Below are 50,004 nucleotides of genomic sequence, written 5' to 3' on the forward strand. Positions count from 1 at the left end.
TGGTGGAGGCGCCGGGAATCGAACCCGGGTCCGAAAATGGTCCGCAACGACATCTACATGCTTAGCCTTCGATTAAGGATTCGCCCGGAGGCATGCCCGAAGGCGGGCTTGACCTCGTCGCTATCTCCTTGAGAGTTTCGCCGTCGGGATAGGAGAAACATCCTTCAGGCTATCCTGTGATTCTGACGCCCGGTCTCCCCCCCACAGGCAGGGAAGAGAGGACGGGTTGCTTATTTAAGCAGCCAGTGCCAGTTCGTTATTGGCAGTTGTGTTTTCCCGATTGTTTAACGAGCCACCGGAACCTCGGCATGCAGCCGGAGCTTTTGCATCCCCGTCGAGACCAATCGCCCCCCTGTTTAGAGAATAGAAAATCTGAAGCATACTGATATAACCATTCAGAAGTTTAGCACATTTCTCAGTCATTGCAAGTAAAACCTGATAAATGCTTTTTTTCCTGACCTCTCTACCCGCCTTCCACGCTACGATGTCCGAGAAATGATTGATTGGCTGATAGTTCACCGCATTTCCCCTCGTTCTCATTTTCTCTTTCCTATTTCCAAATTTCCAGTTCCTATTTCCTGATCTCTTTCTTCATCGCCCGTTCCATTTCCCGTTTGTCTTCCCGTTTCTTAATGTCCTGCCGTTTGTCGTACTGCCGTTTTCCCTTTGCCAGGGCGAGTTCAACCTTGGCCCGGCCCCGGACGAAATAGACGGAGACGGGGATGAGGGCAAGTCCCTTTTCATGGATCTTGCCGATAAGCCGCCGGATCTCTTTTTTATGCATGAGAAGTTTCCGGGTCCGCAGGGGCTCGTGGTTAGCGATATTGCCATGCGTGTAGGGGCTGATATGCATGCTATGGAGAAAGAGTTCCTCCCCCTCGACCTGGGCATAGCTATCTTTCAGGTTCGCTTTTCCCTCCCGGAGGGATTTGACTTCCGTCCCGGTCAGGACCATCCCCGCCTCAAATTTATCAAGGAAGAAATAGTCCCGGTGGGCCTTCCGGTTTGTGCAGATGATCTTCTTGCCGGACATGCGAGACTCCCTGGATCACAACAGATCGAGAGGGCAGATTACCACAGCCGAACCCCGCAGGCAACAGGACTTCCCCGGTTGTTGATTTCCGTAAGAAGGAATGCTATGTTGACCGGCAAAAGGAGAATGACTATGAATCCTCTCGACAGCATTCAGGAGAAGGTAAAACGGGACGAGCGGATCTCCACGGAGGAGGCCCGAATCCTGCTGGAATCGAAGGACCTGCTCGGTCTCGGCCGGATCGCATCGATCCGGCGGAAGGCAAAGAACGGAAAACGGGCCTACTTCATCGTCAACCGCCACATCAATCATACCAATATCTGCGTCAACCGATGCCGGTTCTGCGCCTTCAGCCGGAATGCCGATGCCCCCGACGCCTATACCATGGATCTGTCCGAAGTCCTGGCCCGGGCCGAGGCGGGTGCCGCCGAAGGGGCCTCCGAGTTTCATATCGTGGGGGGACTCCATCCCGACCTCCCTTTTGATTACTACCTGAAACTTCTTTCAGGCCTTCGGGACCGTTTTCCGAAGATTCACATCCAGGCCTTTACCGCGGTGGAGATCGACTATTTCACAAAACTGACCGGCCGGCCTCTCCCGGAAATCCTCCGCAATCTGAAGGAGGCCGGTCTCGGTTCCCTCCCCGGCGGCGGTGCGGAGATCTTTGATCCAGCGGTCCGAAACGCCATCTGCCCGGAGAAAATCTCCGGTGACCGGTGGCTTGAGGTGATGGAGGCCGCCCACAATACAGGCCTCAAATCGAATGCCACCATGCTCTACGGTCACCTGGAGGATACCGCCTCGCGGATCGACCATATGGCACGGCTCCGCAATCTCCAGGATCGAACGGGCGGGTTCCAGGCCTTCATCCCCCTCGCCTTTCATCCGGGAAACACGGCGATCCCCGACCGGGAAATAACAACCGGCATGGAAGACCTCAAGCTTCTCGCCGTCTCCAGAATTTTCCTCGACAATTTCGACCATATCAAGGCCTTCTGGATCATGCTGGGCGAAAAGATCGCCCAGGTCTCCCTCCACTTCGGTGTCGATGATCTCGACGGAACGGTCGAGGAAGAAAAGATCACCCATGCCGCAGGGGCACAGACCTCGGAGGCACTCTCAAAAGAGATGCTGGTCCGGATGATCCGTGAGGCGGGCTTTGAACCGGTCGAGCGGGATACGCTCTATAGAGTGAGCGAAACGAACGGGCGGTGAAGAAATGTTACGGTTATGACCATTAGGGATTCGTACATCAAAGAAAAAATTGAGCAGAGAGACCGTCTGGGCTTCGCAGAAGGACTTTACCTCCTGAATGAAGTCGACCTGCTGACCCTCGGGGAATGGGCGACGGAAATTCGGGATAGGAAACATCCCGACAGCATCGTTACCTTCGTCATCGACCGGAACATCAACTACACCAACATCTGCATCAATCGCTGCCGCTTCTGCGCCTTCTACCGTGCCCCCGACGATCCGGAGGCCTATCTTTTAACCCGGGAACAAATCTTTGCGAAGATTGAAGAGACTCTGCAGCAGGGCGGGACACAAATCCTGATGCAGGGGGGGCTTCATCCGGATCTTTCTCTCGACTGGTTTGAGAAACTTTTTTCCGCCATCAAGGAGGTCTACCCGATCACCCTCCATGCCCTCTCCCCCCCCGAGGTGGTTCACTTGTCCGAGGTGACGGGCTTCTCCATCGCCGAAGTCATCCGACGGCTTCATGCCGCCGGTCTTGATTCCATCCCCGGCGGGGGCGCCGAAATCCTGGAAGACCGGGTCCGGACGGCCCTCAGCCCAAAGAAGATCGGTACGGAGAAATGGCTGGCGGTCATGCGGGAGGCCCATCGCCAGGGACTCCGGACAACCGCGACCATGATGTTCGGGAGCGTGGAAAAACGGGAAGAGCTGATCCGGCACCTGCTTCGGCTTCGCACGCTGCAGGATGAAACGGGCGGATTTACCGCCTTCATTCCCTGGAGCTACCAGCCGGGAAACACGGAACTGGCCGGAGAGACGGCGACGGGGGTCGAATACCTGCGGATCCTGGCGGTCTCCCGTATTCTCCTCGACAACTTCGACAATCTTCAGGCCTCCTGGGTGACCCAGGGGGCGAAGATGGGGCAGGTGGCCCTCTTCTTCGGGGCCAACGACATGGGGAGCACCATGCTCGAGGAGAATGTCGTCGCCGCAGCGGGGGTCTCTCACACCATGACGCCCGACGAGATTGTCCGACTGATCGGGGAGGCCGGTTTTCAGCCGGCCCAGAGGAACAACGTCTACGAGATACTGAAGAGATTTGAATAAAGGAAACAAACGGATGACATCCTTGCCTCCCATCCGGACCCTGATCCTCGGCGGAAGCGGGGCCTACACCTTCCCGGTGGATCGTTTCGGTTCAGGGAAGGAAACGGTCCGGGTTCAGACCCCCTTCGGCCCTGCCGCCCCCATCCGGATCGTCGAGATCGGCGGAGAACCCGTCGGATTTCTCTCCCGTCACGGGGAGACCGGATACAACGTTACCGCCCCTTTCGTGAACTACCGGGCCAACATCTACGCAGCGAAAGAGTTGGGCGTGGAGCGGATCCTTTCCTGGTCGGGACCGGGCGCCATCGCAGACGCCCTCCGGCCGGGGGACCTGGTCCTTCCCGACGACATGATCGACCTGACCCGGAACCGACCGTCCACTTTCTACACCGGAAAGGGAATCGGCTTTATCCGGATGAATCCGGTCTTCTGCCCCGGGATCCATGAGGCCTTCCGGAAAGGACTGGCGGCGCTGCACCTTGCCGTCCACGAAGGGGGGACCTACGTCTGCACGGAAGGCCCCAGGCTCGAAACACCGGCCGAGATCCGTTGGATGAAAGGGGCCGGCGGAGACCTTGTCGGAATGACCCTGGCGCCCGAGGCCTTCCTCGCCCGGGAACTGGAAATCTGTTACGCTCCCTTATGCTATGTCACAAACTACGCAGAAGGGGTCCGGCCCTTACGCTACGAAAAGGGGGTCCTTTTCGAAGGGACCCTCCCTGAGGAAGAACGACAAAAGATGGAGAGCACCTTCAACCGCTTTCCCGAGATCATGATTCAGACCCTTTCCCACCTTGCGCAACTCGACCGCGACTGCCCCTGCAAGGATGCCATGCTCCGTTACCGTCTCCGGGGAGACATTGGGAAGAACTGGCACGACTGGATCGGCTGAATGATGATCCTCCATAGCCGGGTCTTATGATGAATTTCATAAATTCGCTCTTCCGGATATATTAAATCCGATCCGAAGACACAAACTTGGAGTGATTCCGGAAGGTTAACCACGATGTCCACAACAAATGTGAATAGCCTGTGGAAATCTGTGTGAAATCAGAACGTCAAAACAGACAGGATCAAGCCCCGCAACAAATTGCCCAATAATTAGCCACACGTAAACCTTTTATTTACAATGAGTTACCACAAATCCTCCCCTGGATACAGAATATGAGAAGTTTGCCCCAGCTGTCACGTAAACAATTCACAGCCGAAATAAGAAGATTCATTTAGTCCGGTAAAACAGGGGCCGGGTCGGCATTTCATCTTGAGGTCTCAACCCTGCTCTTAATCGCCTTCCGCTTGCTCCACGACCTTCGATATCCTCTACCACCCTTTTCAATAACGAGTACAACTCCCTTCGGGAAAAAGGAGCTGAACGAAACATTTAAAAATCAAACCGGACAGAAGAAGGGCAGGATCATACACCAGGGACCCAGGTCCCGAAAAAGAGCCGTAAACCCTTGTCATGCACGGTTTCAGGGGGAAACAACTTGACACCCAAGACCTTTATCTATAATATAAAAACATACACAATAAAAGGAGCTTACGCATGTTTGAACGATTTACAGACAAGGCCCGAAGGACCATTATTCTTGCCCGGGAAGAAGCGGAAAAGCACCAGCACGAATACCTCGGAACGGAACATATCCTCCTCGGCATCCTTCGCGATGATGAGGGACTTCACAGCAAAATCCTGAAGAATTTAGGGATCAATTTCGATCATCTCCGACTGGAAGTGGAACGAAATCTCCCGAAAGGGACCGACACACTCACGTTCGGAGAGATTCCCTTCACCCCGAAGGCCCGGAAGGTCCTCGAACTGGCCGTGGAGGAGGCCCGCCTTTTAAATCACAACTACGTGGGGACGGAGCATATTCTCCTGGGTCTCGTTCGGGAAGAAGAAGGGATTGCCGGAAATATCCTCCGGGGCATGGGCGCAAGCCTCCTGGGCGCCCGGCAGCAGACCATCAACCTTCTCCATCAGTCTTCGGTTCGATCCAAAACCCCAAAACCGAAAAGCAGCACTCCGGCCCTGGACGAATTCGGGCGGGACTTTACCGATCTGGCCCGCCGGAACGAACTCGATCCGGTCGTCGGCCGGAACGATGAGATTGAGCGGGTCCTCCAGATCTTAAGCCGCCGGACGAAGAACAACCCCGTCCTCATCGGTGAACCGGGTGTCGGCAAAACGGCCATCGTGGAGGGGCTGGCTCAACGGATCGTCAACGGCGACGTCCCGTTGGGACTGACGAACAGGAAGGTAATCGCCCTTGATTTGGGTTCCCTCGTGGCCGGCACCAAGTACCGCGGCCAGTTCGAGGAACGCCTCAAAATCGTCCTCAAGGAGATCGTCTCCTCCAACAATCAGATCATCATCTTCATCGATGAACTCCATACCCTCGTAGGCGCCGGCGCCGCCGAGGGATCGCTGGACGCCTCGAACATGCTGAAACCGGCCCTCGCCCGGGGAGAGATCCAGTGCATCGGCGCCACGACCTTCGACGAGTACCGCAAGTATATCGAGAAAGACGGGGCGCTGGAACGCCGATTCCAGACGATCAACGTGAATGCCCCTTCCGTGGAGGAAACGATCCGGATCATTCAGGGACTTCGAAGCCGTTACGAGGAACATCATAACAGCGTCATTACCGACGATGCGATCGAGGCGGCGGCACGCTATTCCGACCGGTACATCACGAACAAGTTCCTGCCCGACAAGGCCATCGACGTGATCGATGAGGCCGGGTCCCGGTCAAAACTGCAGAAGTTTACTCTCCCCAAGGAGCTGAAGGAGATGCAGAGCCGGATCAAGGAGATCACGGAACAGAAAAACCTCTACATCCATCTTCAGGAATTCGAAAAGGCCGCCCGTTTCCGGGATCAGGAAGACAAGATCAAGGAAGAGTTCAACGCCGCGAAAAAGGCCTGGCGGGAGGAACGGGAATCGAGCAAGTCCCAGGTCGATGCGGAAGATATCGCCTATGTCATCTCCAAGATGACGGGCGTCCCGATCTACAAACTCGCAGAACAGGAAAGCGAAAAGCTTCTCCGGATGGAAGAGGAACTGCACAAGCGGATCGTCGGACAGGATGAAGCCATTGCGGCAATCTCCCGGGCCATTCGCCGTTCCCGGGCCGGCATGAAGAGCCGCAAGAAACCGATCGGGTCCTTTATCTTTCTCGGCCCCACCGGCGTGGGCAAGACCGAACTTGCCCGGGCCCTGGCGGAATTTCTCTTCGACAGTGAGGATGCCCTGATCCGGGTCGATATGTCGGAATACATGGAACGCTTCAGTGTCTCCGGCCTCACCGGCGCACCTCCGGGTTACGTCGGTTACGAAGAGGGAGGGCAGCTCACGGAAAAGGTGAAGCGGCGTCCCTACTCAGTTGTCCTGTTGGACGAGATTGAAAAGGCCCATCCCGACCTTTTCAACATTTTATTGCAGGTCCTCGATGACGGGCGGCTCACCGACAACTACGGCCGGGCCATCGATTTCAACAATACCGTATTGATCATGACCTCCAACCTGGGGACCCGCCAGATCGGCAAGGGGGCTTCCCTCGGATTTCAGCAGGAGGGAGATGCTACCGCCATGGAAAAGATGCGGGAAGAGGTCATGAGCGCAGTCAAGAAGACCTTCAACCCGGAGTTCAGGAACCGAGTTGACGAGATTGTAATATTTCACCCTCTCGACAAGGAGCATATCTCCTCGATCATTGATATCCTGATCCGGCAGCTCAACGAAGAGATCATCGACAAGGGATTCAAGATCATCGTCTCCGATGAAGCCAAAGAATATCTGATCGAAAAAGGATACGAACCTTCCTACGGCGCCCGGCCCCTGAAACGGGCCATTCAGAAATATATCTCCGATCCGATCGCCGACGAGATCCTGAAGGGTCATTTCAAAACGGCCTACGCCATCCGGGTCACCATGAAAGGCGTCGACCTTTGCTTCGAGGGGGTGACCGAGCAACAGCTCACCGAGGTGTAAAAACCTTCCATCATAAAATGATGTCATCCGGAGAGAGGTGTTTCACCTCTCTCTTTTTTTGCAGGAATCATTTGAAATCTCCCCGCAAAAGCGGTATCTTCCAGAGAAAATTTCCAAAAACCGTCACTACCCCGAAAAGCCCAAAGTCATTTTATGAAAACTTCCGCCTTTGACACTGCGCGTATTGTCTTTCTCATTTTTCTCATCCTGGTTACCCCGGACTGTGCCAGGAACCCCGTCAGCCATCATTACGAGATCACCCTGATGAGCAGTGCGGAGGAAGTCACGATCGGCAAGGAACAAAACAAGGCAATCCTGAAGCTCTACAAGAAATATAACGACAAGAAACTTCAGAAGTATATCGATACGATCGGGCAAAAGCTCGTCGCCGTGGCCCATCACCGCCCCTTCAAATATCATTTCACACTCATCGACTCGGGAGAGATCAATGCCTTCGCCATGCCGGGAGGATACGTCTACATCAATCGCGGGATCCTCACGCAGAGCAACTCCGAGGCGGAGGTCGCCTCCGTCATCGGTCATGAAATCGGTCATATCACTGCCCGGCACCATGCCCGCCAACAGGTACGGGCCATGGGACTCTCCATCGGTTCCATGATCGCCACCGTCTTCCTGGGCCAGGCCGGCATCTACCTTCAACGCTACATCGATCTCCTCTTCAGCGGGATTTACCAGAGTTTCGGCCGGCAGGCCGAGCTCCAGGCAGACGAATTAGGCCAGGAATATGCTGCGGCCGCTGGATGGGACCCGAGGGCGGAGACAACGTTTCTCAAGACCCTGGACCGTCTTGAGCACGGACGGGACCGCTCCGTCTTCCACGGGTTCTTCGCCTCCCATCCCGAGACCTACGAACGGATCGAAAAAGCCGAGACCCGGGCCGGCCGGATTCTTGCGTCAGCCCGGAAGCCGCTGAAAACCGGGAGGAAGGATCTCCTGCGCAGGCTCGACGGCATCTCTTACGGGAACCGTCCGGAGCTGGGTGAGTTTGAAGACAGCCTTTACCGTAACGCCAAGTTCGGCATTTCCGTCCGGTTCCCAAAAGACTGGGAAAATTTTTCTTCCGAAGGAATCGTTGTCTCCCGCCGTCCTGATACCAGCGAATTTGTCCAGTTAATTACGGCCCAGCCAAAGAAGAAGCATTACCTGGATCAGCTCACCTCGAAAGAGGACTACTTCATCAAGCTCCGGGAAATGGCGGGGCAGTTTGAAGACAAAAGCGGTTGGCGGCGAAATTCGGAAAGCAGGACCGTCATCAACAAGATCCCCACCTTTGTTACGACCTACCAGCTCCAGAGCGGCCTCGGCCGATTCTATTCCGTACAGGGCCACTTCATCATCGTCGAAAAAAATCTCTTCATTCTCCTGGCTTTCGTACCGGTCGGGCAGGAAAGCCTGGCCGACTACTACTTCCAGAAAGTTTTTCAGTCGGTCCGCCGCCTCAATGAAGCCGAACGGGAGGCGCTGAAACCAAGGATCATCCGGATCCACGAGGTACGGAAAAAGGAAACCTTCGAATCAATCGCACGGGAATATTACGGCTCCGACGATAAGGCCCGGCAGATCGCCGAGTTCAACGGCTATGCCTCCGCCCTTTATCCTGCGCCGGGGGATCTTTTGAAGATCATTGTTCGGAGCAAGGAGGTCCCAAAGAGAGGATCCCCCCGGAATGACGAAAAGGATAAAAAAGAGGAATAATCGCCTGGAAAGAGGGAAAGGGGTCATCAAAGGGGTCAAGTCTGCTCTTGGCTCTTCTCTTGGATGGACGAGGGATTGGATGATGCTTTTTGTTGGCAGAAGAGCCAAGAGCAGACTTGACCCCTTTGACCCTTTTCCACTGTTCGGCCGGCAGGTTTATTCCGTGCGGCGATCCTTGAAGTAGTTGCTCCCCTTCTTTCCTTTGACGAACTTTTTAACCTCGGCGGCAATGGCGCTGATCTCGCCGAAATGGGCAAAGACGCGTCGCTCGTTGGTCACCACGGCGATGGAGAGGGACATGATCGGAAAGGTGGCGGGGTTCCCCTGCCGGTCGACGGTCTCGATCTTCCGTTTCATCCGGTCCTCTTCGTCATAGAACGTGGTGACGATGAGATCGAAGTTCTTCAGGATCTCTTCGCAGACGCAGTCAACGGAGTCAGGCGGAACGAGAAAGACAAAGTCATCCCCGCCCACATGACCGACAAAGCTCCCTTCGGGCGTATGCTCGCGAACCCCGTTGGTAATCACCCTGGCCGTCATCCGGATCACCTCATCTCCCCGTGAAAACCCGTATTTGTCATTGAAGGCCTTGAAATAATCGAGATCGGCGTATCCGACGGCGAAGGGGAGATTCCCATCGAGGTAGCGCTGGACTTCTTTCAGAATCGACTGGTTGCCCGGCAGCCGGGTCAAGGGGTTTGCATCGAGGGACCGGGAGATCCGGGAGAAGGCAAGGGAGACCCGCATGAGAACCTCTTCCGACTTGAAGGGCTTGACCAGAACGTCGTCGGCCTGCACCTCGCTCCAGTCGATCCCGGCGGGATCGGCACCTTCCGAAAGCATCAGAAGAAGGGGAAGATGACCGAAGATATTTTCCTTCTTGAGTTCCCGGCAGACTCCATCGCCGCCGAGACCGGGAAGATCCCGGGCGATCAGGATCAGGTCGGGCGGTTCCGAATAGATGAGATCGAGGGCTTCATTCCCGTCCCCCGAGGAATAAGTCCGATATCCCGCCCCGTTCAGCAGATGCTGCAGCGTTGCAATGATCCCCGGTTCCTGATCGACAATGAGGACGCGTCTTGCCGGGCTCTTCTCCATGAAGGCACCTTCCTCAAGATCAGACTTCGAGGGAAAATTCGGAAAGGGAGTCCATATCCTCTTCCAGTTCCTGCAGCACGGTCTCAACGAATCTCAGATCGACGCCGAGAATGGAAAAGGTCCGGGAATCGAGCGGAGGCACAAAGGGGCTTCCGCTCTCGCCGAAGCCGACGGCCTGGATCAGGAGATCGGCTAAATGGACCATGGCGGCACGGCGGCGGTAATTCCGTGCCCGCGAAGGTTCGTGATGACAGGTCATCGGCTCGGCGATGTTCTCCGGCAGATTCCACTTGGCGGCTACCCAACGGGCGATCCCGGCATGATCGATCCCGACCATCCGTTCCTCCACCTCGCGCATGTAGAGTCCTTCCTCCCGTGCGGTCCGCAGGATGGCCTCAAAATCCTCCGGGAGGGTAACCTTGATCATCACCTTGCCGATATCATGCAGCAGACCTGCAATAAAGACCTCCTCACTGTCGGTTTCATCCAGTTTTCGGCCGATGATCCCGGCGACGGTGGCACACCCGAGGGAATGTTCCCAAAGCCCCACCATGGCCCGGCTCATCATGTCGAAGACCGAAGCAGAGATGAGCATCCCCTTAATGACGTTGAATCCTAAAAGCACCAGAGCATGGCTAACCGAAGAGATCCGGCCGGGAAATCCGTAGAAGGGGGAGTTCACCAGTTTCAGGACCTTGGCGGAGAGAACCTGATCGTGCGAGATAATCCTGCCTAATTTTTCCGTGGAGACATGGGGATCGTGGATCATGGAGGTGATCTTCGAGACGACCCCCGGCAGGGTCGGAATATTTTTCACCTCTTCGATCTTCGATCGAAGGGCCTGCGTTTCGCCACCCATCTATTCCCCTTCTTCTCCGTAGCGGATTCTCAGGTTCCGGGCCACCATTTCCTTGATTTGAGACATTGTCCGGTCGGAAACCGTCCGGGCAAACCGATGATCCATTTCACTGAGCAGCTCCCCGAAAGGCTTCTCCCCCTCTACCGCCACCGGCCGCCCTTCCACGGAGAGGAAGGCGATTCCGGCATTTTCGAAACGGAGCAGGATCGAGTCCGTCAGTTCCGTCCCCTCCTTGCACAGGGTCATCCCCCGCTCGTTTTCCACCCTCTTTGCCAGAACCATCCCCGGCGCCGCCTGTTCCCGTCTGATTCTCTGCATATCCTTTCCATCGGCATCTTGCCGAAAAAACTTGAGCCGGAACCGGGGCCGTCATCCGACTGTCGGGGGCGGCAATCATTGACGAACCCGGCAAGATTTACCGTCCCACATACAACACAAACCATAAACTTTTCAATGGGTTAAGAAATACCATGGTTGGCATTTAACTTGCAGATGATTACTATGATCATTTCTATCGAAATACCGGTCCTTGCGGAACATCCTGCCGCCGGGATGAATCTATCCAACAAGGAAGGTCCCATGACAGAAAATTCGAACACCTGCCAATACGTATCTCCCGCCTCAACGATATCACTTCACCAAAAAAAGAGGGAAGAACGCATACGACAGGGAGAAGCCCTGTTCCAAGAGGGAAAGATCGGTGAGGCAAAGGCACTTTTCGAAACGCTCCAGGTCGAATACCCGGACGATTCGGAGATCCTCAACAATCTTGGGGTCCTCGCCTGCGAAGAAGGAAAATTAGAAGAGGGGATCGGGTATTTCGAAAAATGCATGGCCATCGCCCCCTCGAATCCCGATACGATCGAAAATATACGTTCTCTAAAAGAGGCTATCGCCTCTATGGAGCAACCTGAAATTGACGGGAAAAATACAACAGCGGCCGAGACAACGACGAAAGAGCCGATCCTGATCGTCATGGAAGAGGGGATCGGAAACATGATCATGCTGACACCGGCGATTCGGGCCATAAAAAAAGTCCGGCCCGATCTTCCGATCCATATCCTCGGCCGGTACCCTGCCCTTGAAGTCATAGAAGGATGGGACCTGGTTGACCGGATCCTGACGGAACCGGATGAAATTATTTATGAGACCGTATTCTACACAATCTGGTCACAAAAAAACCGGGAGCACCATGGAAAATATCTTCATGCACATTGCAGGCAGGAAGGAACAATTGCCTACAATGATCCTACTCTCCATGAATCGGAATACCATATGGAGATCGCCCGTCATTTCGGCTACACCGGCCCCTTACCGGAACCTTTCTGTCCTGTTTCCGAGGTCGCATACCCCTTTCCTGAAGAAAAACCGGTGATCGGCCTGGCCGACACCTATCTTTCGAACGGTGCCTGGAACCGAAAAAGCTGGCCCCACTACCGACCCCTTGCCGCCGAACTGATCCGTCAGGGGTTCTCCGTTGCCCTTTTCGGCGGGAAGGACGAAGCGGACCGTTTTCGCCCCGAGGAATGGCCCGAAGGGATCATCGACCTTCAGGGGAAGTACACCGTGGCAGAATCCGCCCAACTCATGAAAGCATGCAGCATAATTGTTGTCAACGACAGCGGCCCCGCCCATATGGCCGCCGCCGTCGGCGCCCGAACCGTTACCCTTTTCGGCGCCACACGGATCGACAAAAACAGACCGCTGGGGCCACATGTGAAAGTCATGACGGGAAACCTTACTTGTAGTCCCTGTCAGTATACCCCCGCATGGCAGAAATGCCACGACTGGAAGTGCATGGAGTCCATTACTACCGAACAGATACTACATGTGATCAAAGAGACCGCCGCCCGGCCCGGACAGAAAAAAACGGCCGACATCCTCATCGTGGGCGTTACCGACCGCCCGGAATCGACGAATACCGCCATGCAAAAAGGATTTGAGACGCTCGGCTACAGCGTGGACACCTACAACTACCGGACGCGGGCCGCCGAACTCGGCTCCTTTGAAAGGATGAATCAGGACTTTCTCACCTTTTTGGAAGGCAAATCCTATGGCTTGATCCTTTTTTCCAAAATCAACGGCATGGCCCCCTCCTGCCTTACCGCCGCTCGGCGGCACGGCAGGACATGGTACTGGTTTATGGACGGGATTGATGCCGCCCGGGCCCTTGGTGCCGACCGCTACGCCGCCTGTACCGACTTCGCCAGCGCCACCTGCCGAGAAGTCACCCACTATTTTACTCCTGCCAATCCACGCTCCTTCCAAATCGTCGAGGGATTCGACCCGGAACTGCTGTCTCCGATGAAAGAAGAAAAGAAGTATGACGTCATTTTTATCGGCAACGCCACGGAAAAACGAATCCGCTCCATCGAAGCGATCCAAAAGATTGTCCCCGTCACTCTTTTCGGAAAGGGATGGCCCGGAAACTTGTCCGCGAACCCCCCAGTCTTCGGAAAAGATTTCCGCAAGATCATCAGCCAATCGAAAATCATTCTCAACCTGGTTCACTCCGACATTTTCTCCGACCGGGTGATTCATACACTCGCCTGCGGGGGATTTCTCCTCTCCGAATATTGCCCCGACCTGGAACAGCACTTCCGAAAAGGGAAAGACCTCGAATGGTATCGCGACATGGAGGAATTCCAGACCCTGATCTCCCATTACCTCCCCGATACGGCAGCGAGAAAAACCGTTGCCCAGGAAGGGTATGAGACGGTACGTGACGGTTATCCCTGGGAGCGGGTCTGCACACGGGTGGCCAATCTCGGCGGATTGCATCGGCAATCTTCCGGACAAGCACTACAGCCCCCCTCCCCTGCACCATCCGGTCGAACCAGCCACAAGGAAAAAGTCCTCCTCGTCTCCTGGCATGGCCTGGGCGACAACGTGATGCTGACACCGGCCCTACGGAAATTCAAGGAGAGGAACCCGGAGACGGAGATCACCCTTCTGGGTCTCAAGCGGTTCGGCAAGACTCTCCGGGAACTCTTAAGCGGACTCCCCTTTATCGACGAAATCCTCCCGATCCTCCCCGATGCATGGAACGACTTTACGGACTACGGCGGCGGAGTTCAGGCCGTCTGCGCCGAGGCCGAATCCTACGCAAAGGAGAACGGATTCGACCGGATGATCCTGCTTCCCACGGAGCGAAAACCGGGATATCGCCTCCATAAGATCTTCCGTTTTGCCGAAGAGCTGGGAGTCGATTTCGAAAAATTAGAGGAATTGCAGACAATCCTTACCGTCGCAAAAGAAGCCCGAGAAAAAGCCGACTCTTTTCTGAGAGGTCTGCCGAAACCGGTGGTGGTTCTTCACACCAAGGCGGGCAACAGCCCCAAGACCCTGAATCCGGATCAGGTCGAAGAGGTGCTCCGCCGCTTCCCCGACGGCACAATCCTCGAATTTGGAAGAAAGAGTAACGAACGGTCCGTCATGATCCCGGAAAATGATATGGAATTCTCCAAAGCCCTGATCCAACGAGCAGACCGGATCGTTGCCATTGACTCCGTTGTCATGCACATTGCAGGAGCTCTGTGCCGCCCCCTGACGGCAATCTTTACAACAACTCCCGTTCAGCAGGCTGTACCGATTACCATGCCTGTTGAAATCGTGGGAGAAGTGAACGAACGAACCCGCATCGACCAATGGTCCCACCTTTTGGATGAAATTCTGCGAACCTATCCGTCAGGAGAAGGCAAATCTCCGGAGCAAAGGAATACAAATTCACCTCTCCGATTCTCACGGATCGTGATCACCGGCGCCGGCCACAGCGGCACCAACTGGATCACCGAAATTGTTCGTTCCTCCGGACGATACCAGTTTACCGAATACATGGAAGACCGGGAACTCTTTCGCCACAAGGAACTCCCCACGGGTTACGGGACACAACTTGCCACGGAGAATCCAGGCTTTCACTGGAAAAATCTGAAGACACTTCTCGACCGTTACAAGGATTTGGCCGTAATTCTGATCACACGCCACCCCATCGACACCTGCCTTTCGAAAATTGTCCGGGGACAACTCAAGGGCGGGGATGGCCCGGTTGAAAATATATGGGATTACTCCTGGGATAGTACCCTGAAAGGATCCGTCAAATCGATTGAAGGGATGTATGACATTCTCGTTCGTCTGCAACAGGAATACCCCGACCGGGTGCATCGATTGACCCTGGAAGATCTCATTACCCAGAGAGAGACGGAAATAGACCGCATCTGCTCCTTCCTTCAGATCCTCAGGACAGAGGCCATGACAGAGGCCTATCGGAACATCCGGAACGTACATCAACAAAAACGTTGCGGAAAAGCCGTTGATGGCGGCCAAATAAATCTTTATCGTAATTTGCAGGAAGCCTTTGGCGGTTTCTTCCATGACAAGAAAGAACTGGTTGCCTTTCTCTGTAGAGAGTTACAACCCATTTCCGAGGCCCTTGGATACGAAGTAATAGATCCCTGCAAGACCGGCATCCGTCGAGACACCCGAACCTCGACATCCATTGTGCAGCCTCCGTCAGAGGTCCACAGGAGCTTGCCGTTCGAGGGCTCTACACCTTCGGCATTGCCTGTTTGAGAAAACAAAGATGAGTGCCATTATATTTTATACTCACAGCACCCCCTTCCATCCGGGGACGATCCTCACCCGGGGACTGGGAGGATCGGAGAGCGCCCTGATTCACATGGCCCGGGAACTGGCCCGGATCGGCCACAGCATCCATGTCTTCTGCAACTGCGACGCGCCGGGGACCTACGACAAAGTGATCTATCAAAACATCTCGGAGCTCCCTGCCTTCTTTCAACTTTCCCGTCCCGACCTTTTCGTATCGCTTCGGATTCCTCAGGTCCTGGCCGAACCGATCCCGGCACAGCTCAAATGGCTCTGGGCCGAGGACAGCTTCGATCAGCCCCATATCCAGTGCCTCATGGACCCTTCGCTGGTGCGGAAGATCGACCGGGTCGTCACGGTCAGCCGCTGGCAGGCCGAAACCTACCGACGTCATTTCCGGATCAACGATGAAAAGTTTTACATCAGCCGGAACGGTTTTCACTCCCCCTTCTATGAAGGCCCCTGTACAGACGAACGTCCGCCACGACTGGTCTATTCAAGCACCCCTTTTCGAGGACTCGACGTCCTGCTGAATCTCTTCCCTGAAATCCGGAATGCGGTCCCCGATGCGGAACTTTATATTTACAGCAGTATGGCCGTCTACGGAGTCAATCGTGAAGAAGATGAAAAGGAGTATGGAGAACTCTACCGGAAGGCGGAGCAGCCCGGCGTCCGGCTGATCGGCACGGTTCCCCAGGATCGGTTGGCAAAGGAACTGATGCAATCGGCCCTCCTGGCCTACCCGAACCATTTTGCCGAGACCTCCTGCATCGCCGCCATCGAGGCACAGGCGGCGGGAGTGCCGGTCGTCACCACAGCACTGGGGGGACTCAACGAAACGGTCCGGCAGGGCGAAACGGGGATTCTCATCCCCGGAGACAGCCGGACGGAGAAATACGGAAAACAATTCATCGGAGAAATCGTCTCTTTTCTTCAAGACCGTGAGAAATGGAGAACATTCAGTCAACGCGCCCGGAGGCGGGCCTTTTCCGAATATCGATGGGAGGTGATTGCGAAGGAGTGGAGCCATGAATTAGACAGGGAACTGTCTGCACACAAAGCAAAGCAGGCGGGGATAGGAAATATCGGTGGTTCGAAAGACTCTATCTCCGCCTGCCGAAATGAAATTGCAAGGCATCCCGATCATCCCGAGCCCTATCACCGCCTCGGCCTCCTCTACCGGAAGGCGGGGGAACCGGAGAAGGCCCTCGCCGCCTTCCGGGAGGCAATTTCCCACTACGTTCTCTATGACGACGCCTACGAAAACTACCGGGCCACGGCGGAGGAACTCGGCATCACACTGCAACGGGATAATCTGGATATCGTTTTTTATACCGTGGGGAACTTCACCCCCGCCGACCTGGGGGTCCGGGCCGTAGGCGGCAGTGAAACAGCCCTGATGTCCATGGCGCGGGAGCTTGCCCGTCTCGGAAGGGGGGTCATCGTCTACAACGGTACGCAGGAGGTCTCGGTCCATGAAGGAGTGGAATACCGGAACCTTGCCGACTTCTTCCTTCTGAACCGATGGAACAGGATCCCTGTCTTCATCTCTTCCCGGGTCCCCATGCCGTTCCGGGCCGGGGTCAATGCCGAGCGGAAGATCTTCTGGGTCCATGATGACTGCCAGGCCGAATATATCCGGAAGGAGAATCTCGGAGACCTTCCAGCCGACGAAATCCTCACCGTCAGCCGCTGGCAGGCGGAGACCTATGCCGAGCACTTCCGGGTTCCCCGTCACCGGTTCACGATCTCCCGTAACGGGATCGACCTCTTCCTCTTTCCGACCGGAGAATATCCCCGTGACCGGAACCGGCTCCTCTATATCAGCCGCCCCGACCGGGGCCTTTCCATCCTGCTTGATCTCTTCCCGAAAATTCGGGAGCAGGCGCCGGAAGCGGAACTCCACATCTTCACCTATACCCAGGCGCAGGATCTCGAAAGTGACCCGGAGATGCAGCCGATCCTCCCGAAGCTGGATCAGCCCGGCGTCGTGCTGCGAGGCTGCGTTCCGAAGGAAGCTCTCTATAACGAACTCAAAAAGGCACGGCTTCTTCTCTACCCTTCGATCTGGCGAGAAACCTCCTGTATCGCGGTTTTAGAAGCCCAGGCCGCCGGACTCCCGATCGTCACAACCCCCCTGGCGGCCCTGCCGGAATCGGTGGCCGGAGGGGTCTTCGTCCCCGGCAACCCCAATTCCACCTTTTACCGGGACCGGTTCGTTGAGGAGACCCTTCGACTGATGCGGGACGACACCTCATGGCGGGAACTCTCGGAACGGGGACGGGCCTTCATCAGAAGGCATCACACCTGGGCGAAGATCGCCTCCGAATGGGATACCTACCTGAGATGTTCGACAACCCGGCCCCTGCTTTCTCTCTGCATGATCGTGAAAAACGAAGAGGAGGTACTGGGAAGATGCCTGAAAAGCGTCGCCGAGGTCGTTGACGAGATCGTCATCGTCGATACGGGGTCGGAGGACAACACCTGCGACATCGCCGCCTCCTTCGGCGCCCGGATCATTCGCCATAACTGGAAAGATGACTTCAGCGAGGCCCGGAACCTCTCCCTCGACTATGCCCGGGGGAAATGGATCCTCGTCCTTGATGCCGACGAAATCATTGCACCCGGAGATCTTGAAAAGATTATAGAGACGATTCAAAACCCCGAGGTCTCCGCCTGTTCCATGATACAGAGATCCTACACCGACGATGCGACGCTCCTGCACTGGAAAAAGAACGACGGACGATACGACGAGAGCAGGAAATTTTCAGGCTATATTGAATCCGAATTGATCCGCCTCTTCCGTCGCCGTCCGGAAATTCGGTTTCGGGACCGTATCCACGAACTCGTCGAGCCCTCCATTGCGGAAGCCGGTCTTCCCGTAGAACGCCTGGCAATTCCGATTCATCACTTCGGGAAGGTCCGGGACGATGACCGGGGAATCATCAAAGGAGCACTCTACCGTGAATTGGGAGAAATCAAGATGAAAGAAAGACCGGACGACCCCAGGGCCGCATTCGAACTGGCCGCACAGATGATCTCATTGAAAGAGTTCGCCAAAGCGATTCCCCTCCTGGAAGAACTGGTCCGACTCAAACCGGACTCCGCCAAGCCTTATCTCCTTCTCGGAACCGCACTGATGGAACTCGGCCGAAACAAAGAAGCACAAAAGAGGTGCGAAGAAGCCTGCCGGATAGAGCCGGAAAGCGCTGACTGCACCTATAACCTCGGCGTCGTCCATCAAAGACTGGAGCAGCACACAAAGGCCATCGATCTGTTCCGAAAGGCCATTCACCTCCAATCCGGTCACTTCCTCGCCTACTGGAGTCTCGGCTTCTCCGAACTGATCACCGGGGATTCCGGGAATGCGGAAGGACACCTCAAAGAATCAATATCTATCAATCCCCGTTTCGCCTCATCAAGAAACGACTTGGCCGTTCTCTATGCAAGAACGGGACGGATGGAACTTGCATGCAGAGAGTTGGAAACCATTCTCGACTTTGAGCCGGGCAATGAACAGGCCAGGCAAAATCTGGAGATCGCCCGCGCCGGGCTCCATGAATCCACCGGTCCAGCGATACGGCAGAACGGGAAGATCTCTCTTGCCGTGATCGTTAAGAACGGAGAACAGGGCCTCCCCCGCTGTCTCGACTCGGTCAAGGATTTCCTGGATGAGATCGTCATTGTCGATACCGGGTCGGAAGACAAAACCGTTGAAATCGCACGCCGCTACACCGACCGGGTCTACTTACACCCCTGGTCGGACGATTTCAGCGAAGCACGAAATGTATCCATCAATCATGCATCGTCGGAGTGGATTCTGGTCCTTGATGCCGATGAATGGTTCCGCCCGGAAGAGGCCGGAAAACTCCGGGAAATCGTTTCCCGTGCGGAAAGCACAATCACACACTTCTATCTTGACCGGTGGAACCTTGGGGCCGATGGTCAGACCGGTACCGTCATGAGCCTCCCCCGTCTATTTCGGAACCATCTCGCCGGCCGATTCGAGGGAAGGATCCACGAGCAGCTCGTGATCGGGGGGAAGGGGATCCATTGCGGCCTGCACTTCCTGCACGACGGCTACGGACGGGGGGATGACCGGGAACGGGAGAAATATCTTCGCAACTGCCGGATGATCGAACGGGAGATCAACGCCGACCCGGAGAATCCTTTTCATTACCATAACCTCTGTCTCTCCCTGAAGGCCCTCGGAGAAGAAGAAAAAGCGATTGACGCCGGGCATCGGGCCGTTGATCTGGCACGCGCACAGGGGGTACGGCCCCGTTACCTGGTGCAGACCTGCTATGCAGCGGCAACGCACCACTATCTGAAAGGGGAGATGGAAGCCGCCCGGACCTTCGCCGAATCCGCCCGGACCTTCGCCCCCGACCATCCCGACGGATGGTACCTCCTAACCCTGATCGCCGCCGACCAGGGTCCATGGGACGAGTGTATCCGGACGGGAAAACAATTCCTGACCGTTGTGGAAAAACGAAAGGACGGGGCGGTCATAGAACCGGTTCCCGTTTACACCCAGGAACGGGCCCATAACGTCATGGCCATGATCGGCGGGGCCTTCTACCGCCTGGGTAATCCTGCGGAAGGGGATGCCTGGCTGATCCGGGCGATCGAAAGCGGCCGGAAAGATCTTGATTTTATCCGTTCCATCGAGATCTTTTATGACGCGATCGGAGAAACGGAGAAGGCCGGCGTCATCCGGGACGGAATCACCCCCCCGAAAAACGAAGGCAAGAACAGACAAAAAAGCCCGAACCTCTCCCTCTGCATGATCGTGAAAAACGAAGAAGAGATGCTTGCCGGATGCCTGGAGAGCGTGCAGGGACTGGTCGATGAGATCATCATCATTGACACGGGATCCACGGACAAGACCGTTGAGATCGCACGCCGCTATACCGAAAAGATCTTCTCCCATCCCTGGGCCGATGATTTCAGCAAGGCCCGAAACGTATCCATCCATCATGCCACGGGGGAATGGATCCTCGTTCTCGATGCCGATGAAAAGATCTCCGCCAAAGACCATGCGAAAATTCGGGAGGCGCTGAACACCCCCGGCGCCATGGCCTTTGATCTGATTCAACGAAACTACACCCATGACCGGGATGCCTTCGGGTGGCGGCAGAACCGTGGCGCGTATGAAGAAGAAGGAGCCTTTCCCGGTCATTTCGATGTTTCCCTCACCCGCCTGTTCCGGAGAAATCCGAAAATTCGTTTCGTCCATCGGGTCCACGAACGGGTGGAAGAGTCTCTCGATGCAGCGAGCATCCCCCATCCCCTTCTTTCCGTCCCGATCCATCACTTCGGTAAGACCCGAGGAAATGAATTTCTCCACCGGAAACTGGAATACTACCTACATCTGGCCCGGGAAAAACAGAAAGAAGATCCGGCGGACAGCCGGGCCGGTTATGAGATTGGCGGAACCCTTGTCGAACTCGGACGAACGGAGGAAGCCCTGCCATATCTGGAAAGAGCCTGCCGAATCGACCCGGACTTCCGGGAGGCACGGATTCTTCTCGGGATCACCCTGTACCAGTTGGAATCCTATGAAAGAGCCGAACAGGTTTTTGCATCTCTCCCTCCCGGGCAGGAGGATCTTCCCCTTCTGCGGCTCCGGGGTATTGTCTCTCTGCGGCTGCAAAAGGGGGACGCTGCAGAACGGGCCTTTCGTTCCGCGCTGCGTCACGACCCGAAGAACGAAAGCTGCCGGATCGGACTGGCACAGGCAGAAGTCCTTCAGGGAAAGCTGGAGGACGCCGTTACAACCCTGGAGATTGCCCTCCGGGACCATCCGAACTCTCCCCAAGCCCTGAACGATCGGGGCTGTCTCGCCCTTGTGAAAGGAAACCGGCAGGAAGCGGAACGGTTCTTCCGGAATGCCCTCAACGCCGACCCCGGCTACCGGGACGCTGCGGTCAACCTTGATCGGTGCGCCGCCCCTGCCGGAACGGAAGCGGCCGAGATACCGAAGCTCTCCGTCTGCATGATGGTGAAAAATGAAGAAGAGAAGCTCCCTCGTTGTCTCGATTCGATCCGGGGATATGTGGATGAACTGGTCATCGTCGACACCGGCTCCACGGACAGAACGGTGGAGATCGCCCGACGCTACACGGACAAGATCTACTTCCATCCCTGGGAGGGAGATTTTTCGAAGGCACGAAACCAAGCCCTTCAATATGCCGCCGGGGACTGGATCCTTCAGCTCGATGCCGATGAAGTGGTCGATGCCGCCGATGCTCCACGTCTGAAAACCGTAATTCAGGAGGTTCCGGAAGAGATCACGCACCAGGATGTGGAAATTCTCAACTACGACAGCGAAGGGATCGTCAACGCGACCATTCATTATCCCCGCCTCTTCCGGAACGGCATGGGCTTTCACTACGAAGGAATCGTCCACAACCAGATCCGGATTGAGGGCCGGAGAATCTCCTCAGGAATCCGGATCCACCACTACGGCTATGCCCTTTCTCCCGGGAAGATGGAGGCAAAGCGGGACCGGACGATCGAGTTGCTGCAAAAGCAGATCGCCGCCGACCCCGAAAATCCCTGGCCCCACCATAATCTTTGTCTCTCCTTTTCCATGGCGAAGATGAATGCGAAAGCGGTCGAGGCCGGAGAAGAGGCGTATCGGCTGGCCCGACAGCAAGGAATCTTTCCGCCCTGGCTCTATTATGGACGCTACGTGGTCGCCGCCACACTCTGTGCCGATGGGGACTACGACCGGGCCATCGCGGTTGCACGGGAGTGCATGGAACAAAACCCGGAGCATCTCGACTCCTGTTATTTGATCATGCTCGCAGCCTACCAGATCGACGATTTTCCAACCGTCCGGGAGATGGGAGACCGCTATCTCAGGCTTCTGGAAAAATATTCCAGAGAGGGAATCCCCGCCGACGTTCCTCTTGGAACCCTCGAGTTCAAACCCAGGGCTCTAAAGATGCTCGGTCATGCCTCTTTTGCCCTGGGAGAAAAAGAAAGAGCCGCCCGGCTGTTTCAGGACTACCTTCAAGAAGATATGAAGAACCCCATCCGTTATCGGGAGATCGGGCTCTTCTACCACGGACAGGGCGAAACGGAAACCGCCCGGGGCCACTATGAGAAGCATCTCACCCTCGACCCGGAAGACACGTATATTCTGAAAGCCGTTGCCGATTGTCTCACCCGGGAAGGAGATGGCAACAACGCTTCAGCATACTACCAAAAGGCACTGGACCTTGACCCGTCGGACAAGGAGGCTGAATACCTTCTGGAACAGATCCGGACACCGGCAGGCATGTAAAACAATAAACCGATCCCTTCCCCTTCAGACAACAGGGAATAAGGGAGTCCCGGCCTGAATCGTTTTCCTTCATGGATAAAAAATATAAGGAAACCATGCGTTCTCCGTTGCTCAGCACCTGCATGATCGTCCGAGATGAAGAAGATTGCCTCGAACGGTGCCTTGCATCCATCCGACCGTTTACCGATGAACTGATCCTCGTCGACACCGGTTCAACCGATGGAACCGTTACCATTGCCGAAAGATACGCGGACCGGCTGATTCACCACCCGTGGGAAGATGATTTTTCCGCCGCACGGAACCGCTCGATCGAAAGGGCGGCGGGTGACTGGATCTTTTACCTCGACGCCGACGAAGAACTTTTTTTCAACGACGGACCGAAACTCCGAAAAATGCTCTCGGAAATCCGGAAGAATGTGGATCATCTTCTCCTGAGTATCCGCAACCTGGACGGTGCCGGCGGAATTCTTTCCGAATTTCCGGCCCTGCGGATTTTTCGGAACGGCCGCGGGATCCATTTCTCCGGTATCGTCCATAACCAGGTGATCTGCAACGGAGAAGGAAGAACATTCCCGGTTACACTCCTCCACTACGGGTATGCACTCTCCCCGAAGAAAATGGAGGCAAAGTTTCAACGAACCCTTTCCCTCACAAAAAAACAGATTCGGCAGGAACCGTCAAGCCCTCTTCCGCTCCACAACCTCACACTCTCTCTGCTGAATCACGGAGACCATGCCGAGGCGCTGGAAAGCGGCCTGCAGGGACTTCGACTCTTTGAACAGCTCTCCGCTCCCTACCCGCCCCTATTTTCGAACCTGATTTACCTGACCGCACGGGCCGCCCTCGCCGACGGCAGGTACGACTTGGCTGCATCTGTTTGCATGGAGGGATTGAAGAGCCGTCCGGATCATCTCGACCTCTTTTGGGTTCTGGCCATGTCTTCTTATTACGAGAAGCAATACCGGGAAACCCTGGAGTGGAGCAAAAAATTCCGGCAAGCCGTCAGGGCCTACCGGGAACACCGTTGCAGCGAGCTCCCGGTCAACACCATCGGCCGGATCGCACCGCTTCTGATCACGGCCGGATATGCCGCAGCGCACCTGGGCTGCGAACCGGAGGCACAGCGTTTCATGGAAGAAGGGCTTGCCGAAGGGAAATGGGATCCGGAACTCGGTATCAAGATTCTCAACTTCTGCAACATACATCAAAAAAGAGAACTCGGGGAGACGATCCTGCAGCAACTTCTACACCGGCATCCCGACCACGCGGAACTGCATCGATTCCGTGCCGTATTCTCCTTGTCTGACGAAACGGTCAGCACTCCCTCGATTGCATCCTCCCCCTCGCCTCCTCAAAAAGTCCTGATTATCAACCTCTGCGAGTTGGGAGACCTGATCCAGGCGACACCGGTGATTGAAGAGATTACCTTCCGGGGAGGGGCCGTTACACTCCTTGTCCGGGAGGACCTCACGGAAACCGCCCTGCATCTGCCCCAAGTATCACGAATCGTCACATTCGATACAAGTACCTGGATCGGAGGAGGCAGGACGGCGTTTGTTCCCGAAAATGAGATCCGTGACCAGATCGGCGGACTTCTGGATGAGCCTTTTGATCTGATCCTCAATATGACGTACACCCGGCTCGGGGCACGGATCGCGCGGATGAGCCGAGGAAAGCAAAAAAAAGGGATGGTTCAGGCGGAAGGAAACCGGATCCGGATCCGGGGGGCTTCGATCCGCTATCTCAGACAGATGCTCGCTCATCGGAAGTTAAACACCCTTCATGTCGTCGACCTTCACCGGCTGATCCTCCGGCACCCCCTGCAAAGAAGAGAACTCTCCTTTCAGGTCTCCGAAGAAGAGTGGACGGAGGCCATGGAGATTCTCCAGGCTGCCGGCATCACACCGGAGACACCGCTCATCGGGATTCAGATCGGTGCAAGGGAGGTCCGGAAACAATGGCCGGCGGAATCCTTCACCCGGCTCGCAGAAATGATCTCGGCAGAGCAGAAGGAAAAAGTCCTCCTCTTCGGTGTCTCTTCGGAGACCCCTCTCGCAGAGAGGATCAAGGCAATCGCACCAGGCCGGATCGTCAACCTCGCCGGAAAGACGCGGATCGGCCATCTCGCAGCTCTCCTCTCCCGATGCCGTCTCCTCATCAGCAACGATACCGGTACCTCCCATCTGGCAGCGGCCGTCGGAACCAGGGTCCTCTCTCTGCATATGGGGCATGTCTGGTTCCGGGAGACTTCTCCCTACGGCGAAGGACATGCGGCCATGCAGGCAGACTGTCCGTGCGCTCCCTGTAGCTTGAGAACACCTTGTTCCGACATGCGCTGCCGGAGAATCCTGACACCCTCGGCCGTCCACCATACCCTCCGGTACATACTCAACAGGACACCGATACCGGACGATGATACGTTTCGGAATATCAAGGTGCATGAATCGTATTTCGGCGACGGCAATTTCCTGAGCCACCGTCCATTGCTCCACCGTTCGGAAACACTTGAAGACCGTTTTCGAGAGATCTACGACCAATTCTGGAAAAAAAGGTTGAATGGATTGCCGCAAGGTACAAAGGTATTTCCGGCCTCTTCCGGAATCCCCGGAAGGGAGAAAATGGACCGCTTGATTGCGGATCTGACAATGCTCAAAGGGTGGATGGAAGAGGCACGGAGCCTGGCCTCAACTCTCTTCATCCAATCCCGTGAAGGAAAAGGGATTGTCCAGGGGGCACGCCGCTTCAAGGAACTTCATACGGCAATTCTTGAACAGGGCCGCCGAACCCCGCTCCTTCGGCCATTGACGGAATTCTACAATACCGGTCAGCAGCAAATCGAGGCAAGGGACTTCCCTTCGGTCATGCAAGCCTTTGCCACAGTGCTGGATAGTGGATGTAACCTTTTGAAAGAACTGGAAGAAATATTCTCGGTGTACCGATTTGCAGATCCCGTAAGCAAATCACCCGAATGAACGATAGCACGCATCAAGAGAACCCGGTTTCCCTGAAAACAAGCCGGTTTCAGGAATAGATTGAAAAGAATCTAAAGTCTTCCCCCTCACCTGCCGATAGGTTCAGCAGATGGAAAGCAATCACTCCGACGCTGTATGAGTGATGAAATCTTCTGGACGAAGGAGGTGAGAAGACAGTGAAATGGGAGTCGGTCCCCCCCCTGACGTTCCCGGGGTAAATCAGGAGCCGCCACAAGACCGGCAGGGATGCCGAAAAAACAATTTCTCAAGGGAGGCCCCCTTTGAGAAATCCCCATTTTCCAAGGAGGAAAAATCATGGGACTGAGAATTCAGAATAATATTGCAGCATTAAATGCACACCGCCACTTGACGATTACGGACAATGCTCTGTCCAAGTCGCTGGAACGTCTCTCCTCCGGTTATCGGATCAACCGGGCCGCAGACGACGCCGCAGGCCTCGCCGTGTCGGAAGGACTGCGTGCCGACATCAAGAGTTACCAGGTAGCCTCCCGGAATACGTCGGAGGCGAATTCCCTCCTGCAGGTCGCTGAAGGGGCGCTGGACCAGATCGGGAACATGCTGACCCGCCTGAAGGAACTGGCCACACAGGCGGCTTCGGACAACACGAGTTCCTCCAACCGGGACAAGCTGAATTCCGAAGCCACCCAGTTGAAGAACGAAATCGACCGGATCGCGGATTCCACCAATTATGCCGGCACCAAGCTGATCGACGGCTCCTTTAACGGCGCCTCCACCCTGAGTACGAATGATGCCGGTTCCATCGCCGCCATCGCCAATGTTTACGATATGTCCGTTTCAGACGCCTCAGCGGGAACTTACACCATCACGGCTTCCGGCTCCAACCTGACCCTCACCAGTGGAGGCATCTCCCAGACCGTGACAATAACCACGGCCGGAACAGCGAATTTTTCGACCTTCGACATCTCCTTCAAAACCACGTCGGCGGCAAGTACGACGGCAATCGCCGCCGCTTTCACCGCCATGGGCACCATGACCATCTCTGCCGGATCCGGATCGACCTTCCAGGTCGGCGCCGGCAACACTTCCCAGGATAGGATCACATTCTCCATCGGTGACGCCAATACGGCAGTTCTGGGAAGTGCCTCGTCAAGTTACCTGACCGATGTCGACCTGACGACGGGAAGTGACTCCCAGGTGGCCATCAACATCATTGATCAGGCGATTGATGACGTTGCCGGAATCCGCGGCGACATCGGTGCCGTCCAGAACCGGCTCGGCTACGCCTCAGCCAACCTGGCAACCACGATCGAGAACGTCACGGCGGCCGATTCGGTCATCCGGGATGCCGACATGGCATCAGAGATGACGACCTTTACCAAGAACCAGATCCTGCTTCAGGCCGGGACCTCAATGCTGGCCCAGGCCAACGCCGCACCGCAGGTCATCCTCTCGCTGCTGAAATAATGCAGCCACAGAGGTGAACGATCAGGGGCACTGACGGGAAGATCCCTTCCCGTCAGTGCCCCTGCGGGAGAAAGATCATGAACCTGATTGAACTCTCATCAGCGGTCATGGGATCTCCGCCGGAAAAGAGTACAACCGGAAGGACCGCCGATCGCCCGGCACCCCGGACAGCTTCGACTCAAAACATAATGGAGATTCCCTCCATAACACAGTCAGAGGTACAAAAGAAGGATTCAGAACAACCGGCAACAAAGGCTCTGACCGCTGCACAGATACAGAAAATAGAGGAAACCGCAAAGGACATCCAGAAGTTCCTGGATGCCAACGGCCGGGAATTAAACTTCTACGTCAACCATAAAAACGGTCAGGTGGTCATCGAAGTCCACCGGAAGTCGGACGGAAAGCTGATCCGGAAAATCCCGCCGGAGGATCTTCTGAAACCGCAGAATGGTCCGAGCATGTCGGGACTTCTGCTGGAAGAAGACGTATAGGATAAACAGGCAAGCCGGATGGACACCTCCGGTTTCAAGTCCCCCTTTGGCAAGGGGGGATTCAGGGGGATTTCAGAGCGTGCCGGCCATCCCCCGCACTCCCCTTGCATAAAAAGGGATACACAAGGTTTGGGAATTTTCGACAAGGAAAGCTATGGTCAGCACAAGTTCCATCAGCGGACTCTCTTCCGGATTTGACTGGCAAAGCATGGTCGACAAAATCCGCGAGGTTGAAGAACGCCCGATCACATTGCTCCAGAATCATGTCCAGGAGGATCAGAACAAGCTCACGGCCTGGCAGGATGTCAACACCCGCCTGCTGAGTCTCCAGACCTCGGCCTCTGCGATCAATACGGCCTCCGCCTTCGACCTCTTCAGCGCCGCGACATCCTCTTCTTCCACCACCAGTGCGGATAAATTATTGACCGCCTCTGTCGGAACCAATGCAGCGGAAGGCTCTTACTCCATTCAGCTCACACAACTCGCACAGGCACAGAAGCTCTCCTCCGGAAGTTTCGCCGACAAAACCTCGGCCCTCGGCTACACCGGCGACATTCTTATCAACGATCGAGTCGTCGCCATTGAGGCCTCCGATAACCTGCAGACCATTGCTGACAAGATCAATGCCGTTAATTCGGGAAGCAACGCATCAAGCGTTACCGCCACGATCCTGCAGAACGGGACAAGTGACTACCGCCTGATTCTCACCAGCGACACTGAAGGATCGGACGGCATCGGACTTTTAGAGGCCAACACCTCGAATATTCTCCAGAACCTGGGACTGATATCATCATCGGTCAGCCTTAAGAACGCCACCAGCGACGGTGCAAAATCGGATGCCTTCACCAACAGCAGCACCGCCGTCGGCACCCTTCTAAGCCTTACGTCGGCCCAGACGAGTACCACCGTGACAATTGCCGGCCAGAACGTCGCCATCGACCTCTCCACGGAATCGCTGACGACCATCGCCTCGCATATCAACGCCTTGACCGGCGTTACGGCTTCCGTAGTCAGCACCACCACAGACAACGTCACCACTTACCAACTCGACATCAGCGGAACCACCTCCTTCACAGACAACAACAATGTCCTCCAGACTCTTGGAATCCTTGAAGGAACCCAGACCTCTACCACAGAGGTTCATACCGGTTCCGTGGCCAATACCGACGGCGATGCCTCTACCCTGATGACCGCATCCACCCTGATGACCAACATCTGGACCGGCGGCACAAGCGCAGGCGTACAGGCAGGTGACACCATCACGATCAACGGAACCCAGGGAAACGGCACGGTGATCGGCCCGATCACCTATACCGTACAGAATGGAGATACCGTACAGGATCTTCTCGATCGGATCAACAATACCACAAACGGTTTTGGTTCCGGCACCCGAACCGCCACGACAAGTGTGTCCAACGGGAAGATCATCATCACGGACGGAACTGCCGGAGACAGTCAGCTTTCTCTCACCCTCATCGCCAACAACGAAGGGGGAGGCACCCTCGATTTCGGCACCATCTCCGCAACCACGGAAGGACGGGACATGGAACTCGTCGCAGGGCAGGACGCCAAGCTGACGGTGGACGGGATTTCCATCACAAACTCCACCAATACAGTAAGCGACGTCATCCAGGGAGTAACACTCAACCTGCTCAGTGTCGAATCGGGAACCACGATCAATCTCTCCGTGGCCCGGGACCTGTCAACGATCCAGTCAAACATTGAGACTTTCGTCTCCGATTACAACGATATCAGCTCCTTCATCGGCGACCAGTTCAAATACGACAAGGACAAAGAAAAGACGGGAGGCGTCCTCTTCGGCGATCAGACCCTTGCATCGATTCAGTCGGACCTGCGCACAATCATGGTCAATACCGTCTGGGGGACCGATGCCGACCTGAACACCCTCGGTCTGGCGGGTATCAACTTCGATAATGAGGGAAAGCTCACCATAGATTCTTCGAAACTTTCCGGATACCTGAAGACAAATTTCGAAGATATCCGGAACCTCTTCGCCGCCAACGGGGCCTCGACAAACAGCAACATCAAATACATCGGGAACACCAAGGCGACGCAGAAGGGAGACTATACCGTCAACATCACCCAGGCGGCAACCAAGGGAAGCGTCACGGGAAGCGTCGATCTCTCCGGCGGGATCGGAGCGGACAACACCTTCACCCTGACCGAGGGAGGCCGGATCGCCACCATCGCCGTTACCGCCGGAGATAATATCGACACGATCGTCAACGCCATCAACTCCGAAGCGGCCGCCGAGTACACCGAAGTACGAAAAAGCACCGCCACAAACACTGCATCCTCGGCAGCGATTGTGAACAGTACGGCCTGGAGCGCCATCGACGGGGTGACGGCCGCGGACGGCGACGTGATCACCTACAGCGGCACCACACGGACCGGGGCCTCCGTCAGCGGTTCCTACACCATCGACCTGGCGAACGGCAACGTGGGAGACCTCCTCTCGGCCATCGAGGACAGCTACGGGAAAAACATCTATGCCACCCTCGACACGGACGGACGGATCGTGCTTACGGACAAGACGACCGGCGACAGTGAACTCACCTTTTCCATTAACACATCCGCCGTCACCGGCCTCTCCTTCGGAACCTTCGACAACTCCGGGTTGAACACGGAGGGGCGCTACGCCCTTGACATCACGGCATCGAAGGATGCCGGCAACCACCTTGTACTCACGGACAATAATTACGGGAGCGACAAAAGCTTCACTGTCTCGCAGACCAATGCCTCCTCGACGGGGATCACCGACGGGACCTATGCCGGTCTGGACGTAGCCGGAACGATCAACGGCGAGGCGGCCACCGGAAGCGGCCAGGTACTAACCGGTGATTCAGGCGACGCCAATGTGGACGGTCTCTCCATTCTGTACTCGGGAACCGCTACGGGCAGCGTGGGATCGATGAAGCTGACCCTCGGTGTCGCGGAACAGATGAAGACCCAGCTTTACTACATCACCGACAGCGAGGACGGCTATCTCAGCTTCAAGACCAATTCGATCAGCGATGAAATTGATAACACCAACGACAACATCGACATCAAGGAAGCCCGAATCGATAAACGGATGGAAATCCTGACTCAGCAATTCGTCCAGATGGAAGTCTTTCTGAATCAGATGTCGAGCATCAGCAGTTGGCTCGACGGACAGATCAACTCAATGAAATAACAGGGGAGGCAAAGCACCATGGCCCGGTATCCACAAAACAGCTACCTGGAGACGGAGGTCCTGACGGCGGACCCCGGAAAGCTGATTCTGCTCCTCTTTGACGGGGCAATCCATTTCCTCAAACAGGGAAAGATCTATCTTTTAGAAGAAAAACACCGGGAAAAGGGCCAGGGGTTGATGCGTGCCCATGCCGTGGTAAGCGAACTGCTCCACTGCCTGAACAGGGAAAAAGGAGGTGATATAGCGATCCGGCTCCAGGCAATCTACGTCTATATCCTCCAGCGGATCACCGACGCCGACCTGAAAAAGGAAACAGGGGCGATTGACGAATGTGTCGACCTCTTGTCGGAATTGCGGGAAGCCTGGTACGCAATTACCCATAAAAGTCCCGAGGACTCCATTCGGGAACTCACCCCGGAGACAAGAACGGAATTCTCTGCAACCATTTGAGTTATGAACAAACAAAACGAACAAGATATCCGGAATCAGCTCCGGGAAAAGATCCTCTGCCTGAACCGGATGGTCCAGTTGGGAAAGGCACAATCTGCGGCCCTGCACGCCGGGTCGGGACCACTCCTGACGAACCTCACGGAGATGGCAAAGTTGATCCGCGAAGTGAACGGGATCGACCGGATACTGAACCCCCTCAAGAATCAACTCACCACCGGAGAGACGGAAAGGTTCCTCCCCGAAACCCGGAAGATCAAGATCTTACTCCAGCAAATGATGACTCTGGAAAAGGAAAGTATCCATCAGGCCAAAGACAAAATGGCAGACCTCCGGCGGGAAATGCATCATCTGCAAAAGGGTCGCCGGGTGGTTGGAAAATACACTAAAAACGACTCCCTCTCCACCTCACACTTTCTCGATCTGCGGGAGGGCTAACGAGCCGGTCATCTCCCCGCATTCCCCATGGTCAACGCTTTTGACTTTGCGCCTGCCTTCTTTGTGCCCTTCATGACCTTCATGGTGCATGCTTTTGCTTTTGGCTTTTCATAGTCACACGACCTTCTCTCCACTCCACTCCCGTTCACAATCGGCAAGGATTTCTGAATATTCATCGTCCGAAATCTCGGGAACGACAATGATCCCCTCTTGATCTCGATGCATCTCCGTAATACCGGGGTATTTTCTGGCAAGAAGTTTTAACTCCACCGCCTGCCGCCGGACTGTGCTGAGAAGGCGGCGATTCTCCGCCTCCAGGTCGTATTTCTCGACCGCCGACCGGATAGCAAGTTTGATTTCATAGTCGCTCCAGGGCTTCGTAAAGAAGCGGTAAATTTCTCCCCGGTTAACGGCATTCATTGTCGTATCGAGCCCGGCATGACCGGTCAACATGATCCGGATGATGTCCGAATAGCGATTCCTGACCTCCGCAAGGAAATCCGCTCCCGACATCCCCGGCATGTGCTCATCGGAAACCACCACTTGCACCCGTTTCTTCTTCAAGAGTTCCAGAGCTTCTTCTCCGTCTTGCGCGGAAAAAATTCGATAGGGCTCGTCAAACAAAGAGCGTTTCAGTGAGGCAATCACGTTCTTCTCATCATCGACCAGCAGGATGGAGTTGAGTTGTTCCATTTCACCCTCCTTCTTCATAATAAAAGAATCGCAGACGGACTTTTTATAAAGCCGTTATTTTTAATGGTCTCGCAAAAAGTCATCCCCCGGGTTCCGTGCATGCTTCGACAAGCTTCCGAGCATGGTGAGCTCGCCGAACCACACGAACGGAATATCAATCACTTACGCCGTTCGCCCTGAGCTCGTCGAAGGGGCGACCGGACTTTTTACGAAGCCATCATTTTTGGGTTCGTATAAACACCCCGCATTTCGGTGGATCTAACAGATAATATCGCTTGATCAACTCGATCTTTTTCGGGTCGATCATGCTTCGTTTCTTGAGAATCAGAATATCCGTCCCGCTTCGAAAGTCCCTGGAAAGGACCATCTTTGCCTTCAACCGGGTTGGCGGAAGTTCGATCTCGCCGTAGGCGGACCGGTCGGGACGCCGGGAATAGAGTTCCCGGACCGATTTTTCAAAGGGAGGAAACAGTTTGGGATCAAACCGGCTGCCCAGTTCCTCCTTCAAAAGGGCCATAGTCTTTTCAACCCGGTTTTCTTTTCCGACCGACTTCACGGTATGGTCCCAGAAATCGGCCAGAGCAATGATCCTCGCCCCCCGGGGGACCTTCTCCCCTCGATATCCGTCGGGAAAGCCTTTCCCGTCATGCCGTTCATGATGATGGCGGATCAACACGCCGGCATTCCGCATTCCTTCAATCGTATCAACGGCGACCTGCCCCCGCAGCGGATGCAGCCTGTATTCCGTTTGTTCCTTCGGGTCAAGGTCCGAAACCTGTTTTATCAACGCCGCATCGCTCAAGCGGATTTTTCCTATGTCGTGAAGAAGGGCCGCCAAACGGACCGATTCCGTTTCGTCGGTGGAAAGCTTGATCTCTCTGGCCACGGCCGAGGCAATCTCCGAAACATTCCGGGCATGCCCCCTTCCCGCCCGGCCCCGCAGCTCGAAAAGATCGGAGAAGGCACGGACGGCATCACGAACGGTCCGGCGCCGCTCGGCCTCCAACCTTTTCAATGCCGCGTCCTTGTTCTGGAGTTCCACGGTTTGTTCCTGGGCCATAAGCTGGAGCTGCTCGCTCCACTGTTTTAGCTCTGCGTTCTGCGCCGCCACCATGTCACGGAGCTTTCGATTCTCACTCTCCCTCCGGTACTGCTGTGCCGCCTGCCGGATGGCACTCAGCATGTCATCATCATTCCAGGGTTTCGTCATGTAGCGCCAAGCACCCCCGAGGTTAATGGCATCCATCGCGGCATACATATCGGCATAGCCGGAGAGGACGATCCGGTATGCATCGGGAGCGATTTTTCGGGACTGATTGAGGAAGCTGACTCCGGAAAGTCCGGGCATCCTCTGATCGGAAACGATGACGCCGATCTCGGGATTCTCCTTCAGGATCGCAAGCCCTTCCTCCCCCGAGGAAGCGGTAAAGACCTGCACATCCTCGTCGAGCATCAACCGCCGAAGAGAACCCAGAATCTTGCGCTCATCATCAACAAAAAGGACCTTCACGCACGTTTCCGTTTTAACGTCAGGCATGGACCGGCTCCTTTCCCGGACGCTTTGTTTCGACGGAGAGTCCCAGAAATGTATCAAGGATTTCAGGATCGAAAGAGGATCCTCTGAGGGAGAGCAGAACCTCCCGGGACTTCTCCGGACTGAATCCTTTTTTGTAGGGCCGATGCGTCACAAGGGCATCATAAACATCGGCCACCGACACGATCCGAGCTTCAAAAGGGATCTCCGGCCCTTTCCGGCCGGAGGGATATCCACTGCCGTCGTATTTTTCGTGATGACAGAGGATAATATTCACAATCCTCTCGGAGAGCTGCGCCTGACGGGCCACCTCCGCCCCCCAGGTGGGATGCTGCTTGATCATCTTGAACTGTTTCTCGTTGAGAGGCCCTGCATAATTGAGGATACTCTCAGCAACCCCAATCTTCCCGCAATCATGCAGCCAGGAACCGTATTTGATCTCCCGCCGAACCTCTTCCGGCAGATCGAAAGCCCCGGCCAGCATAAGGGCGTATTGTGCTACACGATCGCAATGGCCCCGCGTATAGGGATCTTTCAACTCCACCGCCTGGGCCAAGGAAAGCAAGGTCGCCTCGTCAGCCTTTTTCAGGGATCGGACCACCCGGTACCGGTTGAGTCCGTCCTCCACGATCCGGGTCAGTTTTTCATTGTCCCAGGGTTTGACGACGAAACGAAAGACCTCCCCCCGGTTGATGGCATCCATGGCGGTCTGCAGATCGGCATGGCCGGTCATCAGGATCCGGATCGTGTCGGGGGAGATCTCTTTGACTCCGGCATGGAGAGCAATCCCCGTCATCCCCGGCATACGGTTATCCGAGACCAGGACTGCGACCTCTTCTTCCCGGATGATCTTCAGCGCCTCTTCGGCGCTTCCGGCCCCGAGGAATTGCACACCTCGATCGGCAAAGAGGCGTTCCAGGGAGTGAAGGACATTTTCCTCGTCATCGACGAAGAGGGCTGTCTCAACCATTGCCGCTCTCCTCTTCGACCACCACTACGATCCCCTCCTGGTTTCCCTCATGCTTGACCACCGCCCCCTTGAGCCGCAGCACAACTTCGTGAAGTTGCAACCTGCCGGAGGCACAAGTCTTCTCCCTGATCTTGTCGATAAAAGCGTTCAAGGGCTCCGAGAAGAAGGCGGTCCGTTCCTTTCCGATAATCTCTCCAACCTTCCCGGGAAAGATTTTTTCCCCTTGATCGTTGCAATAGACAATCAGTCCCTCCATATCGAGGCCAAGCACCCCCACGGGAAGACTCTGGAGGAGATGCTGGGAGACGGAGAGAACCCGGTTTCGAAGGAGCAAATCCTCTGTTCTTTGCTCCACCCTCTGTTCGAGATTCTCATTCATGGAAGCGAGTTCATTGTTACGTTTCTGCAATTCCTCGGTAAGCCGCCGGTTCTTCTGATAGAGAAAATAACGCTCCAGCGCATTGGAAACGGCGAATCTCAGCTCATCGTCATTCCAGGGCTTGGCCAAAAATTTGTAGATCTGCCCCTCGTTGACCGCCTCTACCACCGCCACCGTATCGGCATAACCGGAGAGGACAATTCGGACCGTTTCGGGCCATCCCTTGCAAACCTCGCGAAGGAAATCGACACCGTTCATCTCCGGCATCCGGTAGTCGGAGAGAACGATCTGAATGGGAGAAACCTCCTTTAAGATCTGCAATCCCTCTTTTCCTGAAGTCGCCTTCAGGATCTCGTACTCTTCGTCGAGGAAGACCCGTTCGATCGAACGGAGGACCCCCTTCTCGTCGTCGACGCAAAGGATCCGGACCGATTCGTCGGCAATCGTAATCGACGCGTCCGCCTCGGGTGTCCCTGAACGGTTCAGCGCGCCCTCATCCATAGACCCCTTCCTTTGCTCTAACTCTCTCCATTTCTTTTCCGGCCACCACGGGAATGGAGACAGTGAAGGTCGTCCCTTTCCCGACCTCACTCGTAACATCGATCTCCCCACCGTGTTTCTTCACGATATCGTAGCAGATGGAAAGACCAAGCCCCGTCCCTTTCCCAACCTCCTTGGTCGTAAAGAAAGGCTCGAAAATCCGCTTGAGCTTGTCCTGCGGGATCCCCGACCCGGTGTCGGAGATTTTCACCCGGATCATTCCTGCATCCGATTCAGTCCGGATCGTGATCCGCCCCTGCTTCTCGATTGACTGGGCGGCATTGACAAGAAGGTTCATGAAGACCTGGTTCAACTCTTGGGGATGACACTGGGTCCGCGGGATCTCACCATATTCCTTGGTGACCGTACATTTGTATTTCAGCTCGTTCCATACGATATTGAGGGTGCTTTCGAGACAGTCATGGAGATCGGCCATCTTACATTCGGCCTGGTCCACCCGGGAAAAGCTCTTCAGATTCTGGACGATCTTCTTGACCCGCTCCGCCCCCTCCAGCGACTCTTCGATCAGCTCGGGAATATCTTCCAGCACATAATCGAGTTTCAGCTTCTTCCACATCTCGTCGATTTCCGTGAGAACATCGGGCAAAGCCGCTTCCTTCAGAAAGGCCGACTGTGCCTCGATGAACTCGCTGAGCTTACCCACATATTTCTCGAGGGTCCCGAGGTTGCTCGTAATGAACCCCATGGGATTATTGATCTCATGGGCCACCCCTGCGGCCAACTGACCGATAGAGGCCATCTTCTCGCTCTGGAGGATCTGCGACTGGGTCGATTTGAGGTCGGCATAGGCCTGCTCCAACTCCCGGTTCTTCACCTGCAGAATATGCATCATATTGTTAAAGTTCTCCCCGATCCGGTAGATCGGATCGTCGGTGGCCACCTGGTACACGGCACACTCCTCACAATTTTTAATCTTCTTCGCGAACTCTCCCTGGGCCTCCCCCCCGCAAAAGGTTCCGGCAACCTGCCAGCACCGGTTCGCATCCTTTCCGTAACAGGGACAATTCTTTTGCGTGCAGTTCTTCACCTCGTGACACCGGACCATGTGAGGATTGGAAAATCTTGTATTGAAATTTTTCTCCCGGATCACCCCATGAATCAGGGCGGAGAGCTGATCAAGGGCACTCTGCAATTCCGTTCGTTCCTTTTCGACCCGGCGGTTGATCTCCTCCAGCTCATCGGCCATGTATTTCAGCTCCGTCGAATTGTGGATGGTAATCACCGTCCCGGAGAGGCCGGATTCGGGGTCCTTGTAGGGAGAGGAATTCAGGACAAACCACTGTTTTGTGGGGAGGTGAAAAAATTCCATCCCCCCCTCGCCGAAGACCGTCCCCACGCGGATATCCGTGTTCGTGAGGAACCGGTTCCAGCCTGCACCGTCCAGTTCCTCTCCCGAAAGACCGGTGAAAAGACGGAAAGCCCGGTTATAACGTCGGACCTTCTCTTCCCCGTCGATGAGAATAATCATCTCACCGAGGGCATCCATAGTGACCTCCCACTCCCGGCGGCTCCCCTCCACCATCCGGTACATCTCCTGTAGTTCGAGATGCTTCTCTAACAGTTCCTGTTCCGTCTGTTTCCGCTCCGTGATATCCCGGGAGACATGAACGATCCGGACGATTTTTCCCTCCTCGTCCCGGATGGGAGAGGCAGCGACCTCCACGGTTCGGCCTTGCTCTCCCTCGCCGTGAGTGTGCTCGAAGACAACATGCTCCCCCGTTTTCATCACTTCTCTCAGGGGACACTCCTTGTGAAAGGCCGTGCAAGGCTCCGATGTTCCATGGGTCACAAGATGGCAGGGTTTCCCGATCACATCTTCCTCGGTCCGCCCCGACTCCTGCAGAAAGACCCGGTTGACTCCGACAATCGTATAATCCGCCGGGTCGATGATGGAGATCGCATCGGGAACACTGTTGAGAACGGTCCGGGCGAACTCCCCCGACTCCCGAAGGGCATCACGGAAGAGTTTCAAATCGGAGGCCATCCGGTTGAAGGTCTCCCCGAGGAGTCCGATCTCATCCCGGCCCCGCACCTCCACCCGGACGTCCAGCTCTCCCCTCCCAATCTGGAGCGCCGCCATCCGTAGTTCCTCGATGGGACGCGAGATCCGTTTTGCAATCGTTCTTCCCGCGCTCAAGACGACCAAGAAAAGGAAAAGGCAGCAGATCAGAACAACGTAGAAGTAACGCGCTGCCCTCAACTCCATCTCCCGCTTCTGCTGAAGAAACTCCCCCTGATGACGGGCAATCGCTGCATCTACAGCGGCGAGAAATTTCTGCTCCGCCTCCTCGGAGTCTTTTTTTGCCTTCAGGATTACCTCTGCCGGGCTTTCTTTCGTGACCAGGGAGGCATATTCGGCATTGACCTGGATCAGTTTTTCCCCGGAGGATTGGATCTCCTGAAAAATCGGCCGTTCATGCCGGTGCCACAACCCCACGTAATTGTCATACCGTTGGAGGGCCGCGCGGAAGGGTGCAATCCCTTGATCGAAGACACGCTTCTCCTCATCCAGAGCACTGCCGGGCCTTGCAGCGTTTTTCGGTTGCTCCAGTTGGATCACCACCGCTTCGTTCGTCGAAGTCACAATACGAAGGCCGGCAACCTTCAGATCGGCAAGTGTTTCATTAATCTGCAGATTCCGTTCAGCGGCCTGCCGATAATTCCCATGTATGGAGGAGTTATAACGAAAACCGACAAGGACAAGCAGGAGAGCCAGCAGAACCACCCCATAACCGAGCCATATCTTGTTGACCAATCTCATTGCTGCTCCTCACTATGGACCGTTCCGATTTTATTGCAGGGATGATGCAAAATAATTACTTTTGTATCTTTCTTATCGGTCACTCAGAGAGAAACATTAGGAGAAAAGCTCTGTGCCTTTGACCCTTTACACCGATGTTTCTCCCATTCCCCCCGGACCTGAAATTTGCCTTGTGGGACAAGCCTCTTTCAGGATAAAATGACGAAAATTCAGTCCACGGATGAAGGAGAATGGTCTTGCATCCCTTCCACATCGTCACCTTCAATTCTCATCAGCCCTATCTCCATCTCTTTCATTCCATGCCCGTAAAGATGGATATCATACAGCTCGGCGATCATCACCGCTTCCTGCAGGAATGGAGTGAAACGGTCCGGCCTCTGCCAAAAGGATGGGAACTAATTGACCGAAAAGAGGCAGGAAGAAGGATCAACGCCGGGCAGTATGATCTTGCTCTTGCCCACAACATCAGCGACTATATCGACTTCAACCACCACCGGATCGCTAAAATCCTTCTGATCCATGTCTCTCTGACCGGGAGGATGCGAGAAGAAAAAAGCGGTATCAACCGGAACGATTATCTCTCGGATCTCAGGAAACTCATCTCCTCCACCGGGGGCAAACTGGTCTATATCTCGGAGGCCAAGAGACGAGACTGGGGACTTGACGGCGATGTGATCCCGCACGGGATCGACCTTGCCGATTACCCGGATTTCCGCGGGGATCAGCCGAGGATTCTCCGGGTCGCCAACAACCTGATCGAACGGGCGGAGATCCTCGATTATGACGCGCACAGGTTCCTGACGGCCGGTTTCCCCTCGACCCTGATCGGGGACAATCCGAAAATCCAGAACGCCCGCCGATCGGAAAGTTGGAACGACCTGAAACAGCTCTACGCCACACACCGTCTCTATCTTCATACGGCCGTTCCCGGCTGCGAGGACGGGTTCAACCTGGCCATGCTCGAAGCGATGGCAACGGGAATGCCGGTCGTCTCCACGGCCCATCCCACATCCCCGATCCAAAACGGGGTGAACGGATTCATCTCCGACGATCTTGAATACCTGCGGCGGAAAATCGACTTGCTTCTCTCCGACCGGGAACCGGCGATACGGATGGGTCGGAAGGCGCGCAAGACGGTCGAACGTGAGTTTTCCATCCGGGTTTTCAGGGAAAGATGGGAAAAGATCTTCCGGGAAGCGGCGGGAAGAGGTCTGTAATGAAGGATAAAGATTTTAAAACATCTTTTTCAGATCTTCTGCGGAACGCTGTTCCATCTCGTCCAGCATCGGAAGCATCTCCCGAACCAGGAGTTCCTGCAGGAGAGTGATGTCCATACGCTCCATGACCTGGCCGAGCCGATTTAAGAGTGGGAGAAGTCCGGAGGGAAGTTCCGCAATCCCGATCCTGCCTATAACCCCGCTCATAAGATCAAAGACCGGCAGAATCGCCTGGAACCCGCCCCCCTTATCCCCCCCGGAGAACGCATCCACGGCGGCGGAAACGGAACTGCGGATCTGTTCCAGGGTATCGAACACCTCGACACTCTCCAACGCAGGCTTCGGATGAGAGGTTTCCCGATCGAGCGTGGGGGGCTTCGCCGAAACCGGAAGCGGGGGAACCTCCACCCGCAGATCGCAGAGTTTGAGCGGCGGGGTGACCGGAGCCCTGCCTGTATAGAGGAGACGAACGGACCGGAAGATCGGGTCCTGCCGGAGACGGCGGACCTCTTCGTCTTCTCCCGCGGCAAGCGCGTGGGCCAGGTCGATTCCCCGGGCCATCACCTCCGGCCGTAGGACCCCTCGGCAAGCCATTTCATGAGGACAGTCATCGGGATCGTCACAGGGGGCGCAGGCTAGATCGGAATAGAGGATCAGGTGCCCCAGGCCGTAGGGCGCCGTCTCGTACGGGTAGGTCATCCCGTAGGATGCCGACAGGGTCGGCGTTCCGACAGCGGCGGCCACGTGGACCGTGCCGGTGTCACCTGTGACCAGAAGATTGCAGAACGAAAGAAAACCGCCTAACTCCTCGAGGGTCGTCTCCCCCATGAGATTCAGGACGGAATCAGCGCCGGGACCCAGCCTGCGCAGGAGCGTATCGCCGGCAGGTCTTTCTTCCCCGGTTCCGAAAAGAAGAACCGCCCCTTCCTTCCGCTCAACAAGGTAATCGACGACGACGGCAAGGGAATCATTTTCTACTTTCTTGAAGGAACGGGAGGCCCCCGGCTGGATTCCGTAGAGCGGTCGCTCCGGCGGAATGCCCCGATCCATAAGCCGCTTGCGGCAGGCAGTCCTCACTTCCGGGGAGACGGAAAAAATCAACCGACGCTCCGAGGGAGAAACCCCGGCCACCTCGCAGGAGAGATCGACGAGATTCACCAGCGCCGGGTTGCGCCCGAACGCCATGGTGTCGGCGACAACCCGCTTCGTCACGGCATCGGCATACCGGATATTCCCCTGCCCGTCCATGACCTTTCCCCGAAGCGCCGCAGGCGCAATGAGGGAGGTGAGATACGCCTCGAAATCGGTGAACTGCCGGTTGATCACCAGGTCGAACCGCTCCCTGCGAAGTCTCCGCACAAGATCCCGAATCTCCCGGTAGCCCCCCCAGTCGATCTTTTCCCCCGATCGGAACCGGTCAATCCAGGCAACTCTCGGAAAGGGGATGACGGTATCAACATCGGGATTCCCCTTCAGGGCCTCAGCGAACCCTTCCGCCACGAGGACGGAAATCGATGCGCCGGGATAGCGCTCCCGCAGTCCCCGGATCATGGGAGTAACCTGAAGGATATCACCCATACGATGGGTTCGTATGACGAGGATCTTTCGCGGATCGATTCCCGCACCCATGTTCAACCCTCCCGCCGCAGAAGTTCCATGAGATGAAAGACCTCCCGCATCTCACCGGCCTGCCCGGCCGCAGGCGGGAAGATCCTGCGGGCCTCGTCGTAACCGACCGAAAGCACATCTTCGACCGGATAGAGACAGGCATCCAGTTCCGGATCGTTGAAACGGCAGTCGGACAAATCCCGAAGGTTTTTCAACTTTCTTTCAACGACACGATAAGCCTCGGGGGCCGTCTCCAGAGAAGGAAGGTGGCGGTGAATCACCATCCCGGCCATGGTCTCCGGCCGATAACGGTTCATGAGAGATTCAACAACCTTTCCTGCAGGGTCTCCCACAAACAGGAGCGTTTCCTTTCGTTCCAGGACCGGCGATACGGGCGAGAGGCGAAGGGCCGCCGTGAAGACGGCGGGGGCTTCTTCCACGACAACGATCGGCACATCTTCCCCGATCCGCCGCAGTGCCGCCGTGATGTGATAGAAAAGTGCGCCGCCCAGAAAGACAACCATGGCCGCTTCGGAGGGGATCGTTCCGGCCATCCGTTCCCCTTCGTCGATCGGGTCCCCGGGGCTGTGAAGGAAGACCTCCCCCCCCCGTGGTGTAGACCGCCGGAGGGTCCAGTGGCCGCTCTTCGCCTGTACCGGAACGGGAAGCGCCGGATCGCTCGGGTCAGAGATTCGCTCTTCCAATTCTGGAAAATGCTCTTTCAGGAGCATCAGGTTTCGGGAAAAACGATGGTTCACAGTCCACCCTGAGATCAACAATTTATTGAATTATTAAAGACATCTACGATAACTGCGTATTTTTACTATGGTTCCATCATATCAAACCGTTTCAAAAACTGTCAATTTATTTGAATCCGTTTTCTCCCTGATTTTTTTCAATCCATCCTCAAGTTTTTCCGGAAAATGACGATAGTATATACAGGTTCTCTCTGCAAACCCGTGAGGTCTCTCTATGAACATCCTGCCTTACCAAATTCATAATATCCTGAAGATCTATCGGGAACCTGCAGCAAGGACGGTGTCGAACGATCAGCCCCCCTCATCCGGCGGAGAGACGCTGGAACCGGACCGGGTAGAGATCTCCGGAGAAGGAAGAAAAGAACAGATCAAGCGGGAGATCGTGGCCGAGATCATCAGGAAAATCCGCTAACCCGACGGACCGCCCCGAAAGGACCCTTTATGAAGGGGATGAAAAGCCGAGTCAAACTGCTCATCGTGGACGACGAAAAGGCCTCCCGGGACGTGCTGGTGGGACTGCTCGCCAATGAAGAAAGAGCCATCACCACCGCCAGGAACGGTCTGGAGGCGAAAGAGCTCCTGGACCGGGATTCTTTCGACATGATCCTGACCGATCTCAACATGCCGGGAATGGACGGGATGGAACTTCTCCGTGATGTACAACGGAAAGAGAATCCCCCTCTGGTGATCATGATTACCGGCTATGCCTCCCTGGAGAACACACTAAAGGCCATTGAAGAAGGCGCCTACGATTATATCACGAAGCCCTTCAAGTTGGCGGAGATGGAGGTCCTCGTCCGGAACGCCTGTGAAAAGATCCTCCTGACCCGGGAGAAAGAGGCGCTGGCGCAAAAGATCCGGGAAAACCGGGAAGAGATCAAGGATCTGACGAAACGGGTAACAACGCTCACAAACCGAATCCGCCAAGTGAAAGAACGGGAAGAAACCCTCTTCCTCGGGAACTTTGATCTCAAACTCCCGCTTGCCCGGAAAGCCCTGCCGGTCGTATATGCACAGGGAGAACGGAAACAGAGCTACCGGGAACGGGTCATCACACAGTTGAAGAAGATGTTGGAATCCGGGGAAATGAGCGAAGACGAGGCCCGGAAGTACTGGGCCAGATTCAATCGGACAGGGTCTCCCCAGGATCCTTCGTAGCCCTGTTCGCACAACGTTTCAAACGGAACCGAACCAGCCCATTGAGAAAACAATGCCGAAGAACAAAAAAATACTGATCGCCGACGACGACCGTGAAAATCTCTCCGTGCTGGAACGATTCCTCTTCCACTCCGGTTTCAAAGCCGACCTTGCGGAAAACGGTGCGGAGGCATTTGAACGGTTCCGCCGAAATGACTATGCCATGATCTTCTCCGACATCAACATGCCCGGAATGACCGGGATCGAACTCCTCCGGAAGATCCGGGCGGAAGACGACAATACGCCGGTGATCATGATCACCGGATTCCCGACCATCACCCTGGCCGTCGATGCGATCAAACAGGGGGCCGATGATTTCATCACCAAACCGGTCAGTCTGGTGCATATCGAGCACATCATCCGGCGGATCGAAAAGGAGGAGAACCTCCGACTGGAAAACCGTCGCCTGAACCGGAAACTTCAGAACAAGCAGGAAATCGAGGAGCTGAACCGGAAACTCGAGTTGAAGGTGGAGGAACTCTCCATCATGTATTCCATCAGCGAGATCGCCCATCACTCCGACGACATGGAAACCCTCTTTGACAAGCTCGTGGAAATGACGAAAGTCATCACAAAGGCACGGGAGATTTCCATCCTGCTCCTCGACCGGGATACAAACCGACTCATTCCGAAACGGGTTCACGGAATGGAGACCAATGTGCCGGAAATCCCCATCGGGGAAGGCCTGGTCGGCCGGGTGGCCCAGGACAAAAGATCTCTCGTCGTCCCCGCGGATCTGCTGGAAACGGTCGCCATCCCCCATGCTTCAAGAGGCCCTTTTCTTTCTCTACCGATGATGGTGAAAAACGAACTCTTCGGGGTCCTCAACATCTCCAAGCCGAGATCGGGAAGCGCCTTCACCGACAAGGAACTTCATCTTCTCCAGAGCATGATCACGAAATGCGTCCTGGCGCTGGAAAACCATGCCCTTTATGAAAGCCTCTATGACAACCTGATCGATACCCTCCGTTCCCTGGTGATGGCCGTCGAGGCCAAAGATCTCTACACCAGGGACCATTCCCGCAGGGTCACCGACTTGTCGATTCTGGTGGCCCGCTACATGGGACGCCCCCGTTCGGAGATGGAGACGCTCCGCTTTGCCGGCTTTATCCATGATATCGGGAAGATCGGGATCCAGGATACGGTCCTTCTGAAACCGGGAAGACTGAACGACAAGGAAGCTTCGATCATCAAGACCCACCCGGTGATCGGCGAAAACATCGTCAAGCCCCTGAAATTCCTCAAACTTGAGCAGGCGATTGTCCGGCACCATCATGAACGTTTCGACGGAACCGGTTATCCCGACGGATTGTCGGGAACGGAAATCCCCGTCCCGGCACGGATTCTCTCCGTTGCCGACACCTACGATGCCATCACCTCCACCCGCCCCTACCGGACTGCGCGTGGACACAACTTCGCCGTGGCCGAGATTCAGCGGTGCCGAAAGAGCCAGTTCGACCCGGAAGTCTCCGAGGCCTTTCTGGAATGCCTGCGTAAATACGGCAACCGGAAGGTCAATCCCGGAATCCGGTGGGACATCATCCGCCAAGAAGCACGAAACGTCTCCTGACCCCCCTTCCCCGACAAACCTTTGACAACCGACCGATTTCAGACGGCATCCCCGATGGACCCGGAAGAGTAGATCTTCTTTGTCTTCGATATTTTTATTTTAAAATCAGAGGGTTATATCATTTTAGCTCCATGGCCCCTTTTTGGCACAGACCTTGCTTTTTTGATAAAACAAAGGAGAAATGTCTATGCCTGAACAAAGAGAATACGTTCGCGTCGAGGCCTATCTGCCGGTCAAGTACAAGATCCTCGATGAATCGGAATATGAAGAAGCCCGAAAACGATGCAAAAAGCAGAAAGGGGGAACCTACCCCGAATCCATCGCTTCACTGTTGTCGGGGCTCAACCTGGAAAAACTGCGGGACCCCGACCCCATCAATCCGGAAGGAATTGAACCGGGCACAGCCAGGGTCTTGACCGAGATCGACCGGAAACTGAATATTCTCCTCCGGTTAATGGTGGAAAACCGGCTCACCGACATCGAACAGGACCTTTGCCGGGAAGTCAACCTGAGCGGCGGAGGACTCCGTCTGGTCTTGCCGCAACAGCTCAGCCCCGGTGAGAAAATCGGTCTGGAAATCACACTTCCCATGTTTCCACCGATCCCCCTCTTCACCATCGCCGAGGTCACCCGGGTGGTCCCGGAGAAAACTTCCAAAGAAGGCACACCTGTTTTTGCAACCGCCCTGAAGTTCATCGAAATTGATGAGGACGACCGGGAGATGATCATCCGCTACGTCTTCAAACGACAGCGGCACACCCTCCGAAATCGCAACACCTGTGGGAAATCGACTGTCACATCCTGAGGAATCCCAGTTATGAACATCTTTCTTGCCCTTCTGTTCTGCCTTCTGCAAATTGCAGGACCGGCGTTCGGCGCCGTCTTGCTGCCCCGGACCGGACAGTACACGACCTACGCATCGGGTGACGACGGAGAACTACAGGCCGGCCTGGCCTGGCCTTCCCCCCGCTTTACCGACAACGGCGACGGAAGTGTCACCGATACGCTGACCGGGCTCCTCTGGTCGACCGACGCCAACCTCATGGTCTCCAGAGATTTCTCCTTTGATCCTGACGGTGACGGAAAGGTTCCCTTCCAGTCGGCCCTCGACTATCTCGACAAACTTAACAGTGAAAAATATCTCGGCTATTCCGACTGGCACCTTCCGAACCGGAAGGAACTGATGAGCCTTGTCGATTCCAGCCGGCACGACCCCGCCCTCCCGCTCTATCATCCCTTCGTCTCCGTCGTTTCCGCCCCTTACTGGACGTCCACAACGGCATCGCAAAATCCGACCCGAGCATGGACCGTGGACATGTACAACGGTCAGATCTGGGATACGGCAAAAACCGGGAGCGGAGGCCATGTCTGGCCGGTCCGGACCGGAACGACCGGAGCGCTTCAGCTTCCCCGTACGGGACAGAGTTCCTGCTATGACGATGGAGGGAATCCCATCGCCTGTTCCGGAACGGGACAGGACGGAGACATCGCAGCAGGAAGCGTGTGGCCCTCTCCCCGCTACACCGACCTCGGCGACGGAAGTGTTCTCGATCATCTCACGGGACTCATGATCCCCAGGGACGGAAACCTCATGGCCACGAGAGACCCATCCTTCGACAATGACGACTCCCCCGGCGACGGACGGGTCTACTGGACCGATGCCCTCAACTATGTAACAAAACTGAATCGTGAACTTTTTCTCGGACACGACGACTGGCGCCTCCCGAACGTAGTCGAATTGGAAAGCTTCATTGACGCAGAAAAAAACAGCCCCGCACTCACCGGAGGAGCCCCCTTCGACAACATCCGGACCGACGCCGCTTACTGGAGCGGCACCACCCAGGCCGCCGATACGGGAAACGCCTGGGTCGTCCATATGGGGAGCGGCTATGTCGTCGCCAATTTCAAGGCAAACCGGAAACGCTATGTCTGGCCCGTGCGTCTTGCCCGGGGAATGATCACCGGCTCAGTCCTTTTTAACGGAACCGGACTAAACGGCGTAACCATTACACTAAACGGTCCGACCAACCTCACGGCAGGCACCGACACCCAGGGAGGTTATACCTTCCTCGGTCTGGACAACGGAGACTACAGCGTCACCCCCACCCTCAACGGCTACGTCTTTACTCCGTCCGCCCTCAGCATCAACCTCGTCGGGCTTCCCGTCACCAGCCGGGATTTTACCGCTTCCTGTCTGAGCGATAACGACGGAGACAACGTCTGTGATGCTTTTGACAACTGCCCGAATACCGCGAATCCCGGTCAGAACGATTGCAACAGCAACGGAATCGGGGATCTGTGTGATCCGGATCCCTACCCGCCCGAAATCTGCGACGGAATCGACAACAACTGTAACGGGGTCATCGATGAAGGACTGACACAAGCCTGTTCCACGGCCTGCGGCACGGGAACCGAATCCTGTTCCGCCGGGGCCTGGGTCAACTGCACGGCCCCGCCCGTACTGAATGAAGTCTGCGACGGGATTGACAACAACTGCAACGGCCAAATCGATGAAGGGGTCACCAACGCCTGCGGAACCTGCGGTCCGACACCCGTCGAAATCTGCGACGGACTGGACAACAATTGCAACGGCACCGTTGACGAAAACCTGACCCGGAGCTGCTCCACAGCCTGCGGAACAGGGACGGAAACTTGCGCCTCGGGCGCCTGGGTCGATTGTACGGCGCCGCAACCAAGCCCGGAGCTCTGCGACGGAATCGACAACAACTGTAACGGGGTCATCGACGAAGGATGCAGTTGTACCAACGGCACGTCACGCCCCTGCGGGACCGATGTCGGCGCCTGCAGCACGGGTGTTCAGACCTGCACCAACGGGGTCTGGGAAACAACCTGCGCGGGAGAAACCCCGCCGCAAACAGAGATCTGCGGTGACGGAATCGACAACGACTGTAACGGTATAATCGATGACAACTGCGTCAATACGAATGATGGAAATGGGGGAAGCAGCAATGGATCAGGAGGGACATCCACTCCGCCTGACCAGACACAACATACAACATCGCAGGAAGCCGTCACATCACCGCCCGCTGCCGGCGGAGGGGGAGGAGGCGGGGGAGGCTGCTCACTCATCCGGCAAGGCTCCCCTTCCCAGGGACCGGATGGTGGGATGGTTTTCCTACTCCTGTCGCCTCTCGGGATTATGCTGTGGAAACATTATCGCAGACCCCCGAAATAGCACACCGGTGCCAAGCCTCACATCCGACATCCCGAAACAGCCGGATCGACGTAAACACCATCAAGCCCCTTTTCTTTGAATTCCCGCGTTGTACGTCTTCTCTCTTGTCCCCCAAAAAAACCGGAACAGCAGGAGGTTTTGTCGAATTTACAAGGCTGAACTTATCATATATGATGGGTTGAATATTGCATACGCACCTTGGAATTCCCCGGTAACGGGAGACGGAAAGGAGAAAAAATTATGCGAATAGAAGCACCGTACTACCCTATTATTTATGTTCGGGGGTTCGCTGCCGGCATGAAAGAGATCGAAGACACGACGGCCACCCCTTACATGGGATTCAAAGCCGGGGACACCCATCCTCCGCGACCCGGATTCCGGGGCCGATTAATCCTCAAGATCAGTCCCTGGAATCAGGAATGACGCTATCGGCCGGATCGCAAAAGGAAAAAGAGCCTACCCCCTGCATGTAATCAAGAAGCCATCGGCAATGCCTTTACGAGCAATGCTGCAGCGACATCCAGATGTTTCTCGGGTGTCAGTAAAGGGCCCAGGATCCGTGTCTGGCCGCCCCGGGTCAATAAACGATCATCGAACACGGCATCCGGGATTTGTCTTCGCAATTCCGAAACAACATGATTGAAGTTCGCTGCCTGCGAAACCTGCAATGCCTTCCCGAGAGAAACATACTGGAGTCCATTCTCACGCATCACAACCGTCGGCCGGTTCTTCGAATAAAGATAAAGAAAACGCTCACGATCCTGCTCCTCGGTCCGGACTTGCCGCCTTGTCTTTTTGGTTAACATCAACCCCTGCGTCATGATGACCCTTCCTGCACTGAACCTGCGCTCTTTCACCATTTCCTTTTCCGTACGGACGGTCACAGCGGAACCGTAGAGGATCAATTGGACGTCGCCATAAAGCAGATCAACCGTTTGCCTGTGACGACCTTCAGCACACAAGGATCGCGGAGTCAATTCAAACTTCCTTACAAGGAAACGTGTACGATCGGACTCAACCTCCTCATGACGGAGAACAAGCGTCCTGAAACCATGCTCCCTAAGTTTCGTGGCAAGCTCTTCAGCAGGCCCCAGCTCATGGAACACACCTACAACAGATGGCCCGGCACCGGAAGAAAACAAACGCGAACGCGCTTCATACACCGTCTTGCCGAGAGTCACCGCAAGGACTTCCGATAAACGATCTACGTCTTTTCCCCAATCGTAAATTGCAATTATGTTCATGGCTCAAACTCCATTATGGAACCAAAAGAAAACGCCGGCTCACATTGCATGTCCGGAACACCACATAGTCTCCCTCACATGAAGGTACATCCCTTGTCCATATGCAAAGAAATCATTCCAAGATAATTATATCACCCGTACGTTCCAAAGCAGAGCATAATCCCCCTTATGGCGGTTCACTCCAACCCCACGTTGGTTCGATTAGAAGGAACTCCTCGGTTACAGGGGTCATATAGGGTCAGAGCTACACATTTGACATTTTCACCATTCGTTCAAGAACTCTCAACCGCCGGGCGAACCGTTTATCCGAAGCCCGCAGGGCGTCAAGACGCCTCACCGTCTGGCTGACCGCCGAAACAGTCAGCCCACCAAAAAAATCTCCTATTTCACTCAAACTGCGTTCGCTGTACTTGCGGCAAAGATAGATCG

General features: G+C 55.6%; 31 protein-coding genes and 1 other RNA gene. 19 read left to right on the forward strand and 13 right to left on the reverse strand.

The genetic code is table 11. From position 1 onward, the window contains the following. Positions 1 to 352: a transfer-messenger RNA gene (gene ssrA / locus GXP58_07890) on the reverse strand. 219 nt (positions 353 to 571) lie between these two features. Then, positions 572 to 1,033 (reverse strand): SsrA-binding protein SmpB, encoded by a 462-nt coding sequence (gene smpB, locus GXP58_07895; GenBank protein ID NOY53526.1) that lies wholly within the window; start codon positions 1,031 to 1,033, stop codon positions 572 to 574. 132 nt (positions 1,034 to 1,165) lie between these two features. Between smpB and mqnE the strand changes: the two genes are divergently transcribed. The 5 genes from mqnE to GXP58_07920 all read left to right on the forward strand — a co-directional run bounded on the left by mqnE (position 1,166) and on the right by GXP58_07920 (position 9,044). Beyond that, positions 1,166 to 2,248: an aminofutalosine synthase MqnE gene (mqnE, locus tag GXP58_07900; GenBank protein NOY53527.1), complete on the forward strand. Its 1,083-nt coding sequence runs from the start codon at positions 1,166 to 1,168 to the stop codon at positions 2,246 to 2,248. Between the two features lie 15 nt (positions 2,249 to 2,263). Further along, positions 2,264 to 3,337 carry a dehypoxanthine futalosine cyclase gene (gene mqnC / locus GXP58_07905; protein NOY53528.1) on the forward strand — a complete coding sequence of 358 codons (1,074 nt, stop codon included), beginning with the start codon at positions 2,264 to 2,266 and terminating at the stop codon, positions 3,335 to 3,337. A gap of 13 nt (positions 3,338 to 3,350) precedes the next feature. Beyond that, on the forward strand, positions 3,351 to 4,229 hold the full coding sequence (locus GXP58_07910; protein ID NOY53529.1) for an MTAP family purine nucleoside phosphorylase: 879 nt from the start codon (positions 3,351 to 3,353) through the stop codon (positions 4,227 to 4,229). A 654-nt stretch (positions 4,230 to 4,883) separates the two neighbouring features. Continuing rightward, entirely contained in the window at positions 4,884 to 7,328 is a 2,445-nt protein-coding gene (locus tag GXP58_07915; protein NOY53530.1) for an ATP-dependent Clp protease ATP-binding subunit, read from the forward strand. A gap of 153 nt (positions 7,329 to 7,481) precedes the next feature. Next, positions 7,482 to 9,044, forward strand: a complete 1,563-nt coding sequence (locus GXP58_07920; GenBank protein NOY53531.1) for a M48 family metalloprotease — start codon at positions 7,482 to 7,484, stop codon at positions 9,042 to 9,044. A gap of 156 nt (positions 9,045 to 9,200) precedes the next feature. Here the strand turns inward: GXP58_07920 and GXP58_07925 are convergent, their stop codons facing one another. From GXP58_07925 to GXP58_07935, 3 genes are read right to left on the reverse strand one after another with little or no spacing between them, the layout of a single operon-like run. Further along, entirely contained in the window at positions 9,201 to 10,142 is a 942-nt protein-coding gene (locus tag GXP58_07925; protein ID NOY53532.1) for a response regulator, read from the reverse strand. A 19-nt stretch (positions 10,143 to 10,161) separates the two neighbouring features. Further along, positions 10,162 to 11,001, reverse strand: coding sequence for an HDOD domain-containing protein (locus tag GXP58_07930; protein NOY53533.1), 840 nt, complete (start codon positions 10,999 to 11,001; stop codon positions 10,162 to 10,164). Next, positions 11,002 to 11,319 carry a hypothetical protein gene (locus tag GXP58_07935; protein ID NOY53534.1) on the reverse strand — a complete coding sequence of 106 codons (318 nt, stop codon included), beginning with the start codon at positions 11,317 to 11,319 and terminating at the stop codon, positions 11,002 to 11,004. Between the two features lie 261 nt (positions 11,320 to 11,580). On the opposite strand from GXP58_07935, the gene GXP58_07940 reads away from it, so the two are divergent. The 8 genes from GXP58_07940 (at position 11,581) to GXP58_07975 (ending at position 31,887) form a co-directional block, all read left to right on the forward strand. Then, positions 11,581 to 15,570: a glycosyltransferase gene (locus GXP58_07940; GenBank protein ID NOY53535.1), complete on the forward strand. Its 3,990-nt coding sequence runs from the start codon at positions 11,581 to 11,583 to the stop codon at positions 15,568 to 15,570. A gap of 10 nt (positions 15,571 to 15,580) precedes the next feature. Further along, positions 15,581 to 22,897 carry a glycosyltransferase gene (locus tag GXP58_07945; protein NOY53536.1) on the forward strand — a complete coding sequence of 2,439 codons (7,317 nt, stop codon included), beginning with the start codon at positions 15,581 to 15,583 and terminating at the stop codon, positions 22,895 to 22,897. A 95-nt stretch (positions 22,898 to 22,992) separates the two neighbouring features. Continuing rightward, positions 22,993 to 25,869: a glycosyltransferase gene (locus GXP58_07950; protein NOY53537.1), complete on the forward strand. Its 2,877-nt coding sequence runs from the start codon at positions 22,993 to 22,995 to the stop codon at positions 25,867 to 25,869. Positions 25,870 to 26,184: 315 nt separating this feature from the next. Then, positions 26,185 to 27,315, forward strand: a complete 1,131-nt coding sequence (locus tag GXP58_07955) for a flagellin (GenBank protein NOY53538.1) — start codon at positions 26,185 to 26,187, stop codon at positions 27,313 to 27,315. Positions 27,316 to 27,392: 77 nt separating this feature from the next. After that, entirely contained in the window at positions 27,393 to 27,806 is a 414-nt protein-coding gene (locus GXP58_07960; protein ID NOY53539.1) for a flagellar protein FlaG, read from the forward strand. A gap of 154 nt (positions 27,807 to 27,960) precedes the next feature. Next, complete coding sequence (fliD, locus tag GXP58_07965) at positions 27,961 to 31,002, forward strand: flagellar filament capping protein FliD (protein NOY53540.1); 3,042 nt, start codon at positions 27,961 to 27,963, stop codon at positions 31,000 to 31,002. Between the two features lie 18 nt (positions 31,003 to 31,020). Beyond that, positions 31,021 to 31,452, forward strand: coding sequence for a flagellar export chaperone FliS (gene fliS / locus GXP58_07970; protein ID NOY53541.1), 432 nt, complete (start codon positions 31,021 to 31,023; stop codon positions 31,450 to 31,452). 3 nt (positions 31,453 to 31,455) lie between these two features. Continuing rightward, on the forward strand, positions 31,456 to 31,887 hold the full coding sequence (locus tag GXP58_07975) for a hypothetical protein (GenBank protein ID NOY53542.1): 432 nt from the start codon (positions 31,456 to 31,458) through the stop codon (positions 31,885 to 31,887). A 114-nt stretch (positions 31,888 to 32,001) separates the two neighbouring features. Here GXP58_07975 and GXP58_07980 read toward each other — a convergent pair whose 3' ends face one another. The 5 genes from GXP58_07980 to GXP58_08000 all read right to left on the reverse strand — a co-directional run bounded on the left by GXP58_07980 (position 32,002) and on the right by GXP58_08000 (position 38,785). Beyond that, positions 32,002 to 32,598: a response regulator gene (locus GXP58_07980; protein NOY53543.1), complete on the reverse strand. Its 597-nt coding sequence runs from the start codon at positions 32,596 to 32,598 to the stop codon at positions 32,002 to 32,004. A gap of 199 nt (positions 32,599 to 32,797) precedes the next feature. Next, positions 32,798 to 34,117 carry a response regulator gene (locus GXP58_07985; GenBank protein NOY53544.1) on the reverse strand — a complete coding sequence of 440 codons (1,320 nt, stop codon included), beginning with the start codon at positions 34,115 to 34,117 and terminating at the stop codon, positions 32,798 to 32,800. Then, a complete protein-coding gene (locus GXP58_07990; GenBank protein ID NOY53545.1) occupies positions 34,110 to 35,084 on the reverse strand; it encodes a response regulator in 975 nt (324 codons plus the stop codon). The genes GXP58_07985 and GXP58_07990 overlap by 8 nt, the downstream gene beginning before the upstream one ends. Further along, positions 35,077 to 35,964 carry a response regulator gene (locus tag GXP58_07995; protein ID NOY53546.1) on the reverse strand — a complete coding sequence of 296 codons (888 nt, stop codon included), beginning with the start codon at positions 35,962 to 35,964 and terminating at the stop codon, positions 35,077 to 35,079. Before GXP58_07995 ends, GXP58_07990 begins: the two co-directional genes overlap by 8 nt. Beyond that, a complete protein-coding gene (locus tag GXP58_08000) occupies positions 35,957 to 38,785 on the reverse strand; it encodes a PAS domain S-box protein (GenBank protein ID NOY53547.1) in 2,829 nt (942 codons plus the stop codon). Before GXP58_08000 ends, GXP58_07995 begins: the two co-directional genes overlap by 8 nt. A 230-nt stretch (positions 38,786 to 39,015) precedes the next feature. On the opposite strand from GXP58_08000, the gene GXP58_08005 reads away from it, so the two are divergent. Beyond that, on the forward strand, positions 39,016 to 40,002 hold the full coding sequence (locus GXP58_08005; GenBank protein ID NOY53548.1) for a glycosyltransferase family 4 protein: 987 nt from the start codon (positions 39,016 to 39,018) through the stop codon (positions 40,000 to 40,002). Between the two features lie 15 nt (positions 40,003 to 40,017). Here the strand turns inward: GXP58_08005 and GXP58_08010 are convergent, their stop codons facing one another. Both GXP58_08010 and GXP58_08015 read right to left on the reverse strand, forming a co-directional pair. Next, positions 40,018 to 41,631 carry a glycosyltransferase family 9 protein gene (locus GXP58_08010; GenBank protein NOY53549.1) on the reverse strand — a complete coding sequence of 538 codons (1,614 nt, stop codon included), beginning with the start codon at positions 41,629 to 41,631 and terminating at the stop codon, positions 40,018 to 40,020. Between the two features lie 2 nt (positions 41,632 to 41,633). Further along, positions 41,634 to 42,368, reverse strand: coding sequence for a hypothetical protein (locus GXP58_08015; protein NOY53550.1), 735 nt, complete (start codon positions 42,366 to 42,368; stop codon positions 41,634 to 41,636). A gap of 214 nt (positions 42,369 to 42,582) precedes the next feature. Here GXP58_08015 and GXP58_08020 point away from each other — a divergent pair, with 214 nt between their 5' ends. The 5 genes from GXP58_08020 (at position 42,583) to GXP58_08040 (ending at position 48,331) form a co-directional block, all read left to right on the forward strand. Continuing rightward, positions 42,583 to 42,780, forward strand: coding sequence for a hypothetical protein (locus GXP58_08020; protein NOY53551.1), 198 nt, complete (start codon positions 42,583 to 42,585; stop codon positions 42,778 to 42,780). 38 nt (positions 42,781 to 42,818) lie between these two features. Continuing rightward, positions 42,819 to 43,526: a response regulator gene (locus GXP58_08025; protein ID NOY53552.1), complete on the forward strand. Its 708-nt coding sequence runs from the start codon at positions 42,819 to 42,821 to the stop codon at positions 43,524 to 43,526. A gap of 52 nt (positions 43,527 to 43,578) precedes the next feature. Continuing rightward, positions 43,579 to 45,135, forward strand: a complete 1,557-nt coding sequence (locus tag GXP58_08030; GenBank protein NOY53553.1) for a response regulator — start codon at positions 43,579 to 43,581, stop codon at positions 45,133 to 45,135. Between the two features lie 187 nt (positions 45,136 to 45,322). Continuing rightward, positions 45,323 to 45,940 (forward strand): PilZ domain-containing protein, encoded by a 618-nt coding sequence (locus GXP58_08035; protein ID NOY53554.1) that lies wholly within the window; start codon positions 45,323 to 45,325, stop codon positions 45,938 to 45,940. Positions 45,941 to 45,952: 12 nt separating this feature from the next. Next, complete coding sequence (locus GXP58_08040) at positions 45,953 to 48,331, forward strand: DUF1566 domain-containing protein (GenBank protein NOY53555.1); 2,379 nt, start codon at positions 45,953 to 45,955, stop codon at positions 48,329 to 48,331. A gap of 473 nt (positions 48,332 to 48,804) precedes the next feature. On the opposite strand, the gene GXP58_08045 is transcribed toward GXP58_08040, so the two are convergent. Further along, positions 48,805 to 49,308, reverse strand: a complete 504-nt coding sequence (locus tag GXP58_08045; GenBank protein ID NOY53556.1) for a hypothetical protein — start codon at positions 49,306 to 49,308, stop codon at positions 48,805 to 48,807. Between the last annotated feature and the right edge of the window lie 696 nt (positions 49,309 to 50,004).

This window comes from Deltaproteobacteria bacterium (assembly GCA_013151235.1).
Classification (GTDB): domain Bacteria; phylum CG2-30-53-67; class CG2-30-53-67; order CG2-30-53-67; family CG2-30-53-67; genus JAADIO01.

What these genes read in the sequence shown, in the direction of transcription:
- smpB (NOY53526.1), bottom strand. Translation starts at nt 1,033, where the DNA reads ATGTCCGGCAAGAAGATCATCTGCACAAACCGGAAGGCCCACCGGGAC.
- mqnE (NOY53527.1), top strand. Translation starts at nt 1,166, where the DNA reads ATGAATCCTCTCGACAGCATTCAGGAGAAGGTAAAACGGGACGAGCGG.
- mqnC (NOY53528.1), top strand. Translation starts at nt 2,264, where the DNA reads ATGACCATTAGGGATTCGTACATCAAAGAAAAAATTGAGCAGAGAGAC.
- GXP58_07910 (NOY53529.1), top strand. Translation starts at nt 3,351, where the DNA reads ATGACATCCTTGCCTCCCATCCGGACCCTGATCCTCGGCGGAAGCGGG.
- GXP58_07915 (NOY53530.1), top strand. Translation starts at nt 4,884, where the DNA reads ATGTTTGAACGATTTACAGACAAGGCCCGAAGGACCATTATTCTTGCC.
- GXP58_07920 (NOY53531.1), top strand. Translation starts at nt 7,482, where the DNA reads ATGAAAACTTCCGCCTTTGACACTGCGCGTATTGTCTTTCTCATTTTT.
- GXP58_07925 (NOY53532.1), bottom strand. Translation starts at nt 10,142, where the DNA reads ATGGAGAAGAGCCCGGCAAGACGCGTCCTCATTGTCGATCAGGAACCG.
- GXP58_07930 (NOY53533.1), bottom strand. Translation starts at nt 11,001, where the DNA reads ATGGGTGGCGAAACGCAGGCCCTTCGATCGAAGATCGAAGAGGTGAAA.
- GXP58_07935 (NOY53534.1), bottom strand. Translation starts at nt 11,319, where the DNA reads ATGCAGAGAATCAGACGGGAACAGGCGGCGCCGGGGATGGTTCTGGCA.
- GXP58_07940 (NOY53535.1), top strand. Translation starts at nt 11,581, where the DNA reads ATGACAGAAAATTCGAACACCTGCCAATACGTATCTCCCGCCTCAACG.
- GXP58_07945 (NOY53536.1), top strand. Translation starts at nt 15,581, where the DNA reads ATGAGTGCCATTATATTTTATACTCACAGCACCCCCTTCCATCCGGGG.
- GXP58_07950 (NOY53537.1), top strand. Translation starts at nt 22,993, where the DNA reads ATGCGTTCTCCGTTGCTCAGCACCTGCATGATCGTCCGAGATGAAGAA.
- GXP58_07955 (NOY53538.1), top strand. Translation starts at nt 26,185, where the DNA reads ATGGGACTGAGAATTCAGAATAATATTGCAGCATTAAATGCACACCGC.
- GXP58_07960 (NOY53539.1), top strand. Translation starts at nt 27,393, where the DNA reads ATGAACCTGATTGAACTCTCATCAGCGGTCATGGGATCTCCGCCGGAA.
- fliD (NOY53540.1), top strand. Translation starts at nt 27,961, where the DNA reads ATGGTCAGCACAAGTTCCATCAGCGGACTCTCTTCCGGATTTGACTGG.
- fliS (NOY53541.1), top strand. Translation starts at nt 31,021, where the DNA reads ATGGCCCGGTATCCACAAAACAGCTACCTGGAGACGGAGGTCCTGACG.
- GXP58_07975 (NOY53542.1), top strand. Translation starts at nt 31,456, where the DNA reads ATGAACAAACAAAACGAACAAGATATCCGGAATCAGCTCCGGGAAAAG.
- GXP58_07980 (NOY53543.1), bottom strand. Translation starts at nt 32,598, where the DNA reads ATGAAGAAGGAGGGTGAAATGGAACAACTCAACTCCATCCTGCTGGTC.
- GXP58_07985 (NOY53544.1), bottom strand. Translation starts at nt 34,117, where the DNA reads ATGCCTGACGTTAAAACGGAAACGTGCGTGAAGGTCCTTTTTGTTGAT.
- GXP58_07990 (NOY53545.1), bottom strand. Translation starts at nt 35,084, where the DNA reads ATGGTTGAGACAGCCCTCTTCGTCGATGACGAGGAAAATGTCCTTCAC.
- GXP58_07995 (NOY53546.1), bottom strand. Translation starts at nt 35,964, where the DNA reads ATGGATGAGGGCGCGCTGAACCGTTCAGGGACACCCGAGGCGGACGCG.
- GXP58_08000 (NOY53547.1), bottom strand. Translation starts at nt 38,785, where the DNA reads ATGAGATTGGTCAACAAGATATGGCTCGGTTATGGGGTGGTTCTGCTG.
- GXP58_08005 (NOY53548.1), top strand. Translation starts at nt 39,016, where the DNA reads ATGGTCTTGCATCCCTTCCACATCGTCACCTTCAATTCTCATCAGCCC.
- GXP58_08010 (NOY53549.1), bottom strand. Translation starts at nt 41,631, where the DNA reads ATGGGTGCGGGAATCGATCCGCGAAAGATCCTCGTCATACGAACCCAT.
- GXP58_08020 (NOY53551.1), top strand. Translation starts at nt 42,583, where the DNA reads ATGAACATCCTGCCTTACCAAATTCATAATATCCTGAAGATCTATCGG.
- GXP58_08025 (NOY53552.1), top strand. Translation starts at nt 42,819, where the DNA reads ATGAAAAGCCGAGTCAAACTGCTCATCGTGGACGACGAAAAGGCCTCC.
- GXP58_08030 (NOY53553.1), top strand. Translation starts at nt 43,579, where the DNA reads ATGCCGAAGAACAAAAAAATACTGATCGCCGACGACGACCGTGAAAAT.
- GXP58_08035 (NOY53554.1), top strand. Translation starts at nt 45,323, where the DNA reads ATGCCTGAACAAAGAGAATACGTTCGCGTCGAGGCCTATCTGCCGGTC.
- GXP58_08040 (NOY53555.1), top strand. Translation starts at nt 45,953, where the DNA reads ATGAACATCTTTCTTGCCCTTCTGTTCTGCCTTCTGCAAATTGCAGGA.